Genomic DNA, 51,408 nt, shown 5'->3' with positions numbered 1-51,408 from the left:
GTTTGATTAGAGATTTTCCTGGTTTCCATCGGACATAACCTCTATAAATATCACAATAAAAAACTACGCTTGCAGAAATCCGCATAAACTGTAAAAATACTGCTTTATGGGGAAAGGGGCTTTGCGCCCATTTTTCAAAGGTCATTCTCTAAAAAAGGAAAAAGAGCATGAAAAAAAGGAAGTGGACAAAATGCTTTCGCATTTTGTCACACTCCCGTTTTTTATGTGTTGTACAGGTGCCGGCAAACGTATTATTTACCTAATACGCCTTCCAGGAATTTGGCCGTGTCAGCCAGGTAATCGGCCGGATAGCCTTCGATATCGCCTTTATCGCAGTGTGCTGCAAAGGACGGATCGATAGGCAGCTTAGCCGTATGGCTGATGCCGTATTTCTGTGCCGATTCGTCAACCCGGCTTGGACCGTAGATTTCTACGCGTTCGTGGCAGTTCGGGCATTCGAAATAGCTCATATTTTCAATCAGGCCGAGAACGGGAACGTTCATCATTTCCGACATCTTGAGGGCCTTTTCGACGATCATGGAAACCAGTTCCTGCGGCGATGTGACGACGAGAATGCCGTCGACAGGCAGGCTCTGGAAGACCGTGAGGGGTACGTCGCCGGTTCCCGGAGGCATATCGACAAACATGTAGTCTATATCGCCCCACATAACATCCGTCCAGAACTGTTTGACCGCACCGGAGATAACCGGTCCGCGCCAGACGACAGGCGAAGCGGCGTCTTCCAGGAGAACGTTCATGGACATCACTTCAATGCCGGTCTTGGTGACGACCGGGAAAATCCCTGTTTCGTCGCCTGTTGCCCGGCCGGTGATGCCGAAGGATTTCGGAATGGACGGGCCTGTAATATCGGCGTCTAAAATGGCCGTTTTAAAGCCGTGGCGCCGCATTTGGACAGCCATCAGGGAGGTGACCAGCGATTTGCCGACACCGCCCTTGCCGCTGACGACAGCAATGACGTGTTTGACGTGTGTTCCTTCATGGGGCTGAGCCAGAAGGCTCTGCGGTTGCGTCCGGCTGCTGCAGCTGCTGCCGCAGCTGGAACAGTCGTGATTGCAGCTTTCACTCATTTATATCATGCTCCTTTTGCGGGGACAAAGGATCGCTCCCTTCCCCTTCTTTCTGATCTTGCGCGCGGCAACAGGGATGGTGGCACGTGCCGGCGCGTTCGCATATCTTAATCTTACCACCTTGGATCAGCAGGCGTTTGCCGTAGACCAGCGCTTCCGCTACTTTGTGGCGGGCCGATTCATAGATGCCCGTCACGGTCGTGCGGCCGACGTTCATCTGTGCGGCTGCCTGTTCCTGGGTCAGGCCAATCAGATCCATAAGGCGGATGACCTCGTATTCATCGACCGTCATGATTACGGTGTCCGTACAAGAATCGGGACCATCCGGCACGAAGGCTTCCTGACGGGGCAGGGAACAAACAAGGCGGCAACGTTGAGGACGCGGCATAAGAACTCCTCCTTTTACCGTGGTGACAGGACAGACAGATACCTATCCTTACTCATTATACTTACCATGCTGACATATGTCAAATTAATTCCGCTCAGATGATATCGATCTGACACCGTTCCATGGCCCGCAGGGCTTCTTCATGGCCTGCCACGGTGGCACCGGCACAACAGTCCCGGACGACGGCAATTTCCTTTTCCGGGAAATAGGCCTTCAGCAGCAGGGCGTTGGCAATGACACAAATGTCCGTGCATAAGCCCATGAGGACAATGCGGTCGTACGGTGCCGTTTCTTCTACGAGGTCCGTGCTGGCAAAGGCCGGCTTTTCGAGGACCGTGGCAAAGAGGGAATACGGCAGGAGGGCCTTACAGATCTGCCAGCCCTTGGTGTCGCGGATACAGTGGGGAATAGGCAGCTTGCGCCCTTCCTGTGTATCCAAATAGTCTTCCGTATGCGTATCCTGTGTAAAGATGAAATCCGTAGTATTGCTTTCATCCTTTTTGGCAGCCTGGAGGAGCGCTTCTATTCTGGGAATAATAGCCGGCGCTTCGGCTGTACCCAAGGCGCCATCGATGAAATCATTTTGCATGTCGACGATAATGTATACCTGGTTCATGAGCGGACGGCCTCCTTTGTTTTTTCCATGGCCTGACGCAGCTGCCGCACGTAGGCGGGCACGTCTTCGCAGGTCATAATACCGGTCATGACACAGACGCCGGCAATGGGGATACCCTGCAATTGGGGCAGCGTTTCCGGCGTAATGCCACCCATGGCATAGACGGGAATGCGCACGGCGCTACAAATATCCCGCAGTGTATCCAGACCAATGGGCGGCAGGTCCGGCTTACAGGGCGTCGGCAGGACGTGACTGGCGATGATGTACGTTGCCCCCAGATCTTCTGCCTGGCGGGCTTCTTCAGCCGTGTGGACCGATACGCCCAGGCTGGTCATATAGTAGCTTAAGGACGTATGGGATTGAAAATACGAAATAGAACATTGAAAGCGGGGAATATGCAGTTTGATGCCTATGCGGCCGAAATGGCTGAGAATGCAGAATTTTTGATGACAGTTGCACAAGCGCTGCATTTTCTTGGCATAAGAGGTGTAGTCTTCTTCGCTTAATGTTTTCTCGCGTAAAATAATGCCATCCACGTTGGTGGCGGCAATTTGTTCCATGTGATCCCAATAGTTTTGGCTAGACAGTGTACGATCTGTTATAGCAATTAATTTCACGATATATCACCTTTGTCTTTCGGAACAATACAAGCTGTTACTAATACTCATATTATACCGTTATTTACCGGGAGGTTCAATGAAATATAGGGTAAACAATAAGATTTAGGCATAAAAAAACGGGGTTTATTATATAAAATAGCTATATTGCAATGATAAAAAGTCATAGGTAAGAGAACCTGCCGGCGCCTGGGAGGGGACAATGGGTGCTTTTATTCTCTATATCTCTCTATATATGAAACGAGCTGTGCTTGACAGCACAGCTCGTTTCCGTCCGGCCAGGTGGATAGGTCCGGCCGGACACTGGATATGTTTAAAAGGCAAAGCGCCGGCCGGATAAACCGGCGCCTGCTGGCAAAAGGGAAATACGGGCGGTCAAACGTAAATATACTCGCTCGTAACAGGCTGCAGACCGGCGCTCTTGATGGCGCTGTATATTTCATCAAAGGATCTGCTGTCTGTGATTTCAAACTGTTCATCGCCTTTTTCAGAGCCATCCTGATGGAGGTGGCCGCCGATACCGACGCAGACGCCGGCAGAAACCTTCGTCGCCGCAATTTTGATGATGTTGTTGCGGAAGGCCGCACTTTCACGGCTCGAAACGACGATGGTCGCAAAGGGCATGAAGAGGCGGTAGGCGCAGATAATCTGTGTCAGTTTCCGTTCATCTACATCCTTGGGGTTAATCTTATCGTTGTTGATGATCGGGCACAGGCGTGGACAGGAAAGGGAAATTTCTGCATGAGGATATTTCCGCTGCAAGAGCCAGGCGTGCATGCCTGTGGCGACGGCGTCTTTTTGATAATCGTCGAGGCCTAAGAGGGCAGCAAAGCCGACACCACGCATGCCGCCCAGGATGGCCCGTTCCTGCGCATAGAAGCGGTACGGGAAAATCCGTTTATGGCCGGCCAGATGCAGCGTTTCATATTTATCGGAGTTGTACGTTTCCTGGAAGACCGTGACGTAGTCGGCACCACATTCGTGCAGATACGTATAGTCGTCAGAATTGACGGGATAGATTTCCATGCCTACATTGCGGAAGTACTGGCAGGCGATTTTAACGGCGTTGCCAATGTACTTGATGTCGCTCATCTTGGGGCTTTCGCCGGTCAGCATGAGGACTTCTTCAATGCCCGTATTGGCAATGTTCTGGCATTCCTGATGCAGCTCTTCGTCGCTCAGGCGGGCCCGCTTGATGGCATTGTGGGAATTGAAGCCGCAGTAGATGCAGTAGTTGTCGCAATAATTGGCAAAGTAGATCGGTGTGAAGATCGAAATGTTGGTACCGAAATGCCGCCGTGTGACGGCGTGGGCTTTTTCGGCAATTTCCGGCAAAAGCGGCGCAGCTGCCGTCGAAAGGAGGGCCATGAAATCGCGCGGTTCCAAATGGGGCTTTGCCAGGGCCCGGCGTACGTCGCGGACCGTGAAATCATCATTGCGGAAGGCATCATGGTATGTGAGTACCTGGTCGAGCATGTCCGAATCAAGGACTTCCATGCCCGGGAGATATGTCATGTGGTCTATACGTTGTTCAGCCATTGTCTATTGCCCCCTTAGTCGCCTAAAAAACCGGTCAGCGGATCAGAAGCAGCGGCAGTTTCACGGACACTGCCCAGGCCGGACAGGTAAGCGGCACGGCCGGCTTCGATGGCCTTGCGGAACGCTGCGGCCATGAGCGGCAGGTCACCTGCCGTAGCAATAGCCGTATTGGCCATAATGGCAGCGGCACCCATTTCCATGGCTTCGCAGGCCTGGGACGGACGGCCGATGCCGGCGTCGACGATGATGGGCAGGTCGATTTCATCGATCAGGATTTGGATGAAATCACGGGTGCTGAGGCCCTTGTTCGTGCCAATGGGCGCAGCCAGGGGCATGATCGCTGCGGCACCGGCATTCGCCAGGTCACGGGCAGCGTAGAGATCGGGGTACATGTAAGGCAGGACGATGAAGCCTTCCTTGGCGAGGACTTCTGTGGCCTTAATGGTTTCTGCATTATCCGGCAGGAGGTATTTCGAATCGCGCATGATTTCGATCTTTACGAAATCACCGCAGCCGACTTCCCGGGACAGGCGGGCAATGCGGACGGCTTCGTCGGCATTACGGGCGCCTGACGTGTTAGGCAGGAGCGTAACGCCTTTGGGAATAAAGTCGAGGATATTATCTTTCTGGCCGGCTTCGACACGGCGCAGGGCCATGGTGACGATCTGGGCACCAGCCTGCTCAACGGCGGCGCGGATCAAATCGACAGAATACTTACCGGAACCAAGAATGAAGCGGGACGTAAATTCGTGCCCGCCCAGAATTAATTTGTCATCAGTTGCCATGGGAATCACTCCTTGTAAAAAGTCATGAATGCATGTGCATGGGAACACAGGGCTGTATCAGCCGCCACCGACGAACTGGACGATTTCAACGGTATCACCCGGCGTGAGCGTCACGGACGAATAAGTCGCACGGGGAACGATGCGGCCATTCAGCTCAACGGCAATACGGTCTGTACGGAAGCCCTGGCCGGTCAGATAGTCTTGCAGGCAGACGTTGTCGGCAGGGACGTCGAGACCATTGATTTTTACCATGAAAGCTGCCTCCTTTCTCTATACCCTTTTATCATATAAGGAAAAACAATGACAACAAAAAAGCCGCACGAAGAACTACACCCAAGGTGGTGTACCCCTTCGTGCGGCTTCATTCGGCCTCACTCTGGCTCTAATTATAGCGTATGCTGAAAAAATGTCAATGCCTTTCTTGGGCTGCCGCGGGCCCTGGCAAAAGTGCCTCTGTCCAGGCTGCATTATTGGAGGTCCCTCCGTTTTGTAGTATAATAGTCATAACTTATAGGAGAGAGGATGGACGTACATTGCAAGCTAACACGAAATATACCTGGCTGGACATAGCGAAGCATTTCTTCTGCAACGATGTAACGCTGTACCAGTTTGCCAATCAATTCCGACAGCAAGCCGAAGCTGCCCAGCGCGGTGAAACGAGTTCCCTTTCTGCATTGCGGTCGTACTTACCCTTGCCGACGGGACAGGAAAAGGGCACGTACATTGCAGTAGATTTTGGCGGTACCAATGTGCGGGCCGCCCGTATCCGCTTATTGGGAGGGCACTGTCATATTGTAGAAAAGAAGGTGTCCCGGCCCTTGCGGCTGCCCGGAAAATATGATTATACGACAGCTGCAACGACGGCGGCAGAATTATTTGACTTTATTGCTGACTGTGTGGGCGAAGCGGCCGGCGGCAACCGCCCTTTCTATTTGGGCCATACCTTTTCCTTTGGCGTACAGCAGCGGGATTTGCACGATGCGCTCTTTTCCTGCTGGGCCAAGGAAATTGCCGTCCAGGGCGCAGAAGGTCACTATGTGAACGCTATGCTGCGTGACGCCCTCGTCCGGCGCGGCTTGGACCGGATCGAACCGGTGGCCCTGGTAAACGATACGACGGCACTCCTCGCGGCGGCGGCCTATCAGTTTGGCTGTTCTGTCGTCGGCGTCATTTGTGGCACGGGCTTTAATATGTGCTATTACGAACCGGCCTGGCAGATGATCGTCAATCTGGAAGCCGGCGACTATTCCGGCGTAAAACAGACCATTTGGGACGAACGGGTAGATGCACAATCCCTCCATCCGGGCGTACACCGCCTGGAAAAAATGATCAGTGGCGCCTATATTGGTGAAATATACCGCCAGGCCCTGATGACCTATTTTCAGACCGATACGATTCCCAAGCTGACGGCTAAGGACATGGGGGACATCCTGGTCATGGATAACCTGGGCCTGACGACGGTACAGATCAGGCTGAGCCGTCTTTTGAACCGGATTATTCAATTATCGGAAATTGAACCGGTGCGCAACCTGGCTGCTGCTATTTTTGCCCGGACGGCGGAATTGTCCGGTGCCGCAGCCTACGGCATGGTGCGGCACATTTATCCGGGCAAGGAAATTCCTGCACAGACGGTGACTGTAGAAGGCAGCGTCCTGCAGCATACCCGCGGCGGCCTGCTCATGTTTGATGATGCCATGTATGCCTGTGCGGCTTTTGATGGCTGGTCGCGGCAGGAAGGGATTCCTGTGGAATCGTTGATCCTCTTTGACGGCCCTGCCGTTGGCGCTGCCGCAGCGGCTGCCCTGGCAGTCGGAAAAGACTGATGCTACAGCTCAGGCCGGGTAGCAGGACGGTTTAAATCGGCCAGCATTTGCTGATCGACGTGGACTTCATTGCCGCCGGTTGTCAAATAGCCGCCGATCATGAGGCCGTCCAAGCCGCCGCTCAGGGCCTGGGCCTGGAGGGAACGCAGGTTTACTTCCCGGCCGCCGGCCGTGCGGATCAGGGCCTGGGGCAGAATAAAGCGGAAGACCGCAAAGGTACGCAAAATTTCCCACGGTGTCAGGCTCCGGTTATGGGCAAAGGGCGTACCGGCAATGGGGTTCAGAATGTTTAAGGGAATGGAATCGACGCCCAGCTCTTTCAGGGCGAAGGCCATTTCCACGCGCTGACGCGGTGTTTCTCCCAAACCGAAAATACCGCCGGAGCAGACGCGCAGGCCCGCTTCCTGGGCTGTGCGGATGACCTTTACCTTGTCCGTGAAGGTATGGGTCGAACAGATGGAGGGGAAATACGAAGGGGCTGTTTCGATATTTGCGTGGTAACGGGAAATGCCAATTTTCTTCAAGGCTTTCGCCTGATCCAGATTGATCAGGCCCAGGGAACAGCACGTTTCGATTTGCACTTCCTTTTTGATGCGCGTTAAGGTATGGATAATTTGATCAAATTCCGGTCCGGGCAGTACGGAACGGCCGCTGGTTACGATAGAAAAGCGAGCGGCCCCGGCGGCCCGGGCTTTTTTGGCTGCCCCTATGATTTCTTCTTCTGCCAGCAAGGGGTATTCTGCTACGCCTGTCTGGTAATGGGCCGACTGGGCACAAAAGCGGCAGTTTTCCGGACATTTTCCCGAACGGCCATTGATGATAGCACAGCAATCGACAGCATGGGAACGGAACTTTTGGCGGATCCGGTCGGCTAAGGCCAGTAATAAAGGCGTGTCAGCGTCCGATACGGTAATGAGCGTTTCGGCTTCTGCGTGCGTCAGTGCACCGCCTTCTAAGACACGGGTAGTCCAAGCGGTTAACGTTTCAATATCCATAGTATAAGGCTCCTTTTCTTTTGGAATCCCCGTCAGTATACTGTACTTTTTAATAAAAGTCAACTTTTTACAATTTGCGAAAAGTTGACAATTAAAAGGCGCAGCAGGAAAAACAGCTGTCCCGTTAGCACGGCAAGAAGAGCAAAAAAATACAGGCTAACTCTTTTCACAGGCCGTCTTTTTCGCTACAATAAAGAATGTACCTATATATCCTTTTTTCTGTTTGCCGAGGTGGGACATGCTGCAACTGGATAAACGTGTAAAAACGCCGTATTATGTACAAATTTATACGTATTACCGGCAGCAAATTGAAAGCCGGAGCCTGCCCACCGGCACGCGGCTCGCATCCGTACGGGAACTGGCCCAGGAATTGGGCGTCAGCAAAATGACCGTCGAAAAGGCCTATTACCAGCTGGCCGGCGAAGGCTATATTCTGCGCCGCAGCAAGGCCCGCTATGAAGTGGCCTCCGTCCGGGTGCCCCGGAAAGCAGACCGGCCACGGTCCGCCTTAGAAGAAGCGGCGCAGTCACCGGCAGCCATTGCCTATGACTTCGGCAGTGGCGACCTGGCGGCAGAAGCCTTTCCGCTGGCCGTCTGGCGCAAGCTCATGAATCGGGTTCTCCACGAACCGGACCTGCTGCTGGCAAACCAGGATGAACAAGGAGCACCGGTCTTGCGCCACGTGCTCAGTCAATATATATATCAGACCCGCGGTGTCCAGGCCGGACCGGAGAACCTGATCATCGGCTCCGGCACAGGCGCCTTGCTGACGGTTTTGCTGAATCTGCTGCACGACCGGTACCCGCAGGTAGCCGTAGAAGAACCGGGCTTCCGCCTGGGGCGGGAACTCTTTCGTACGGGCGGTTTTGAAATCGTGCCGATCCCTGTGCGGGAGGGCTGTTTCTCCCTGCCCGATTTGGCCCAGAGCGGTGCCCGTCTGGCTTACGTCAGCCCGTCCCACCAGTTTCCTACAGGCGCCGTCATGCCGGCCGGCAGCCGCTATGACCTGCTGAATTGGGCTCATGAGTGTGACGGCCTGATCATTGAAGATGATTACGATAGCGAATTGCGCTACCAGGGACGGCCTATACCGGCACTGCAGAGCCTGGACCGGGCCGGGCGGGTCATCTATATGGGCGCCTTTTCAAAAATCCTGCCCCCCTTTGTCCGGCTCAGCTATATGGTTTTGCCGGCGCCGTTGCTGCAGGCCTATACCCGGCGCCGCGTGCTCTTCCGGCAGGGCGCGTCTGTGCCGGAACAATGCGTCTTGGCCGAATATATCCGCACCGGCGGCCTGGCCCGGCAGGTACGGCGCCTGCGCAAGGAATATCAGGAAAAAGGGGCGCTGCTGGCGCACTGTTTACAGGCGGCCTTCGGCGCCGCTATGCGCGTGAGCCCCGTCGTTTCCGGTGTCTACTGCCACGTCGTGCTGCAGAGCGACGTACCGGAGGAGGTCCTCTTGGCACGGGCTGCCAGCGAGGGCTGCCGCGTCTTATCTGTCCGCTCTTTTTATGAAAAGAGCGTCGCAGGAACGGATAAAGAATTTCTATTGAGTTTTTCCAAAATTCCTGCACAGGAACTTACACAGGCTGTTGCCGCATTGCGGCGGGCCTGGTTGGAGAAGGAAGGAAACTAATGGCAAAAGGATTACGTTTTATACATTGTGGTGACTTGCATTTGGGCAGTCCCTTTCACGATATCGCTATGGTAGATGAACGCTGGCAGCGCATTGTCGGCAAGGCCCCGGTCCGGGCCTTCCAGAAGATCGTCCAGATCGCCATTGAACGGAAAGTGGATGCCGTGCTGATTACCGGTGACGTATATACCAGTGCCAGTCATAATCTGACAGCGCAGCTGGATTATGTGCGTCTCCTTCATAAACTGGCACAACATAATATTCAGGTCTTTGCCGTCCTGGGCAATCATGACCCCTTAGACGCGTGGCAGGCCAAAATACCCTTTCCGCCGAATGTCCACGTCTTTGGCACGGAAAAGGTGGAACGCATACCGCTCGTCGTCGAAGGGGAGGAACTAGCCGCCGTATACGGGCAGAGCTATGCCAAAAGCGAGCAACGGGATAATCTGGCCTGGAATTTCCGGCGCACTGCAGGTGACCGCTATGCTATCGGCCTCTTGCACACCCAGGTAGGGACGAACCAATCGCCCTATGCGCCGTGCTCCCTGACGGATCTGAAAGAAAGCGGCATGGATTATTGGGCCCTCGGGCACGTACATAACCATCAGATCGTCTGCGAAAAGCCCTACGTTGTCTACGCCGGCAATCCGCAAGGACTGGACTGCACCGAAACGGGACCGCGCGGCTGCTATTACGTAGAAGTCGGCCCCTACGGTACGGCCAATCTGGAATTTATCGATACGAGTATCGTCCGCTGGGAAACGACGGACGTAGACATTGCTCCCTTTGAATCCGTGTCGGAGCTTCGCGATGCTGTCCGCTTTACGAAGGAAAAGATCCGCAAGGACATAGGCAAGCCTACGTTTTTGACGATTCAGTTCACCGGTGCCGGCAGCATGTACCAGGTACTGAATAATCCGGAGGCTACGCAGTACTGGATCGATGCGTGGCGCGAAGAAGAGGCCGGCAAGTATGCCTTCGTCATGGTACAGCGCCTGCGCAACCTGGCGCGGCCTAAGATCAACGCCGGCGAACGGAGCAAGCTGCCCGATACGGTAGGCGATTATCTGAACGTATTCGATAAACTGGAAAGCCTGCCGCGCGACGAAAAGGTAAAGGCCTTGCGCGAGGTCTTGGCACAGCGTCCGGAATTCGAACGCCTGGGAGCCTATGGACGCAGTATTTCTGACGACCGGCTCTTGGAAGCCTTTGAAAAGGCGAAGTGGCTGGGCATGCAGAAACTGCTGGAGGATAAAAGAGGATAGAGTATGAATATTATACGCATGAATTTGGATGATTTTGGCATTTATCATAACGTATCCTGGACGCCGCCGGAACGGGGCCTGATCGTCATGCACGGTCAGAATGAAAGTGGCAAGACGACACTCATGAAGTATGTGCGCTCCATGTTTTTCGGCTATCCCCGCGGCGAGTGGAAGGGCTATTTCGGGCACATGGATATTCGCCGGGAAAACGGAAAGGAATATACCATTTACCGCAATGAAAAGGAATCGTACATTACCGACGGCGACCAAACACTCCACGAGGAACCGGCCGATCTCTGGTGGCACAGCCTCGATCACAATACGTACGACAAGATTTTTGCCATGGGACTGGAAGACCTGCAGGGCTTTAAGATCCTTTCGAATGAAGACGTGCGCAGTCACTTCTTCAGTATCGAAGGCGGCGTGCGCATGGGCCTTACGCGGCGTGATTTTACCCAGAAAATGGGCGAGCTCCTGGTGGCCTCGCCGCAGGGCAAAAAGCCCATTAATATGCTCCTTCAGGAACAGCGGGAATTTGAGCGCAAGATCAGCCACCTGTCCTATGATGAAGACGAGTTTGCCGATTTGCAGGAAAAGGAAAAGCAGACCCACGACGTAGAAAAACGGCTGCGCCTAAGCATTGAAGAAACGAAGCAGCAAATCGAAAAGGTTGCCATGCCCCTGGCGGCGTGGGATGTCTACAAACGGGGCCAGGAAGCGATGAAGCACATGCAGGACCTGGCAGAGGTCTCCCAATTTCCCGCCGACGCAGCTCAGCGCTGGAGCGACCTGGAAAATAAGCTGCGCGATGTAGATGAAAAAATTAAGGAAATAGAAGCGTCCATCCGCAAGGAACCGGCCTTTAAGCCGGAATGGAACCGCTGGGTGATTTGCGGCCCCCAGATCGACGCCCTCTATCATAAAGTACCACAGTGGCAGCAGGCGCTGAGCGAACTGGAGACGCACGAAGCCAAGGAAATGGACTGGCAGTATGACGAAAATAAATACGCCCAGGAGCTCAAGCAGTGGACGGAAACGACCGTGCCGGAGCACGTCGAATGGACACGGCCCTTGAGCATGGCCCAGCATTTGGCGACATGCATCAGGGAAGAAGAGAAGTGGCAGGCAGCGAAACCGAAAAATGTCAGCGCGCCCCTGACGGAGGCCGATCCCAGCGTACCGGAACGGACGCGGGAAGAGTGGCAGGAATTGGGCAAAGCCGTAGTTTCCATTCAGGAATCCCTGTCGGAACGGGAAAAGGTGCAAGACATGCTGGCCCTGCTGCGCCAGGAACCGGCAGAAACGAGCCATGCCTTTTTTGCCTTGGGGCTGCTCTTTGTCGTCGCGGCCATCGGCCTGGTTACGGGTATTTTCCAGTATGATCTCGATCAGACCATAGGCGGCGCCGCAGCGGCAGTGTGCCTAGTTCTGGCTGGCGCTGCGTTTCTCAAGCAACGGGCTAACGCCCACCGCCGGCCACGGCGTATGGAAGAATTAGAAGGACAGCTGGCCCGGATTCAGACACACTTGGCAGCCATGGCAGAAGACCAGCACATGGAAATTTCCATCGCTGACGACAACGAACGCTGGACCCAATGCCTGGACCACGTGCGCAAGCAGTACATGGACTGGAAAACGCGGGAAACAAAAGACGCGTGGAGCAAGGAACAGCAGGTCATGTATGATGCCATTTACCAGAAATGGGAAGCTGACGGCCAGGGCTGGGAGGAAAAGCTGGAAAACTGCCGTAAGGCCTGGGCTGCCTGGCAGGCAGAAACGGGCTTTACCAAGCTGGACTATGGGCAGGTACAGGAGGCTAAGGAAGTCTGGGATGCCTATCAGACGGCACACCGGTCGTTACAGGAATGGCATAGCCGCAAGGATGCCCTGCTTCAGCAAATTGCCCACGTTCAGGATGAAACAGAACAGATCTTCCGCGAAGTAGGCCTGCGCCAGGACGTCTCGCCGGACGGTATTGAAGCCATGTACCAGCAGTGGCAAACGATTCGCGTCCAGGCAGAAGTAGCGCGGGAACAGGACCGGCAGCAGGAAGAACAGAAGCAGGAGCTGGAAAAGTGGCGGAAGGATAAAGAAATCCGCCTCCATCAGCAAACGGAGATCCTCCAGGAAACGGGGTCCCAAACGGCAGGGGAATTCCGCAGCAAAGTGCTTAAATTCCGTCAGTTCCATCAATACAAGGAAGTATATGAACAATCGGAAGCGCACTTGAAGCTCATTGCCAAACAGCCGAAAAATCTGGCCCAGCTGCGGCACGAGCTGAAGATTCACGACGTTCACACGTGGCAGGAAGAAAAGACGTATTACGAACGAAAAATTGCCGATACGGAAAAGAAACTGGCCGACGTAGCAGAAAAACGCGGCAGCATTGTCGAACGGCTCAGCCAAATGGCAAAGAGTGAAGAATCGAGCCGGCTCCTGCAGGAAAAGGAAAACCGCAAGGCCGTACTCGATACGGCGACTGATGAATGGCTGACCTGCCTCTTTGCCCAGTACATGCTGGGAGAAGCCCAGGCCTATTATGAACGGGTGCGGCAGCCCCAGGTCATTCGTCAGGCCGGTGATTACCTCCATTTGATGACCCAGGGACGCTATACCTTGCAGGCCAGCTTTGACGGCCGCCAGCTCTTTGCCGTCGATGGCACGGGCCGGCGCATTCCGGAAAAACAATGGAGCAGTGGTACGGCCGACCAGGTATATTTGGCTATCCGCCTCAGCCTGGCCATGGCCTTTTCACGGCAGATAGAACCGATGCCGATCATTCTCGATGATATTCTCGTGCGTTTTGATGAACAGCGGCAGCAGGAGGCCTTGCGTTTTCTCGCCGATTTAGGGAAGACAGAACAGATTTTTCTCTTTACATGCTCGAAAGAAACGCGTGACCTGGCTGCATCTGTGCAGCAGCTTCTGGCCGGTGAAACGGACACGATTCACATGGTTGAAATTGAACAGGGCAAGATTTTGGCCGGTTAAGACAGGCCTGCAGGCCCGGGGAGGTTAGGCTGATGAAAATTATTGATGGTACGGAGCGGTTAGCTGAGATAAAGGAACTGATCATCGAGTATACAGATTCTCTGCACATGGATTTGGGCTTTCAGCACCTGTCCGAGGAGCTGGACCATTTAGACACGCATTATGTCTATCCCTACGGCCGCCTGCTGGCTGCCGTCTGTGAGGACGGTACGCTGGCCGGCTGTGTGGCCTATCACCGGCTGGACGGGCGGTCCTGTGAAATGAAGCGCCTCTACGTGCGGCCTGCGTGGCGCCATAGGGGAGCCGGCCAAAAACTGGTAGCGGCTATCATGGAGCAGGCCCGGGCCGACGGCTATCGTGAAATGGTGCTCGATTCGTTTACGGACACCATGCAAAGTGCTATTCGCATGTATGAGGCAGCCGGCTTTCACGAAACGGATGCCTACTATGACAACCCTATGCCCAACGTCATCTATATGAAATGTGAGCTCTGACATAGAAAGAAGGCCCGTGCTGCTGCACAGGCCTTTTTTGCTGCGGAACATGTCAGGCTTTGACTTTATTTTTGTTCAGCATAATATGTAAGATTTCTTCATCCGTTTGCTGCATGCCGTCACGGGCGAGGGCACCGATATTGCGGATCGATTCATCGGCGCTGTTGCTGACCAGGCCTTCACTGCCGGTGACCCGGATATTGTGCAGGGCGAGCATGACGGCCCGGCAGGCGGCATCGCAGGCCGTAGCTACCTTCAAGGTACAGCTGTTGCCGGCACCATCGCAAACCATGCCGATATGGTCGCCGGTCATGTTGGAAATCGTATCTTCTACGTCCTTCAGCTTGCCACCTAAGAGCCAGACCATACCGGTAGCGGCGCCCATGGCGGCTGTACCGGTCGCACAGAGCGCGGAGAGGCGGGGCAGGAAGCTATGGATGTAGATGGAGGTCATGTGCGCTAAGGTCAGGGCACGGATGAGCCGTTCCTTGCTGGCCTGTATCCTCCTGGCGGTTACGACGACCGGTATGGTCGCAGCGATACCCTGGTTACCGGAGCCGGAATTGGTCATGGCCGGCAAGGGTGCACCGCCCATACGGGCGTCTGAGGCAGCTGCGGCTTCCATGATGACCTGATCCTGCAGGGCGTTGCTCAAAAAGCCCGTTTGCATTTCTGCCTTCATGGTATAGCCTACACAGTGGCCGTATTTTTCCGATAAGCCGACGCGGGTTAATTCTTCGTTGAGGACGGCGGCTTCTTCCATAAAGGAGATTTTGTCTAAGGGACAGTCTGTAGCAAACTGATAAATGTCCTTTAAGGTCAGATTATTGAGGAAAAGCTGTTCCGGCGCTATTTCGTCCTGGGCCACCGGCGGTGCTTCAAAGATGACGTGGCCGTCCTTTTCGATACGTACGATGTTGGTATGGTCGTCGGCAATGGAGACGCAGACGCTGTGACTGCTGCCAAAGACCTTGGCTTCTGAGTAGAGCACATTCGGTACGTCGGCAATATCGACGCTGACCAGGTTGTCGGCTACCATCTTTTTGCCTTGGCGTACGGCGTTAGGCGGCAGTTTTTTCAGTACCTGCAGGCCGCCTTCCGGGTCGCCGCCTAAGGCGCCCACGGCGGCGGCAATGTAGAGACCTGGTGTTTCCGTGCCGGGGACGATGACGGCCATGCCGTTTTTCATCATGTTCGCCGATACTCTTGCTTCAATCCGTTCTACCGGGCAGCCCAGCTTACTGGCTGCTACGGCTGCTGCATAGGCAAGGGATATCGGCTCCGTACAGCCTGTCGCCGGTTTTACCTCTTTCTTTAAACAGTCAATCATCTTTTCCCACATAACTTCTAATTCCATAATGATCCGCTCCTTTACAGAAAAAAATCGATCCTTGCTGTTATATTCATTATAATTCATATAGAAATGCGTGTAAATCATAACCGCAACGGTAGGAATAGGAGACGGATCGGGTCTTGACAAAGGCAGAACGAGACTGTATTATATACACAAGTTTTATAGATCGCACGGCAAAGGCGCTGTTGGATGGGGGTATCCAATAGCGCCTTTTGCGTGTGCTATAAAACGAGGGGTGCTGGCCTGCCTGAGCGGAGGGGCTTCGTCAGACAGCAGATATATGATAAATAACTGTACAATAGGGGGAATTGATGATGAGAAAGGAACATGATTTTTTAGGGGAAGTACCTGTGCCGGATGATGTATATTATGGCGTACAGACTGTACGGGCTATAGAAAACTTCCATATTACCGGCAGTCGTCTCGATGGTGATTTCATTCGTTCGATGGCACTGGTAAAACAGGCGGCGGCCATGGCCAATATGAAAAGCGGCAGAATGCCGAAAAAGATTGGCCAGGCCCTGCTGCAGGCAGCCGATGAAATCGTTTCCGGCGAGTGGCTCGATCAGTTTCCTGTCGATCCCATTCAGGGCGGTGCAGGGACGTCGGTCAACATGAATATGAACGAAGTCCTGTGCAACCGGGCTTTGGAAATTTTGGGCCAGCCCAAGGGGCGGTACGACCTTATTTCGCCTAACAACCATGCCAATATGGCACAATCTACGAATGACGTATTCCCAACGAGCATGAAGGTCTGCCTGCTCATGAAGGGCCGCAAGCTCAGCCGTGTCCTGCAAGAGCTGGAATTGGAGCTTTTGGCTAAGGAAGATGCCTTTAAAGACGTCCTCAAAATGGGACGGACTCATCTGCAGGACGCCGTACCGGTCACGCTGGGGCAGGAAATGGGGGCCTATGCATCGGCTGTACACCGGGGCCGCGAACGGATAGAACGGTCTCTCTCAGGCCTGCACCTGATCAACCTGGGCGGGACGGCCGTAGGGACGGGGCTCAATGCGGAACCGGATTATATCCGCAGCGTAGCCGAAGAGCTGGCTGCCCGGACAGGTGAACCCTTTAGAACGGCGAGCAACCTCATGGACATGACGAGCAATACAGACAGCTTTGCCGACGTTTCCTGTGCTATGAAATGTATCGCTCTGGTCCTAATCAAAATGGCTAACGATATACGCCTCATGGCGTCGGGGCCGCGCTGCGGTCTGAATGAACTGAAGCTGCCGGCCCGGCAGCCCGGCTCGTCGATTATGCCCGGGAAAATCAACCCGGTTATGGCAGAAGTCCTCGATCAGGCCTGTTATCAGGTCATTGGGAACGACCTGGCGATTACGCTGGCCGTGGAAAACGGGCAGTTTGAACTGAATGTCATGGAACCGGTCATGGCATATAATCTGTTTCGCTCCCTCGAATGTCTGACCAATGCCAGCCGGGCCTTCGTGACGCATTTGCTCAAAGGACTGGAAGCCAATGACAGTCAGTGCCAGTACTGGGTAGATCACAGTGTCGGCGTCATTACGGCCCTGTTGCCCCATATTGGCTATGAAAAGGCGGCCTTTCTGGCCCGGGAAGCCTATGACAGCCACCGGCCTGTGCGGGATATCGTGCGGGAACATCATATTCTTACAGACGCACAGATCGAGCACTTCCTGTCGCCCTGGTCTATGACCCATCCGGGCATTACGGGGGAAGGCGAGGACACGCTGCCCATTAGTGGCTGACAACAAAAAAAGCGGCCCTTACGGCGCCGCTTCTTTTGTTGCTTCGACAGGAATGCGTTTGTACGGTAGTTTTTCCATAATCTGATCCATGGCTACGCTTAATACGTCGTTCGGATCATTGAGAATGGACGCTTGTTCTTTTTCGGAACCCTTGGAGCTGTAGCTTTTCAGTGTACCATCCTGCGCGTTGTAGGCATATACGGTCAGGTCGTACCAGCATAAGGTGTAAATTTCGTAGTCATCGTGCCAGCCAAAGCGGTTGACCGACTGCTGCCAGACCCAGGTGTGTACGACCGGGACGACGACGAGATCGGCCTTGTAGTCGTGGGCCAGCTGGCTCAGGGCTGCAGCGGTAATCTCTTCCGGTGCCAGTCGTTCTGCCGCGTCTATGCGGTTCCAGTAGGGAATGCGGAAGGGCTGGCCCAGCCGGTATTGCATGTAATGGACAGGATAGCCTTCCTGCGTGGTCTGGACGACGACGACGGTCCGTTCCTTGTCGAACAGGACAGGCGTGCTGTCCGCCGCAAGGGCCGTACCGGCCAGGATGACCAGGGAAACGAACAAGAGCAGTATTTTTTTCACAGAGAACCATCTCCCTTTCGGACAGGGCGGGACGTACTGCCTGCTCTGCGTTAAAAGTTGTGTATATTACCCAGCAAGGGCGTCGTATCGTCCATGTGGGGCAGCATGAGGTCCAAGGCTTGTATCATCTTTTCCTTGTCCTGTGGCAGATTGCCGCCGACGGGAGCGAGGTTGGACACATGGTTGCTGCGGAAGATACAAGGGCGGGTCATTTCCGTGTGTGCCAGGAGTTCCCGCAGTTCACGAATAAAGCCCTTGGCTGTGAGCGGTGTAAAGGTGCCCCTTTGCACATCCTCGTACAGGGGCACTGTAGGCGGAATAATAAGGGACAGGGCACTGAGCATGGTCGGGTTGATGGCCGATACGACGTCTGCTGTATGCAGGGCGTGTTCGTGGGTCCGTTCCTGGCCGCCCAGGCCGAGGAGAATCATGGCGGATAATTTAAAGCCTGCCGCCAAGGCCTTCTGGCCGGCTGTAATCGTTGCGGCAGCCGTTGTGCCTTTGTTTACGTGGGTCAGGACGGCATCATCGCCGCTTTCGATCCCCATGTAAAGAATGGCCAGTCCGGCGTCGTGGAGGGCTTTTAGTTCCTCCGGCGTCTTGCGGTTCAAATCGGCCGGCGTCGCATAGGCGCCAATCCGCGTCAGGGCCGGGAAGGACGCGTAGCATTTTTCGATGATATGCAGCAATTGGTCCGTCCGTAAGACCAGGGCGTCGCCGTCGGCAATAAAGAGACGGCGGATATGCGGATAGGCCGCAGCACCCCGTTCGATAATCCCGTCGATTTCGTCCAGCGGCCGGACGCGGAAGCGCGATTCTTTATACATGGGACAGAAGGTGCATGTATTGTGAGAGCAGCCAATGGTGGCGCGCAGAATGAAACTGTACGCTTCACTAGGTGGCCGGAAAACTAATCCTTCAGCATCGTCAATGAACATAGAAAGTCTCCTTTCGGTCTGTACAGGTTAGGTCGTTCTAGCTCTATTATACTATATTTTTGGCAGGCATCATACGGACGGCATAAATAATCCCCGCCTGCAGCACAGACGGGGATAGAAAAAAGGCTTATTTTTTGCCGTGTTTGATGCGGAACGCCATGGCATGGGCTTCGGCGTCGCTATGACCTTCGGCCTTGGCCTGTTCGATCAGGTGCAGCATTTCTTCGTAGGCTTCGGGAATGATGCGGGTAATACGGCTTTGCGTATCTTCCCAGTTTTCCAGGAGACGGCGGCCCAGCTCGCTGCCCGTATACTGGACATGGCGGCTGAGAAGCTCCTGAATGGCAGCGGCTTCTGCGTCGTTGCTCAAGGGTTCCAGCCGGACCAGTTCCTGGTTGCAGTTGGTCGGTTCCAGATCGTATACATAGGCGACACCGCCGGACATGCCGGCAGCAAAGTTGCGGCCTGTACTGCCCAGGACGAGCACCTTGCCGCCTGTCATGTATTCACAGCCATGGTTGCCTACGCCTTCGACGACGGCTTCCATGCCGCTGTTACGGATACAGAAGCGTTCGCCGGCCATGCCGTTGATGTAGGCTTCCCCGCTCGTAGCACCATAGAAGGCCACGTTGCCGATAATGATGTTGTCTTCTGCCGGGAAGGCTGATTCCAGAGGCGGATGGACGATCATCTTGCCGCCGGAAAGACCCTTGCCGAGATAATCGTTAGCGTCGCCTTCGAGTTCAAGCGTCAGGCCTTGGGGAATGAAGGCGCCAAAGCTCTGGCCGGCCGAACCGACGAAGCAGAGCTTGATCGTATCTTCTGCCAGGCCCTTTTCTCCGTAGCGGTGGGTGATTTCACTACCTAAGAGGGTGCCTGTGACGCGGTCTGTGTTCCGGATGCGCAAGCGGGCGCGGACATGCTTTTGGGCTGCCAGGGCCGGCCGGCACATGCGGACGAGCTTTGACATATCCAGGGTCTTTGAGAGCTCGTGATCCTGGCCGGTCGTAAAATGGTGGCCAATGTGTACGTCTGTATAGGGCCGGTAGAGCAGGTGGTCCAGGCTGACTGTAGCGGCCTTCGCGTTGGGAGCTGTATCCTTTTGCCGCAGGAGATCATAGCGGCCTACCATTTCGTCAATCGTATGGAAGCCCAGGCGGGCCATGATTTCCCGCAGATCCCGGGCGATGAAGTGCATGAAATTGATGATGTACTCCGGCTTGCCTTTGAAGTTTTTCCGCAGCTTTTCATCCTGTGTGCAGACGCCGTAGGGGCACGTGTTGAGATGGCACACGCGCAGCATATGGCAGCCGATGGTCAGGAGCGGTGCCGTGCCAAAGCCGAAGAGCTCAGCGCCGAAGAGGGCGGCAATGGCCACATCCCGGCCGGTCAGCAGCTTGCCGTCGGCTTCGATGCGTACGCGGTCGCGGAGCTGGTTGAGGAGCAATGTCTGCTGGACTTCGGCCAGGCCGATTTCCCAGGGCAGGCCTGTATGGCGCAGACTCGTACGCGGCGAAGCACCGGTACCGCCGTCGTAGCCGCTGATCGTCAGCGTATCGGCCTTGGCCTTTACGACGCCGGCAGCAATCGTACCAATACCGGCACCGCTGGCCAGTTTTACGCCAATGCGGGCGTTGCGGTTGGCATTTTTCAAATCAAAAATCAGTTCTGCCAGATCTTCGATGGAATAGACGTCGTGATGGGGCGGCGGGGAAATGAGGGCAATACCCGTCGTAGCATGACGCGTCTTGGCAATATCCGGATAGACCTTGCTGCCTGGCAGGTGGCCGCCTTCGCCCGGCTTGGCCCCTTGGGCGCACTTGATTTGCAGCTCATCGGCGTGGATGAGGTAATTGCTCGTAACGCCGAAACGGGCAGAGGCAACCTGCTTGATTTTGTCGTTTGTATCTGTTGCAAAGCGGTCTGCATCTTCGCCGCCTTCGCCAGTATTGCTCAGGCCGCCCAAACGGTTCATGGCTTGGGCTACGCATTCGTGGGCTTCCTTGCTGAGGGCACCGTAGCTCATGGCACCTGTACGGAAGCGCTTGACAATGCGGTCTTCTGCTTCGACCTCTTCAATAGGGATACTGCAGCCGGCAGGGTAGACGAATTCCAGGAGGTCCCGCAAGCGGTACACGGAGGACGTATTGACGAGCTCGGCATACTGACGGTACAGCTCGTAGTCATTGGTGCGGCAGGCCTTTTGCAAGAGTTCGACGGCTTCCGGAGAAATGATGTGCTGCTGGCCGTTTTTCCGGTATTGATAGACGTCGCCCCGGGGCAGGCCGTCTTTGCCGTTAAAGGCTGCTGCGTGACGGCGGGCATTTTCTTCGGCTACTTCCTTCAGGCCAATGCCGCCAATCGGGCTGGGCGTATTGACGAAATACTTTTGAATCAGCTCGCGGCCAATGCCGACGGCTTCAAAAATCTGGGCGCCGTGGTAGCTGTGTACAGTTGAAATGCCCATTTTAGACATGACGGCCAGAATCCCGTTGACCGAAGCCTGGAGGTAATTTTCCCGGGCTGTTTCGTAATCGATAGAACCCAGTTTCCGCTTGGCAATCAGTTCTTTAATCGATTCTAAGGCGACGTACGGATTGATGGCTGTAATGCCGTAGCCCAGGAGGGTACAGAAATGATGGATTTCCCGCGGTTCGCCCGATTCCAGAATGAGGCCTACGTCAGAACGGACGGTTTGACGGATGAGGAAATGGTGCAGGGCTGCCGTCGCCAGCAGTGCCGGAATGGCGGCCATGCGGGAGTTCGTGCCCCTGTCGGAAAGGACGAGGATATTAGCCCCGCTGCGTATGGCTTTAAGGGCATCGATACAAAGCGATTCAATGGCTGTTTCCATGGCTTCTGTACCGCCGCTGACGGGGTAGAGCATGGAAATGACGGAAGAACGCAGCTTTTCATTCATGAGTGATTTGATGACAGCTGTTTCTTCATTGGTCAAAATAGGCCGTTTCAGGTAGAGCGCTGCTGTATCTTTATCATCCGGATCCATAATGTTGGCTACGTTGCCGGCCATGACGATGGAACTCATGACGATGTTTTCGCGCACGCCGTCAATGGGCGGATTCGTTACTTGGGCGAAGTTTTCCTGGAAATAGTCGTATAAGAGCTGTGGCCGGTCGGAAAGGATGGGCAGGGCAATATCCATACCCATGGAATCGATGGGCTGCTTGCCGTCGCGGGCCATGGGCAGGATGATCTTGTCCATGTCTTCCTGCGTATAGCCAAAGACGCGTTCCTGTTCCTGCTGGTCATAGGGAATGAGGTCTGTACTGCCAAAGACGTGTTGTGGCGGCATGAGGGAATCGAGGTCCACGACGTGACGGGCATACCATTCGCCATAGGGCCGTTCCGTAGCGACGAGGTGTTTAATTTCTTCGTCATCGATGAGGCGCTGCTGTTCTGTGTCGACGAGCAGCATTTTTCCCGGCTGCAAGCGGCCTTTATACAGGACCTTTTCCGGATCGATGGTCAGGGCGCCGACTTCGGAGCTGGTAATGACCCGGTCGTCGCTGGTGACATAATAGCGGCCAGGCCGCAGGCCGTTGCGGTCGAGCATGCCGCCGATAAGCGTGCCATCGCAGAAGCCGATAGCAGCCGGGCCGTCCCAGGGTTCGATCATAAAGTTGTGGTAGCGGTAGAAATCACGCTTTTCTTCGCTCATGAGCGGGTCTTTTTCCCAGGGCTCCGGAATCATCATCATCATGGCATGGGGCAGGGAATGGCCGGTCATGCACAGGTATTCCAGGCAATTATCGAACATGGCCGAGTCACTGCCGCTGTCGTCGATGACGGGAAATACCTTGGCCAGGTCGGGATACAGTGCCGACTGGGACTTGCTTTCCCTGGCGTTGAGCCAATTGATATTGCCTTGAATCGTATTGATTTCCCCGTTGTGGACGATGTAGCGGTTCGGATGGGCCCGGGCCCAGCTGGGGAAGGTGTTCGTACTGAAACGGGAATGGACGAGAGCCATGGCCGTTGTAAAATCGAGGTCAGAGAGATCGAGATAAAAGTGCCGCAGCTGGACGGAGGTCAGCATGCCCTTATAGACGATGGTCCGGGAAGAGAGGCTGGCAATATAGAAATCAGAGCCCTTTTCCTGGCTGGCCGGAACGATTTTCTTTTCTGCCAGCTTGCGGATGATGTAGAGCTTGCGTTCAAAGTCCATTTGCGTTTTCAGGGCATCGGAGCGGCGGATAAAGACCTGCAGAAAGTGAGGCCGCGTCGTCTTGGCAATACTGCCGATCAGGCTTTCGTCGACAGGTACGTCGCGCCAGCCCAGGACGGACAGGCCTTCACTGCGGACGATGGCTTCGAACTCGGCCATTTGCTGTTTGCGAAATGTTTCATACCGGTGGGCGAAAATCATGCCTACGCCGTAGTCGCCTGCTGCGGGCAAAGAAAAACCTAATACTTCGCATTCGCGGCAAAAAAACTGGTGCGGGATTTGGACTAAAATACCGGCACCGTCACCGCTTTTTGCGTCGGCCCCCTCGGCCCCGCGGTGTTTCAGGTTTTCCAGAATGGTCAGTGCCTGGTCGAGGATATCATACGATTTTTTCCCCTTGATATTTACGACAAAGCCTATGCCGCAGGCATCATGTTCGTACGCCGGATCATACAAGCCTTGTGGTGCCGGCAGGTCACGAAGTTTTTTATACATACCGATTCCCCCTCGTATAAAATATGTCTCTGCAGGTATATCGTAAAAAAAGATACCTAGTATAGAGATTGAATACTATTATAAAGGTAGTATGACATAAAATCAATAAAAATATAAAAATAATCGTGTATACAATTATAAAAATAAAGAATTAGCTAAAATATTCTAATATTTTACAATGGAAGGATAAAATAAAGTAAAGCATGGTATGAATTATATGCAAAAGACGGCAGCGCACGTGTAGTGCGCTGCCGTCTTTTAATCTGATAAACGCTAGCGGATGGTTTCTATCCAGGCTGTAAATTGCTGGCGGAAGAGGCCGGCGCCGCCGTTGGCAGGATGCCGCATAGCTGCAGCGTCCAGGCCGGCAGCCTGCAGGGTTTCCGCCGCTTTGCGGCCAATGGCGCCGATCGTCATTGGCTTCTGGCACAGGGCGAGAAGCTGCTGCGTATACGCCAGGCCGGCAGCTAATTCTGCGTCTGTCGGCGTCCGGTTCGACAAGGGTGTGTCTTTGTGGGGATGGAAGGGAAAGATGTTCCAGAGAATGACGTCAAACGGGTTCAGGCCATTATCTGCGATGGAGCCCCAGACATACGTATCCGTCGGCTCATTCAGGCCCTGTTCCCGCTGCGTACGGCCCGTCAGGAAGGGCGAGTCCGGCCGGCTCGTCCGCGTGCCGCTGTGGCCGAGAATGGCCGTACTCGGAATCTGCTTATGATGGTCCAGGAGCATGCGCTCGCACGTAATGGCAATGCCTGTAAAGCGGCAGCCCTGATACCCGGCCGCTTCGGCAACAAAGAGGTAGCGGGCCCGGCCCAGGCGCAGCTGCAGGTATTCGGCCAGCTGCCGGCGCCGCAGGGCCGGCGCGTCCGGTCCGATATCACAGCGTTCGTCGTAATCCTGCCAGGGGTTGAAGGCCGTAGTACTTTCATACTGGGATAGATGTTCGATAAATGCAGACAGCGTCATGACAGACCTCCTCAGAGATTATAAAAGACATAGCACGCGCCGATTTTGCCGGCCGGCCGTGTAAGGGGATAAAACTCAGAACGGGTGTAGTCTTCATACTTTCCTGACGGTACCAGGATCGTAACCGCTTCGCCCTGGCGCAGCCGCTGCTGCAAGGCGGCGCTGCTTTCTTCCGGGAAGGGATGCTTGCCGGCCCAGACGGACGAACGGTGGAGCAATTTATTTTCATCGTAGCCGGCCGGTGCCGTATAGGTAGCCGTCAGGCCTGTGTAGTACGTAAAGGAAACGCGGTAGTCTTCAAAGAAGTAGATGCGCCCGGGAAGCTGGGCTTCCTGGCCGATAAAGGGCGCAGCCGAGCGATAGGCATAGAACGGAGCCAGGCCCTGGTAGAGGACGATGAGGTAGACGACGGCTGTAGCGATACCGGTCAGCAAGGGGATGGCAGGAAAGGCCTTGAGCCGTTGCGCTGCCACGACCAGGAGAATCGCAAGGGGGACAAACAGGTAGAGCAAAAGCCAGCTGCTGCCGGCAATGGGTGTCTTACGGAGAAAGAATGTAGCGGCGAAAAAGAGGAGCCACCAACAGATGGCCGGTGCCGTAACCCATGTCCAAAGGCGCCGGTTTCCCTCTTCGTACAGGTCGGCCAGGCCAAAGCTGGCAAAGAGAAGCAAGGGAATGTTGGCAATATACGTATAGGTCGGGTATTTGGTTGCGACGAGCGTATAAAAGAGAAACGTCCCTGCCGCCCAGACCAGGAGATATACAGATTCTTCGGTCTGGCAGCGCCGTTTCCAAATGGCGTAGATGGCGGCGCCGGTCCAGGGCAGGAGACTGACGGGAATGAGTGCGACGTAATAATACCAGACGTTGGCTTCGGGATGTTCAGACGCCGTAGCCCGGGCAATATTGTGGAGCCCTAAAAACCCGTTGATAAAGTCCATGCCGTGCAGATTGTACATCGTGACGTACCAGGGCAGGCAGAGGACACAGAAGAGCAGAATACCGGCAGGCTGAAAAATGCGTTTGATATATGTCAGATTACGGCGGAGGCCGGCAAAGACGAGGAGAAAGGTGCCGGGCAGGACGATTCCCACAGGCCCTTTGGTCAGTACGGCCAAGGCCGCCATGGCATAGGCTGCCGTCATAAACCGCCCTTTTCCTTCGGTCAGGCCAAACCAGGCAAAAAATAAGGTGCCTGCCGTAAAGAAAAAGAGCATCTGATCCGTAATGATCGAATGGCTGACAATCCAGACTTCAAAACTCGTAGCCGTTACGATGGCCGCCAGAACGGCGTATTCCCAGCGGCTGCCACGACGCAGCATATACCAGGCCATAAAGACGACGGAACCCATGCCAAAGACGGCGCCGGGCAGGCGGGACGCGAAATCCGTAAAGCCGAAGAGGGAATAAGACAGGCTGAGCAGCCAATAGATAAAAATAGGCTTATCGTACCAGTACGTAGAAAAGATTTGCGGGGAAATCCAGTTACCGGACTGCACCATTTCTTTGGCCGTCAGGACGTAGTTCGACTCAACGGGATCCGTAATGGCAAGGGCTGCATTGCCCAACAGAAAAAATAAGAGACTGCCGAGGGCGATGAGGCTGAGCAGACTGCTTCTTCTCATGAATGTGTCCTTCCTTTCCAAAAAAAAAAGACAGCAAATACATTGCTGCCTTTTGACTCGTTGTGAAACTTATTCGGCCTGCTGTTTACGACGGCGGCAATATTTCCAAAGCACAACCGCTGCAATGCAGGCACAGCCGATGACCATGGCGATGAGCAGCTGGTGATTATACTGGATCAAGTCACGCCAATGACTGCCTAAGACGGAACCGGCCCAGACCAGGAGCAACGTCCAGGGAATGGTGCCGATAATGGTAAAGAGGACGAAGCGGCCAAAGGGATAACGGGCTACGCCGGCAGGGAAGGAAATAAACGTACGGACACCAGGCAGGCAACGGCAGATGACGACGGCAATGCCACCGTATTTATTAAACATTTTTTCTGCCATGTTAAACTTCTTTTCGTTGAAAAAGATGTATTTGCCATACTTTAAAAGCAAGGGTCTGCCGCCATAGGAACCCAGCCAGTAGCTGAGGATGGAACCGACGACGCCGGCAACGCAGGCGACGATAAAGGTAGTCCAAAAGTCAAAAATATTCTGGGAAATGAGGAACCCGGCAAAACCAAGTACAACTTCGCTGGGCACAGGTATATTGGCATTTTCAGCTACCATAGCCACAAACATGGCCGCATAACCATACGCTTCCATTAGCTGCAGCAATGTATCCATACGATAGATCCAACTCCTTTTCTAAAACTACTACTAAAGTAACACTTTCAAACTTAATATAGCATAGCATAGAAAAGGGTGCCTGTGCCAGTTTTTCGAAAAAAATTTAAGCAATATTTAAAAACGATTGCTTATGCCAGACCTTTTTAGCGGACCTTGAAGCAGGACAGATAGGATAAGGCATATTTGCAGACTAAATAGCCGTAGACCAGGGTGAGCAGGAGGGATAAGAGAATCTTCAGGGGAATGGCCAGGTTGAGGGGCAGTAAGAAATACGTTGCTGCCTGCAGGGACGGAATACTCAAATACCAGAGAGGATAGGCCATGTGAGCAAAGGAGACAGCCGTCTTGCCGCTTTGGTTACCCTTGGCAGCAAAGGCTGCGATGAGGCCCAAGGTGCCTGTAAAGGAGAGCAGCACACCGGCGTAATCGGCGTAGACGGCCGGCGTCAGGATGTAGAGCATCAGGCAGACCAGGGCAGCAGCAAGCCAAAAGCGGCCTGGTACATACCCGCCCGGTGTAAACCAGCGATGGCGGCAGGCATAGCAGCCCAGGACAAAATACAAGGCTGCCGTAATGACCCAGCTGAAGCGGAAGCCGCTGACGGTCATAAAGAGCTGGGCTGCCGCCACGGCGTGCAGCTGAAAGGCAGCCAGCCAAAGGCGGGAGAAAGCGAATATAAGCAGACCGTGCAGGACGATGAAGGCCAGCAGGAAAAGGGACGCCGGCGCACTGGCAGCTTTGCGCTGCAGGGCCTGGTGATTCACCTTTTTGACGGCCATGAGCAGGAACGTAAAGAGTAAGAGAAAGGCCAGCATGCCGTAGGCGCCGAGAGTAATATACGAGCCGTGAACCAGACGGGAAAGATAGTCCATAAAGGAAATATGAAAGCCCCGGCTGAGGATACCGAGCCAGGCCAGCTCAGGTACGATGAGGAATGCTGCAAAGAGCCACGGCCAGCCTAAGCGCTGCCAGCGGTCGTGAAAATAGGAGGACAGCGTGCGGATTCGCAGGTTAGAGGCACTGAAATAGCCGCTCAGGAAAAAGAGTACGGGAATGACGAGGGCTGCCAAGCATTCATAGAAGAGATAATAATACATGCCCGTTCCGAGAGCCTGCTTGTCGTACACGGCAAATAAGGGAACTGCCGGCAAAGGCAAAAAGGAAACCAGGGAGAGACAGAGAATCGAGAGAAAAATCATACACGTGCGCAAGTTATCTAAATAAAATATATGCTTGCCCATACGGATCGCTCCTTTCCTATGCGGCCGTTTTATCGTTGGTGAACCTGCGGTCGTAGTGACAGTACTATATGTTGATCAGGCATGACCTTGCCGCCACGGATAGCGGCAGAAGAATACCAACCTGATTATAGCGCGTCATTGTCCAAAAATATACCCATTTCATGCAAAATGTGATATAATTACCATACAGAACATACGTGCCAAAAGGGAAGGGGAGAAAAGACATGATCAGTACAGAAGAAAGCATTATACGGCTGCTCATAGCTATCGTATTAGGGGGCCTCATCGGCTATGAACGGGAGGCACAAAGCAAATCAGCCGGCTTGCGGACGCACATTCTCGTCTGCCTGGGCTCGTGCCTGTGCATGATTATTTCTGTCAATATTGCCATGGAATATTTCTTCCGGTATGGCTACACGAATTCCGATCCCGGACGGATTGCTGCCCAGGTCGTTTCCGGCGTCGGCTTTTTAGGGGCCGGCACGATCCTGGCCAACCAGAAGGGCCGCAGTATCCACGGCCTGACGACAGCTGCCAGCATCTGGGTCGTTGCGGCTGTGGGCCTCGTCGTCGGCGCAGGCTATCTCCTTACGGCTGCAGCGGCGACGCTCTTTGTATTCATCGTTCTCACCTTGTTTGTGCGGCTCGACAAATATATGCGGCGTCATAGTGAGCATACGTGTCATATCCACCTGGTCATGCGTAATTCTACGGGCCAGTTCCGCCGCATGACCGACTATTTCCAGGGCCACCATTTGGCGCTTCAGTCCTTTCGCGTTCTTTCGGAAGAAGAGGCGGCGGACATCGAAGTGGAAGCGACGCTTCTGGTCAGCGAGGACCTGGATGGCGGCTCGCTCATGAGCCAGCTGCTGGGGCTGAAGGGCGTCCTCCAGGCAGAGCTGCTGGACCTGGACGAGAAGATAAAGGTGAAAGAAAAATAATAAGCCCTTATGGGAAACGGGTGTATAGTATTTTGCATTTTCTGCTTTTTTCGTGACAAATCCTGCTAAAAAGAGATTTTTCTTGTAATTATATAGGTAAAGCTTTCCTTGTCGTGCTATAATAGATACGAAATTTATGATGTCCTATAGGGAAGGGGTTATGCTATGTCTACATTTATGACAGCTGCGAGTCGGGAAGGAAAAAAGATTAATGATGTCGTATTTTCTGCCGGAGCAGCGGCACGGGCTGCAATTGAACAATACGGGAAAGAAAAGGTCGTAAACGCCACCGTAGGCTGCTATGGCGACGATGATGAAAACGTGGCCTGTCTGCCTGTCGTAGAAAAGGTATATCGTTCATTGCCCATGAGCGACTTTATTACGTATGCGCCGCCTGTAGGTCTGGAAACGTACCGGCACGATGTCATTGATGCGACATTTGAAGATCAGCGTCCGGAAGGCTATACGGCAGCTGTGGCTACGGCCGGCGGTACCGGTGCGGTACACATTGCCATTACCAACTATTCGGAAGTAGGCGACAAGGTTCTGACGACGGACTGGCGCTGGGCCGTATACGATAACCTCTGTGCCGAAGTAGGCCGCCAGCTGGCAACCTTTGCCATGTTAGACGATACGCGGTCTTTCAATATTGAATCCTTTTCTTCGTCTGTAGCCGCTATTTTACAGGAACAGGATTCGATCCTGATCATGCTCAATACGCCGGCCAACAATCCGACGGGCTTTGCCCTTTCGGATCGCGATTGGGACGAAGTACTCGATGTATGCCGTTTTCATGAAAAGAAGGGCAAACGCATTACGATTTTGGTGGATATTGCCTATATTGCCTATGCCGGTGAAAAGAACGAAGTCCGTTCGTTCATGAAAAAATTCAGTAATCTGCCGGAACACATCTTTGTCCTCTTTGCCTATAGCATGTCTAAGGCCTTTACCCTCTATGGCCAGCGTGCAGGCGCCCTCGTAGGCCTTTCGTCCAGCCAGGATGTCATTCGTGAATTTGAAGAAGCAGGCAAGTATTCTGCCCGTACTTCGTGGTCGAACGTCAATCGTGCGGCCATGACGCTCCTTTCGGTTATCCGCCGTGACCCGGTGCTCCTAAAAGAACTGGAAGCAGAAGAAACGGGATTCTTCCGCACCATTTGTGACCGGGCAGCTATTTTTATGGAAGAAGCTAAGGCCTGTGAGCTCAATGTTATTCCCTATAAAGCAGGCTTCTTTATTTCCGTGCCGACTACCGTTTCGGCAGCAGCCTGTGAAAAGCTGCACGACGATCTGATTTTTGCAGCCCCCTTGGCCCGCGGTATCCGCCTCGGTGTCTGCTCAATCCCGGCGTATAAAATGAGCGGCGTAGCAGGAAAAATTAAAAAAGCCCTGGAAGCAGTCAACGGCTAAGCCGGCTGCCTGCAGGAAACCTATAGAAAGCCCTTTTATCCGGCTGTGTTAGCGGATAGAAGGGCTTTTTTAGAAAGGCTGAAAGAAAAAAAGGCCGTTTCTCCTCTTTTCGATAAAGAAGAGAAGCGGCCTTTTAGCAAATTGTAGGGCAGCCTTATATTATAGTATATAAGAAAAGGCCTGCGTACTATTCGTGTTCGTCCATGATGGCAGCGGGACCCCGGTCACCGGTACGGATCCGGACGGCATCTTCGACGTTAAAAACGAAAATTTTTCCGTCCCCCGGTTCGCCTGTCTGGCATACTCGCATGGCGACGTCGATGACGTCATCGACAGGGATTTCACAAATAACCGTTTCTACCTTGATGTGCGGCAGGAGGTTAACATTATACTCTTTGCCGCGATATACTTCGACGTGCCCCTTCTGGGTACCGCAGCCAAAGACCTGGCTGACTGTAATACCCATGACGCCAATGGCGTTGAGGGCTGCCTTCAGCTCATCGAGCTTGCTGGGCCGCGTGACAATGACCACTTTTTTGATTGCTACCATAGAAAATACCTCCTGCCTGTACTATAAGGTCTGCTGTAAATAGCCGCGTTCGCCGTGTTCATTGATATCGAGGCCGACGATTTCTTCGTCAGCATCAACGCGGAAGGTTGTAAAGAGGCTGATCACCTTGTAAAGAATGAAGGTACCGGCAATGGCCAGCACATAGGCAACGCCTGTCGAAATGAGCTGGGCCGTGAGTAAATGGGTTCCCCCGTAAAAGAGGCCGTTAGCTCCTGCCGGATTGACTTCTATACTGGCCCAGAGGCCGGTGGCAATAGAACCCCACGTACCACCGATACCGTGGATCCCGAAGGCGTCCAAGGCGTCGTCGTAACCGAAATAGTTCTTGCAGACGGCGACGGCTGCATAGCAGATGACGCCGCCAATGGCGCCGATATAAATGGCCGGCAGGGGAGCGACGAAGCCGGCGGCCGGCGTAATGGCAACGAGGCCGGCAACGCAGCCGGAGGCGGCACCGAGAACCGTCGGTTTGCCATTGATGATCCATTCGACGAGAATCCACGAAACCGTAGCTGCTGCTGCGGCACCCTGGGTGGCAATGAACGCACTGGCTGCCAGGGCATTGGCACCTAAGGCACTGCCGGCATTAAAGCCAAACCAGCCGAACCAGAGGAGGGATGCACCGAGGACGACCATGGGCATGTTATGCGGAATGATAGGATATTTCCCCAGGCCCCGGCGCTTGCCAATGAGCAGGCAGAGCGTCAGTCCTGATACACCGGACAGGATGTGGATGACCAGGCCGCCGGCAAAGTCGAGAGCCCCCAGCTGGGCCAGAAAACCGCCGCCCCAGACCCAGTGTGCCATGGGATTATAAATGAGGACAGCCCAGAAGAATATAAAAATACAGAACGTACGGAAGCGGACCCGTTCGGCAAAGGCCCCTGTAATGAGGGCCGGCGTAATGACGGCAAACATGCACTGGAAGGCAACGAAGGCCAGCTCCGGAATGGTGCCGCCTGTTAAGATATTCATGCCGACACCGGCGAGACCGACCTTGGCGAGACTGCCGATAAAGCCGTTAATATCTGTACCAAAGGTCATGGCATAGCCGAAAATGATCCATTCTACAGAAATCATGGCGATGATGAAGAAGCTCTGCATGATCGTCGTCAGGACGTTCTTGCTGCGGACCATACCGCCATAAAAGAAGCCCAGGCCCGGCGTCATGATGAAGACCAGTGCGGCCGAGATCAGAACCCACGCCGTATCGCCGGCACTGATCTGGTCTGTGCCGTCCGCCCCTAAGGCAACGGATGCAGTGAATAAAAAACAGAAAAATAAAGGCAAAAATTTTCTCATGCCAACTACCCCCTCGTAAAAAAATACGACAAAAGAAAAATCCTGCCTGCATATACCCGTGCAGGCAGGACCCCCTCGTCCCCCGGACAGCGCATCAGCAGGCTGCCCCGATTTTCTTTTGTCTGTGATCAAAAGCGTACCCGGGTATGCAGAAAAGCCCGGATGAACAGGTGAAGTAGTGTTCATCCGGGCTTCGATGCCCTGTATGCTTTTGGTGTGTTTCATTATAGCCGTACATGCCGAAATTGTCAACTGTCAGATTGTCAATAAAACGTAAAATAAGCATGTGCAATACATACATACAAAAGATTTTCAAGCTATTGGCTCTTATTCCTTTGCGCGTAACATGCGGTATAGAATGCCGATGAGGAGCAGATCGCCACCGATGCCGACGAGAGGGTAAATCGTATTGACGAGCTGGCTCAGAGGAACAAAGGAGGCAACGGTCATACCCAGTACGGCTACGACGATGACGATGATGCGCTGCTTCTTTGTCTTATCCTCAGCAAAACGGCGGCCGAAGGCCCAGAGATAGCCTGTAATGGTCGTAAAGATGCCTATGAGGATGATAATAGTAAAGGGCATGGCCATAATAGGCAGTACATTTTCAATGGCTGCCAGCATCGGCACCTGGGCTTTGATGGCAGCAATGTAGTCCAGGTTTTTGATCAGCGTCAAGAGAACCATGGAGAGGCCAATGCAGAAAAAGAGAGCCGATAAAAAAGCACTGCCCCAAATGTCCTGTTTTGTTTTGCAGCTGGCGCCGAGGGAAACGTTGAAGAGCAGGCCTAAGGTTATATAGGCTCCGACAAGGGAGAAAACAGCGACGACGCAATTGTCGATTCCCATAAACGTGCCCTGCAGGATCCGTCCTTCCTGGACATATTCGAGGACGTGCTGCTGTCCTTCCATAATACCTACCGGACTGGTCACCAGACAGTAAACGCCGACGACGGCCATGATGGCAATGATAATGATGCCGGCACAGCCGAGGATGTCTACGACCTTCTGGAGGCCCAGGCAGACGACGAAGACAGCGACGATGCCCATGAGAGTCGTGCCAATCCAGACGGGAACGCCTAAATATTGATTGATCGTAGCGCCGCTTCCGGCAAACATGATGAGCGTACAAAGGGCGATGGAGAGGGTGCAGAGAATATCGATAAGGAAACCCAGATGACGGCCACAATAGTACGTGTAGGCTTCGCTCGGATTTTCAAAGTGCTTTAAGGCTCCTGTCCGATACGTGCCCAAACAGAATATAAACATGAGGACAAACGTAAAAATAACGAGCAAAAAAGGCGTCACACCGCCCCAGGAACCGTAAAATTGGAGCGTTTCCTGGCCTGACGCGAAGCCTGCGCCAATACAATAGGCTGTAAAGGCGCCACCAACGGTGAGTGCTGTTTTCATGTGCATACAAAAAACCTCCTTCTCCCATTGCTATACAATAATAGATTGATATATATACGCGTGCACTACGTAAGCGGGATATAAAACACTATTGAGAAATAACGTAAACGAATAAATAACCGTACAGGGGGGATAATGTATTTCCTCTTCACGTAATCCTTAATGAGATATAATTAAAGTATTATAATTTATTATATTTATGAAAAAGAAAATAGTATAAATAATAGATATATGCTTTAAAAAATAAGAAAATAAAGTAACGATCTGGTAATATACAAATATAGTAACATGAAATTATTTATAATATGTAGCGTGAAAATATAATATCAATAAGGGAAAATCTATTACCCTGTATGCTTTTTCTTCAAAATGTATTGAAAAAACAAAAAGTAAATGTTACTATGTTCACTAATATAGGGATAAAGTATGGATACAAACTATAAGAGAGAGGTAAAAGGAGGCGGAACAGATGGATATAAAAAAATATGAAGTATTGCTGGCCGTCGTAGATAAGGGGAGCTTTATTAAGGCGGCGTCTGATTTAGGCTATACCCAGTCGGGGATTACGTATATGATGAACAGCCTGGAAAAAGAATGCGGCTTTCCTCTATTGAGCCGGAGCAATAAGGGCGTAGCACTGACGCTCGAAGGGGAACGGCTGCTGCCGGAAATCCGCCAGCTCGTGCAGCTGAATAAGCGATTGGAACAGGATTTTACCGAAGTCAAGGGCACTGTAGAAGGGAAAGTGCGCATTGGCTGTTTTCCGACCATTGTCTGTGCGATTATGCCGAAGATCATGCGTCTCTTCCGTGAGCTGTATCCCAAAATCCAGCTGGATCTGGTAGAAGAAAACAGCTCGGGCATCCTGACGGAATGGCTGGATTCCGGCTTTATCGATATTGCCTTCCTGAGTAAGCAGCCTCAATACGAATACGACTGGATTCCCTTGCGGGAAGACCGCTACGTCATTGTCATGCCGAAGGATTCGCCGTTAGCGGCTTATGACATTATTCCGGCGAAGGAACTGGAAGGCCATCCCTTCTTTATGTACCGTGGTGTAGATGGGATGGATGCTGAAGTAGCGAGCTACTTCAGGAAACATGACGTTCATTTAATGCCTACCTTTACGTCCAGTTCAGACTACGCCGTCTTGTATATGATTGAGGAAAATCTCGGCGTCGGCATGATTCCAGAACTGCTGATCCACGTTTCGAAGGATAAATTTCCTACCCTTACGACACGGGAACTGGATCCGCCGGCTAAGCGCAGCTTGGGCTTAGCCGTACGGGGCTATAGTACGGCCATACCGGCTGTACAGTGCTTTATCAAAACCATACAGCGTGCTGTAGACGATGGCAGTCTGTCTATCTGATGAATAAAAGGCCTCCTTTGACAGGAGGCCTTTTGCGTATGAGAGTTTCCAATAGTCACCATTTTAATCGCTCGTTTTACGATTTGTCATTTGTCTTGTACAATTAAATTAAATTAGAAAGAGAATTACTTACAGTTCCTTAAAGTTTATTTGATTTAGGAGGTAGCAGTATGAGCGAAACATTTTATCAAATGACAGACCGTGTAAAACAATTGAAGAAGATGCTCACCGATGAAACGCCGACTATGAGCGCCGAACGGGCTAAACTGGCGACAGAGGCCATCCAAAAATATGCCTTTGAACCGCCGGTCCTGCAAAAGGCATATATGCTGGACTATATTTTACGTAATAAGAAGATCTTTATCCTCGATGGCGAATTGATCGTCGGTAACCAGGCAGATAAACCCCGTAGTGCCCCTGTTTTCCCGGAATATACGTCAGAATGGGTACTGGAACAGATTGATGATTTTGGCAAACGGAAAAGTGACCCCATGATCGTAACCGATGAAGACCGGGCTATACTGGAAGAATATCTGCCATACTGGAAAGATATCAGCTTTGATAAGGTAGTAGAACGGGCCCTGCCGGAAGACGTAAAGCATGCCGAAGAAAGTGGCGTCGTTACGGTTGGTAACCGCGATTGCGGTACTGGGCATGTCCTGCCTGATTATTTTAACCTCTTAAAACGAGGCCTCAATTATTATAAGGAACAATGTCAGAAAAAAATTGCAGAAACGGTGGTCGACAGCAAGGAAAAACAGGAACAGGTAGACTTCTGGCATGCTGTAATGATCGACATTGATGCGGCCGGTGCCTATGCACAGCGCTTTAGCCAATTGGCAGCGGAAAAAGCGGCAGCTGAAACGGATGACGTACGGAAACAGGAACTGCTTGACATTGCTGCTGCTTGTGCACAGGTTCCTCTGAAGCCTGCGAGGACCTTCCAGGAAGCAGTCCAGTTCGTATGGTTTATGCATGTCATCATGAACATCGAAAATAACGGACACGGTGAATCGTTCCATCGCTTCGACCAGTATACGAATGACTTTTATGAAGCTGATCTCGCGGCTGGCCGCATTACGGAAGACAAGGCGATTGAAATTATCGAATGCTTCTTCATTAAAGTAACGAGTATTATGAAACTGCGCGATAAATTCTATAGCCAGTCTTTTGCAGGCTATCCGCTTTGGCAAAATATCATAATTGGCGGCCAAAAGCTGGAAGACGGCAGCGATGCGACGAATCCTGTATCCATGCTTTGCCTCAAGGCCAATCAGGCTGTACAAACGTCTATGCCGACGATGTCCATCCAATACCATGATCATTTGAACCAGGATTTGATGAATGAAGGCTTACGCATGATCCAGGCCGGCATGGCAACGCCTGCCTTTTTCAATAATAACCTGGTTATCCCTATGCTCATGGAAAAGTCAGGCTGTACCATCGAAGAAGCCCGCAACTGGGGCATCCACGGCTGCGTTCAGCCGGGTGTCGCCGGTAAGTCCGATGGCCGTCCGACCGTTGGCTACGTAAACCAGCTGAAATGTGTAGAACTCGTTTTGAACAATGGGGTTAATCCTGTAAACGGGGAACAGTTGGGGCCCCGGACAGGTAAAATAGAAACGCTTGATACGCTGGAAAAACTGGAAGACGCCTTGTATAAACAGAATGATTATTTCGTCGACATGATGCTCCGAGGCTTCAACGTCGTCGGTTCGCTCCACGCGTCGCGCATGCCTGTAGCCTTTACGTCCATGCTCGTAGATGGCTGTATTGATAAAGGTAAATCGCTGCAGGAAGGCGGTTCCAAGTATTATGAATCCGGCGCGTTCTGCGTCAGCGTAGCCAATGCGGCCGATGCGATTGCAGCTGTCGATACACTGGTCAATCAGAAACATGTACTGGATATTCAGACGGTCATGGATGCCTTGCAGCATAATTTTGACGGTGCTGAACCGATCCGCCAGGCCCTGCTCAAGAAGGCGCCTAAGTATGGCAACGATAATGCCTACGTCGATGGCATTGCTGCAGGCATTGTCCGTCATTATGCCAAGAACCTGGAAAAATACAGAGATTCCCGCGGCGGCCACTACGTAGAAGTCGTAGAATCCCAGTCTATGAATGTGTCCCAGGGTAAATGCATCATGGCTACGCCAGACGGCCGTTTTGCCTATGATGCAGTAGCAGATAACTGCTCGCCGGCAATGGGCCGTGATACGTCCGGACCGACGGCATGCATCAACTCTGTAGCCCATTTGGACCAAAAGAACGCCAAAGATGGCTGCCTCTTTAACCTGCGCTTTGACCCCCGCAGTATACAGGGCAAAAAGGGACGCATGGTTTTGGATGCTGTCGTAAGGACCTTCTTTAAGAATATGGGCGAGCATATTCAGATCAATGTTATCGATAATAAGACCCTGAGGGAAGCACAAAAGCATCCGGAAAACTATCGGAATCTCTTGGTCCGCGTGGCCGGATACTTAGCATATTTCGTTGAATTAGACAGCGAAGTCCAGGAAGCACTCATTGCCAGAACGGCTCATCCCCCGGATTTCTAAGTGCCTGCGATAGGAGAGGATCCTCATGAAGCAAACCTATATTGGCGGCATCCAGCGCTTTTCTACAGAAGACGGACCGGGCATTCGTACGACCGTGTTTTTTAAAGGCTGTCCGCTGCACTGCCGCTGGTGTCATAATCCGGAATTGCTCGATCCTTCATATACCCTCATGTACCGGGAAAAAGACTGTATCCGCTGCGGCAGCTGTATCCGTTCCTGCCCGGAAAAAGCTCTTTCCTTTCAGGCAGAGCGCGTAGTGATAGACCACAGGAAGTGCAAACAATGCGGCCGTTGCGTAGAGGCTTGCTGTACCGGAGCCTTGTATACAAAATCAAAGACCTATTCGCTGGATGAACTATTGGCGACGCTGCAAAAGGACGCCGACTATTATGCCATATCCGGTGGCGGTGTGACCTTCAGCGGTGGTGAGGTCCTGGCCCATGCAGACTATGTCTGTACCGTAGCTGAAGCGGTGCGAAAAGCCGGCTATACGCTTGCCATCGAGACCAGCGGCTACGGGAAACGAGAGGATCTTTCTGCCTTGGCTTCCCTGTGCGATTATATCCTTTTCGATTTAAAGCATATGGACCGCCAGGCTCATAAAACCTATGTAGGCGTAGATCCGGAACGGATCTGGTCTAATTTGGAAGCGCTGGCACGGGATGAACGGATGCGGGAAAAAATTGTCATCCGTGTACCCCAGATTCATAAAATCAATGATGATGAAGCCAATATGTATGCTTTACGGGACTATATGCAGCAATTGCAGCTGCACGAGGTGCATTTGCTCCCCTACCACAATATGGGTGTAAGCAAAGCGCGGGAAGCCGGTATAGAGCAGGAGCAATTTGTCACGCCGCCTGATGAAATCCTGGAGCGCAACCGATCTATTTTGGCGGCTACAGGCTTAACAGTGCTGGTTATGGGACATGAAGAATAACATAAAAGACAGAAAAAGGGAAGGCATGCTTGACGCATGCCTTCCCTTTTTCTGTACTGACGTATGTATTTTTTGAATGGAAATAGGCGATATAAGATACTTTCATAGAGTTATCAAAATATAGCGTTTTACTAGTTGCTGTACAGCCCCTATCATAGAAAGTAAGAGCACGATCGGAACACTGACATTTTAAAATAGAATAGGATGGAGAGGAGGCAGTTCGTTGGATATAAAAAAATATGAAGTCCTCTTGGCTGTCGTGGATAAGGGAAGTTTTATTAAGGCAGCAACAGAGCTGGGGTATACGCAATCGGGTATTACGTATATGATGAACAGTCTGGAAAAGGAATGTGGGTTTCCGCTACTGCAACGGAGCAATAAGGGAATTACGCTGACTCTGGAAGGAGAACAGATTATTCCTGCTATCCGTAAACTCGTAGCCATGAACCAGGAATTAGAAGAAACCTTCGATGCCGTGAAGGGCCTGGCTACAGGACAAGTACGGATTGGCTGCTATCCCACCCTGGCCTGCGCGGTCATGCCGCAAATCATGCAGATCTTTCGCCGTATGTATCCACAGATTCATTTGGATCTGGTCGAAGAAAACAGTGTCCGTATTTTGGAAGACTGGATGGCTTCAGGGATGATTGATGTAGCCTTTATCAGTAAGCAGCCGGAACAGACCTATGACTGGTTTCCCTTAAAAAAAGATCCCTATCTGGCGGTATTTCCCAAGGATCATCCGTTGGCAGCGTATGAGCGTGTACCGGCCGAGGCCATGATGGGCGGGTCCTTTTTCATGTACCGCTCCATGGACGGACTCGATCCGGATGTAGCCCAGTATTTTAAGCAATGCCACGTTCCCGTTTCTTCGACGTGTACGTCTAATTCTGATTTTGCCGTCCTTTTTATGGTCGAGCAAGGCTTAGGCATCAGCATTGTGCCAGAATTGTTTTGGAACCTATGTAGTGCTAAATTTACGACATTGGCAACGCGGCATTTAGAGCCGGAAGCCTGCAGGGAAATCGGCCTGGCTGTAAAAAACAAAGATAACAGTACACTGGCGACGATGCGCTTTATCAGAGAACTGCAAAAAAATATAGAAAACAATGTGATTGCACTTTAAGAGGGTTCTGCCTTTGGCAGAACCCTCTTATTTTTTTATTATTAGGAAATTTTTGCAAAGATATAAGAAAGTAGATGAACACAGAAATCCTTATTCTCACTATGAATATTAAACTGTGTACTTGTTTATTGCAAGATACTAAAATTTTATTAACAAATAAAATGTTTTCGGAATAAAGTAAAGCAAAAACATAAAAAACATATGCATAACAGAGCGTATGTGAAAAATAGAATGAGGAGGTATGTTGAATAAAAATAATATTGTATAGGAACTTGGTTTTTTGAAGGGAGAATGGTTGTAATGGAAACTGGAACGATTATCATGCTGGTCTTTTATTTGGTCGTTGTCGGTGGCGGCTCCTTTTGGACGATGCGGAACAGCCTGAAGAGCGGTGGTTCCTATCAGGAAGAGGAGGATGAGGCAGCTACAGAACCCGGCGGTGAAGCCTATGCGGAAAATCATGGTGCAGCCTGATGGATAGAGGCTGCAGGTTTCATAAGAAAGGAGTTATATCATGGCAGAGAAGAAAAAAGAGCACTTTGGCTCATCCCTGGGTTTCGTCTTTACGATGATTGGCATGGCCTTTGGCTTAGGTGCCATTTGGCGCTTTCCGTACGTAACCGCCCAAAGCGGTGGCGGGGCCTTCGTCTTGATGTTTTTGATTATTACCCTCGTACTGGCTGTACCGGCAGGTATGGCAGAAATTGCCTTGGCCAGAAAAATGCAAAGCGGGCCTGTCGTGGCCTTTAAGAATATTTTGGGCAATAAAAAAGGCCGTATTGCCTGGCTGTACCCGATTATTCCTACGGGACTGAACATGTTTTATATGGTCGTCGTCGCCTGGACCTTGGCCTATATCTGTTTCAGTATCGTCTACGGAAATGAAATTATGAATGATCCCGTCGGCTTTTTTGATACCTTTAGCAATGACCGCTTAGCTGTCTTTGGCTGGACCGTCGTGACGGTCTTGCTGAACGCGTTGATCCTCTGGAAGGGCATTCAGGGCGGTGTAGAAAAATTCTGTAAATATGGCATTCCCTTGTTGTTCGTCATTTTGGCATTATTGATGGTTCGTGTACTGACGCTGCCGAATATTTCGGCCGGGTTAAACCTCTTTGTCAATCCTGATTGGTCGCAGATGCTGAACTTCTCCATGTGGGCCCGGGCTACGGGCATGGCCTTATTCGCCATCGGCCTGGGGCCGGCAGCCTTAATGGCGTACGGTGCCTATTTACCGAAGGATTCGGATATTCCGGCAGATTTTCTGACCGTTGCCTTTTGGAACCTCTTGGGTTGCATCCTCGCCGGTTTGATCATTGTTCCGGCTGTTGTAGCCTTTGGCTTAGACCTGAACTCCGGTCCTAATCTGACGTTTATTACCCTGCCCTTTGTCTTTGCACAGCTGCCGTTTTCTATAGTCATCGCCTTAGGTTTCTTTATTGCCATGGCCCTGGGGGCTGTCTCTTCTTCCATTGGCATTATGGAAAATTCCGTGACGACCGTCAGCGGCGGTCTTGGCTGGAGCCGGAAAAAGACGATCGTCTTTATTACGGTTATCACCATTATCGGGGCTATTCCCTGTATTTGGAGTGAAAAATTCCTGGCAGCAATGGATTTCTTTGTCGGTGACGTAGGCTATACGCTGACAGCTACGATTATGGCTGTACTGCTGGCTTGGTATGTAGGGGCAAAAAAGGTACGCGAAGAATGGATCCAAAAAGGATGCCATTTCAAGATCCCTACCTTCTATGATCCGCTTTACAAATACGTCATTTGCCCGATTTTGTTCTTGTTGTTAGCCCAATCATGCTTTAATATTCCGAAAATCCTCACGACGATTTTTACGTGATGTCTGTTGCGGTGGTACCAATTCAGGCTGGGAAAGGCGGCAGTTACACGGCCTCTCCCCGTGCCGGCTTTCCCGCCTTGTATTAAATAGGACACATTCTTAGAACTACATAAAAGATGCCTGTAGCAGCCAGTATAAAAGGACTGCTGCAGGCATCTTTTATGTTTATGGGCAGCCAAACGGTAAAAGAGAAAATGGGAACGTAAAGGAATACACCATTTCATTTAGGCGGTTGGTTTGTTGCAGGAGTATATGACAGGCATGATGCGGCCATTAGGGCCGGAACCGGTATTCTTGTGAAATTTTTCCGTTTTAGCCGCGGCGTCTGCAAGGGACGAGTCGATGCTTCTCATAGACCCGGTATTTGTACTTTAATGTACAAGGTATGAAGAAAATTGATATAGCTATGAGATTTTAGATTTTTACTTTTTGAAGCGGAGGATGTAACATAATACTTGTAGAAAACGGAATAACTTGCAAGAATTAATTTTAAAAACGGAATTTTAAAATATTTTTGTATTTCATAAATAACATACGAAAATCGCATGAGTTATATGTGAAATGCCTTAAAAACGATAGTATAACAAAAAAATACTTGGTTGAAGCAGTCTCTTTTCGGAAGAGCCTGAGTAAACATAGCAGTACACGTCGTCTGGTTTGTGAAAAATGGAATTTTCGCTGCGCAGCGCATTTTATATTTAGTGAAACCAGAGGATCGTAAAAAGTCTGATTTTGAAGGAGAGGTCAAAATGGATGGAGCAACTTGGTTTATGTTAGGGTTTTATATTATCGGGATTGGCGGCGTTGCTATTTGGACGCTAGTGCACAGTCTGAACGATAAGAGCAATTGGAATAAGTAGATCGGGAGGGTGTGCAACTATGAGTGAACAAACGCAAGCGAACGGACAGGAACGTGAAGTTTGGGGTTCCAGATTAGGATTTATTTTATCGACGATCGGGATGGCCTTTGGCCTCGGCGCTATTTGGCGGTTCCCGTATGTAGCAGCAGAAAGTGGTGGCGGTGCCTTCGTCCTGGCTTTTACTATCGTGACGATTGTCATTGCCCTGCCGGCCGGCTGGGCTGAAATTGCCTTTGCCCGCAAGATGCGCAGTGGTCCTATTACAGCATTCCAAAAGGTATTAGGCAAGAAAGGCAAAATCGCCTGGATTTTCCCCTTTATTCCTTTGGGGTTGAACATGTACTACTTGGTTGTCGTATCGTGGACACTGGCGTATACAATCTTTAGCTTATACTGCGGCCAGGAATTTATGGCCGACTCTGTTGGTTTCTTCCAAGATTTTACGGGTAACAGAACGGCAATCTTTGCCTGGACTGTCGTAACCTTGCTGATTATTTCCTTCGTCTGTATGAAGGGGATTCAAAAAGGCGTTGAAAAGTTCTGTAAGTTCTGTATTCCACTGCATTACATTATCCTCTTTGCCCTGGTAATCCGTGTTCTTACCCTGCCGGGCATTGAAGATGGCCTGACCATGTTTGCTAAACCGGATATGTCCATGCTTTTGGATCCGTCCCTTTGGGCCCGTGCGACAGGGATGGCACTCTTCGCCGTAGGCTTAGGGCCTGCCTACCTCATGGCGTATGGCAGCTATTTGCCGGAAAAATCCGATATTCCTATGGACTTCCTCACCGTTGCCTGGTGGAACCTCTTTGGCTGTATCGCTTCCGGGCTCGTCGTTATTCCGGCTGTCGTAGCCTTCGGCCTGAACCTGCAGTCCGGTCCGAGCCTGACCTACGTCACCTTGCCGTATGTCTTTGCACAAATGCCGTTCTCCGGCGTAATTGCCTTTTTCTTCTTCTTTGCCATGCTGCTAGGCGGTCTTTCCGCAGCCATCGGCATTATGGAAAACTCTGTTACTACTTTTAGTGATGGCTTAGGCTGGAGCCGGAAAAAGACGCTGGCCGTCATCATCGTCGTTACGATTATCGGCAGTATCCCCTGCATTTGGAGCGATACGTTCCTGGCTAAATTCGACTACATTATTGGTGATTTAGGTTATACGCTGACGGCAGCGATTATGGCGATCGTCCTGGCTTGGTGTGTAGGTGCCAAGAAGATTCGTACGGAATGGATGGAAGGCAGCAGTATTCACCTGGGACGCTGGTTTGATATTATTTACAAATATGCCGTTGTGCCTATCTTATTGTTCTTGTTATTGCAGTCCTTGTTAAACATTCCGAAAATCTTCTTCTAAGCAATACCCGTGACAGGAAGGTGTGAATAGTTCATGAAGTATACGATACTAATCGACTTTGGCAGTACCTTTACAAAATCGACAGTCGTGGATATGGAAGAACAACGTGTCTGTTACACGTTCCGCACACCTTCTACTGTAGGCACTGATGCCTCCCTGGGCTTAGTGACGTGTTTAGATCAGATCCGGCAGGTGATCGGCGAAAAAGCACTGCTGGAAGCCCGTAAGCTTGCTTCCAGCAGTGCCGCCGGTGGCTTGCGGATGGTTGTCGTCGGCCTGACAGAATCGTTAAGCCTCATGGCCGGAAAAAACGCTGCCTATGGGGCCGGTGCGAAAATCATCGCTTCTTTTTCCGGTATTGTAACGGACGCAGCGCTGGAGCAGATACGAAGCCTCGACCCGGAAATTATCCTCCTTTGTGGCGGTTATGAAAAGGGGAACAGCAAATGGATTTTAGAAAATGCCAAACGGCTGGCCCATGCCGGAGGAATCAAGGCACCAATCGTGTATGCAGGAAACAGTCAGGCAGCAGAAGCTGTACATTTCCTCTTGTATCAGAATGGCAAAACCTGTATCCTTGCCGATAACATTATACCGGCCGTCAATACACTGAATATTGCCTCTACAGTAGAAGCCGTACGGGATATTTTTATGAAACGCATTACGCATATGAAAGGGTTTGATACGGTCAAGCAGTACATCGGACCCATCGTCATGCCAACACCGGCAGCGGTCTTAAAGGGGGTCCGCCTGCTGGCCGAAGGAACACCCACGCAGCCGGGCTGGGAGCAGATTATGCTGGTCGATATGGGTGGTGCTACGACAGATGTCCACTCGTATGCAGCTACGGAAACGTTGGATGGTGTCCGTCTCGTCGGCGCACCGGAACCGCGGGCTAAGCGGACCGTAGAAGGCGATATTGGTGCCAGGGAATCGGTCAATTCCCTCCTTGAAGCAGCGGATATGAGGCGGATCCGGAAATACTCCGGCCTGGCTGATGAGGAAATACGCTTGTGCCAGGACAAACGCCTGGAAGACCATGCCTTTGTACCGGATACGGAAAAGGAAAAGCTCTTTGAACAGGCCATTGCCATGGAAGCCGTACGGGTATCTGTGCGGCGTCATGCAGGACAACTCTACGATGGCTATACGGAAGGGGTCCAACGCATACAAAAGGGGAAGGATTTAATGAATATCAAGGCCATTATTGGGACGGGCGGGCCGATCATCAATAGTATCGATCCACGCAGTATCTTAGCCCAGGCCTTGCGGACGAAAGCAGAAAAGGATGTGCTGTTGCCTGAAAAGGCGGCCTTTTACTTGGATACATCGTATATTTTCTACGCTGCCGGCCTCTTATCCGGCATCGATCGGGAAACAGCCATGCGTATATTGTTAGATAAACTGATTCCATTAACGTGAGATAGGGTGGTAAACAATGAGTGATCAGATTTTATTGAAAAAGGATTTAGTACCTAATGATGTGCCTTCGCTGGAAGAAATTCTGGCAGCGTCACGTAAAGAAGCACAGGATGTCACGATCGGTACGACCTTATTTATGAAAAAGTACGGCGTGACCTCTGAAGCTGAATACAAGAAAAAGATGATGAAGCAAGGAAAGATCATGCATCATGCCCATATTGGCTGGAATTCATGGGAAGAAACAGCCAAGGGATTTGAATATATTTACGATGAACTGACGAACAAGCGCGGTATCATTCTCGACCGCTTTGGCGTGGCCCTCGATTGGGTCATGGGCGTACCGCAGGAAATGCGGGATAAAGTAATGAAAGGCGGCAGCCTGATTTTTGAAACACCGGAAGAATGGGCAGCCGTCGGCCAGGTAGTACCGATCCAGCCTCACTTTGGCGATCATATGATAGGCTCCCTGAACTCCACGGAAAACGTAAAATTGGCCTTAAAGGCTGGCGTAACAACCATGGGGAACATTGCCCAGTATTATACGTATGAATATCCCGGCGGTCTCATGAGTAAAGAAGACCGGGTTATCAACATGGCCACGGCTATTGGCCTCATGGGCCTCTTTAGGGATCAAGGCGCAGTTATCCATTCGAATCTGGACGATGGTTTCGGTGCTATGTTCCACGATTTGGCTAACCTGACAGGCTGGGCAATTATGGAACGCTATATCGTAGAAGAACTCTTGGGCGGCCGTCTGTCGCTCATGTACGGGAATCTGTTTAGTGATCCGATTTTACGTATTATTTTCCTCATGGCCAATGATGAAATCAATACGTATCATACGCCAGGGTCCATGATTTATGGTAACACCATTGATTATTCCAACGATTATGACCGCAACTATGCAGCCCTCTGTTCCTTCGTCCTGGCTGATACGTGTGGCCAGATGCTCTTCCCTACAGGCCACGCCGTAACACCTATACCGATTACGGAAGCCATCCGCATTCCTTCAGCTGATGAAATTATTCAGGTTCATGTAACCGCCAATATGCTGGAAGAAAAAGCAAAACATTATCAGGCCTTCCTGGACATTGAAAAGATGACCGTAGAAAAAGAAAAACTCGTTATTGGCGGCCGTATTTTCTTTGAACGCGTTATGAATGGATTAGATGATATTGGTATTGATACAAAGAATCCTTGCGAACTGCTGCTGGCGCTGAAAGCCTTAGGCCCGGCGAAATTGGAAGAATTGTACGGCGCCGGCAAGAAGGATGAAAAGGCTATGCGTGGCCGCGTTCCCATTAAACCGACGGATATCGTCTGGACCATTGAAAACAGACGGACTCAGATCTGTAAGACCATCGATAACCTGGAACATTCCCTGGATGGGGTCAATGGTATTGTCGCGGCAACGGATGTGCATGAGTTTGGCAAGGAAATCGTAAAATCTGTCCTGACAGAAGCGGGCATGAATATCTTTGATCTGGGCGCCAATGTAGGCCCTCAGGAAATCATCGATACGATTATCGAAACGGACAGCAAATTTGTCCTCGTTTCTACCTTTAACGGAATTGCCCTGACCTATGCCAGCGAATTACTTAACGGGATTGCGCAGCAACACCTCGATGGCGTCACTGTCATCATGGGTGGGCTCCTCAATGAAAACGTAGCCGGTCAAACGTTGCCTGTCAACGTAGACGACAAGCTTACGGAAATGGGAGTTGTCTGCTCATCAAATGCTGATCAATTGGTAGATCTTATCAAACAGCGTTTATAAATGTCTCATGTTTCTATGTATTATAAAAAGGAGAATTCAACTATGAGTACTGTATCGATTATCAAAACAAAAAATCACAGTGAAGAAGCTATTGCCGAAGCTGTCCGCAAAGCACTTGATGCAATCGGCGGTATTTCCGATATTATTAAACCGGGCTTTAAAGTATTGATTAACCCGAACCTCGTAGCTCCCGGCTCCGACCGTCTCTCCGGTGCGGTCACGCGCTATGAAGTGTGCAAGGCTATTTATGATATCTGTAAAGAAGCAGGCGCAGAACCGTATATTGCCGAATCCTCTGCAGCCGGCGTCGATACGGAAAAGGTCATTGAATTTGCTGAATACACGAAATTGAGAGACCAGGGCTACACCGTACTGGATTTGAAAAAACAGCCCCGTGCCGTCATCGAATGTGCACAAGGTGAAGTAGTACAGCGCCTGGATACGTGGCAGCCCGTCGTCGATGCCGATGCCATTATTAGCGTACCGGTCATGAAAACCCATGACCAGACAGAAGTAACGCTGGGGATCAAAAACCTCAAAGGCCTGATCCAGGATACGGAAAAGAAGGAATTCCATAAAAAAGGCGTATTTGGCGGCGTCGTCGATCTCAATCAGGGCATCAAACGGGTTCTTACGGTAGTCGATGGGATCGTCGGCCAGCAAGGGTTAGGGCCTATCTTTGGCGAACCGGTGCCGATGGATCTGATCATTGCCTCGAAGGACTGCGTTGCCTGTGATGCCGTTACCGGTGCTGTCATGGGCTACGAACCGGAAGAAGTAAAGATCACGAAATTGGCCTATGAACGGGGCCTGGGCGAAATGAACCTGGATAAGATCGAAGTCAAGGGGGAACCGATCGCGGCCGTCCGCAAACGCTTTAAACGGGCCAGTGAAGTAGAAATTGAAGGTGTGCCTCCCTTTACCAAGATTGAAGATGCCCGGGCTTGCACAGGCTGCAAGACGACGATGATCAGTGCCATTATGGATATGAAGAACCAGCACATCGAACATCTCCTGGAAGGAAAGACCATCGTTTTAGGACCGGTTACGAAGGATCAGATTCCGGAAGGGATCAAGAAGGAAGACCTCATTCTCATGGGTGTCTGCACGAAGCCGCTCTGGGATATGGGGACACCGTGCAAAGGCTGCCCGCCCAATAACGTTTGGTTTGTCCAGGCCGTAGCCGGTGATCGCATGGAAGTAGGCCGTCGTTATGCAACGGAAAAGAACGAAAAAGAATAAGTAAAGAAAAGTAAATAGGTGTGGCTCTATACAGGTTACTCGGGGTACAAGCGGCCTGTATAGAGTGCCTAACACCCTGCTTATAACGATTAGATATAAATTATTGCTATGGAGTGTGATTACAGATGATCGAAGTACGTTGGCATGGACGTGGCGGGCAAGGCGCTTTTACAGCAGCCCGTTTATTAGGACAGGCTGTAGCAATTCATGAACATAAATATGTGCAGGCCTTTCCCTCTTTTGGACCGGAACGACGGGGGGCTCCCGTACTGGCCTTTACCCGTATTGACGACAAGAAAATTACGGACCGCAGTGAAGTGGAAACGTGTGATTACGTCGTCGTCCTCGATGATACCCTGTATGGCGACAATGTAACCAAGGGGCTGAAGGATGGAGGAATCCTGGTAATCAATACGACGCAGGATGCTGCCGCTTTCCCAAAAAAGGGTGACTATACGGTAATCACGATCGATGCAACGGCCCTGGCCCTGGATATCCTGGGACGGCCTATTACGAATGTACCGATGCTGGCTGCCTTAGTCGCTGCTGCCGGGACGGTCAATAGCGATTCTGTTCTCAAGGCGATTGACGATCAATTGGCACCGCGCATCCGGGAAAAGAACAAGGCCTTGTTTACCGCAGCGTACGATAAAGTGAAGGGGGAATTATAAATGAACAGACCACAACCTGTAAATTTTGTGCCGCCGAAGACATTGGCAGAGTATCCTGTAGGACCGTGTTGTCCGTCTGCCCATATCGTAGGTATTAATGCGGGCATGCGTACCTTTCGGCCCATTATCGACCACGCAACATGTGTCCATTGCCTGCGTTGTTTCCTCGTATGTCCTGAAGGGGCCATTGATAAATCGGAAGCGGATTTGGAAATCGACCTGAACTATTGTAAAGGGTGTGGCGTATGCGCACATGAATGTAAGGTTGGTGCTATTACTTTAGTAAAGGAGACAGAAGCATGAGTGAAAAAATGTTTATCTGCAGCGACGAAGCCGTGGCCCTGGGTGCTAAATTAGCACGGCCTCAAGTTATAGCAGCTTATCCTATTACGCCGCAAACGATTGTTGTAGAACGCTTATCTGATTATGTTGAAGATGGCAGCCTCAAGGCCACTTACCTCCATGTAGAATCGGAACACAGTGCGATTACGGCTTCTTTGGGCGCCGCCTCCGTAGGTGCCCGGACCTTTACGGCTACGTCCTCCCAAGGTCTTCTCTATATGACGGAAGGTCTCTATTATGCCAGCGGTGCCCGTTTCCCCATCGTCATGATGGATGCCAACCGTTCGCTGGCCCTGCCTTGGAATATTTACGGCGATCAGCGCGATTCCCTTTCCCAGCTCGCTTCCGGCTGGATCCAGCTCTATGCAGAAGATGCACAGGAAGCCCTGGATTTGACGATTCAGGCCTATAAAGTAGCAGAAGATCCGGAAGTTATGTTGCCGGTCATGGTCTGCCTCGACGGTTTTGTCCTTACCCACACGTATGAAGTTGTAGAAATTCCGGAACAGGATAAAGTAGATGCATTTATTCCGTATCAGAATTATGCCAACAAGATGGATTTGGACAATCCTACGAGCAATTGTATTACTGCCGGCCCGGATTATAATTTGGAATTTCACTATCAGCAGCATATAGCGACCTTAAAGGCCGGTGAAAAATTGATTGCTGCCGATAAGGAATATGGAGAATTATTTGGCCGGACCTATGGCGGCCTGGTGGAAACGTATCGCACGGACGATGCAGATGCCGTCATCGTTACCCTGGGCAGTGTAGCCGGCACGACACGCTGTGTTGTCGATGCCCTGCGGGCTGAAGGTAAAAAAGTAGGCCTCCTCAGAATTCGCTGTATGCGCCCGTTCCCGGAAAAAGAAATCATTGCTGCCTTACAACACGTAAAGGCCGTAGGTGTCTTGGAAAAAGATATCGATCACGGCTGTGAAGGCGTCGTCTTTACCAATGTCAATTCGGCCCTTATGCGGGGAACAACGAAACCGGCTACGTTCAACTTCATCGCCGGCTTAGGCGGCCGTTCCATTCTTAAAGGGGACATTGCACAGTGCTTTGATAAGTTGTTGCGTCAGGCTGCCGGAGAACCGCAGTCACCGACCGTTGAATTTGTGAAACTGGGGTGTTGATACAATGGGCTTAAATGCACAAAATATTACGAATGAAGAGCTTTTTTACGGGCATAAAGCCTGTGGCGGTTGTGGTGCTGCCTTATCTATCCGGCTGGTGATGAAGGTATTGGGTAAGAGAACCTTCGCAATTGTACCGCCTAACTGTATGTCGACGGTCGCTTTCATTTATCCCAGCATGACCTTTGGCTGCAGCGGCGCCATTACACCCTTTGCCGGTACGGCAGCTTTTGAAGCAGGCGTAGAAGCAGGTGCCAAAGAATTGGGCCTTACGGATTACACGGTTGTCGGCTTTGCCGGTGATGGCGGTACTGCCGATATTGGCCTGCAGTCCCTTTCCGGGGCTATTGACCGGGGTGACCGTATCATGTATATCTGTTACGATAACGAAGCGTATATGAATACAGGGGTCCAGACGTCGGGCCTTACGCCGTATGGAGCTAAGACGACGACATCTCCTGCCGGCGACCGCCTGCCGGGCAACACGAAAGCAAAGAAAAATGTCTTTGAAATCGTCGCTGCCCATGATATTCCCTATGCGGCTACAGCCAGCCTGGGCTATCCGGAAGATCTCTTGAACAAAGTGGCTAAGGCAAAAGCTGTAAACGGCCCGTCGTATATCCATATTTTCGCTCCTTGTCCGACCGGCTGGGGCTGTGCGTCCGAACTGACCGTCGACCTGGCGAAAAAGGCCGTCGATACGGGTCTTTGGTACTTAGCAGAGTATGAAAATCATGAATACACACTGAACCGGAATCCGAAGGAATTTGGCGATGTGAAAGAGTATTTAAAGAAACAAAACCGGTTTGCTCATTTGAAGGATGAAGATATTGCAGAAATTTGCCGTATCCGTGACGCCAAATGGGCACAAATGAGAACGCATTGGAACGCGTAAGCGTGTAGTGAGGGAAGGCCTTAGCGAGAAGGATGGCCAGGGTCTTCCTATTCTAAGAAAATGAGGGTTACTGCATATGATGACAGGGAAAGAATACAAGGAAAGCCTGAAGAAACGCAATATCGTCGTATATCTGCAGGGTAAGCGGATTCCGGCAGCAGAAGTACCGGACCATCCGTTCATCCGCGGCCACGT

General features: G+C 51.7%; 42 protein-coding genes. 23 read left to right on the top strand and 19 right to left on the bottom strand.

Annotation, left to right across the window (positions count from 1 at the left end; all coding sequences use genetic code 11):
* Positions 1-251: 251 nt before the first annotated feature.
* From H8J70_RS08360 to thiS, 7 genes are all read right to left on the bottom strand, one after another.
* Positions 252-1,088, bottom strand: coding sequence for an Mrp/NBP35 family ATP-binding protein (locus H8J70_RS08360; protein ID WP_186503526.1), 837 nt, complete (start codon positions 1,086-1,088; stop codon positions 252-254).
* A complete protein-coding gene (locus H8J70_RS08355; protein ID WP_186503525.1) occupies positions 1,081-1,476 on the bottom strand; it encodes a DUF134 domain-containing protein in 396 nt (131 codons plus the stop codon). The genes H8J70_RS08360 and H8J70_RS08355 overlap by 8 nt, the downstream gene beginning before the upstream one ends.
* Positions 1,477-1,570: 94 nt before the next feature.
* Positions 1,571-2,092, bottom strand: coding sequence for a cysteine hydrolase family protein (locus H8J70_RS08350; RefSeq protein ID WP_186503523.1), 522 nt, complete (start codon positions 2,090-2,092; stop codon positions 1,571-1,573).
* On the bottom strand, positions 2,089-2,709 hold the full coding sequence (locus H8J70_RS08345) for a thiamine phosphate synthase (RefSeq protein ID WP_288201759.1): 621 nt from the start codon (positions 2,707-2,709) through the stop codon (positions 2,089-2,091). The genes H8J70_RS08350 and H8J70_RS08345 overlap by 4 nt, the downstream gene beginning before the upstream one ends.
* Positions 2,710-3,084: 375 nt before the next feature.
* Complete coding sequence (gene thiH, locus H8J70_RS08340) at positions 3,085-4,248, bottom strand: 2-iminoacetate synthase ThiH (protein WP_186503521.1); 1,164 nt, start codon at positions 4,246-4,248, stop codon at positions 3,085-3,087.
* A gap of 14 nt (positions 4,249-4,262) precedes the next feature.
* A complete protein-coding gene (locus tag H8J70_RS08335; protein ID WP_186503520.1) occupies positions 4,263-5,033 on the bottom strand; it encodes a thiazole synthase in 771 nt (256 codons plus the stop codon).
* A gap of 57 nt (positions 5,034-5,090) precedes the next feature.
* Positions 5,091-5,285, bottom strand: a complete 195-nt coding sequence (gene thiS, locus H8J70_RS08330) for a sulfur carrier protein ThiS (protein ID WP_186503519.1) — start codon at positions 5,283-5,285, stop codon at positions 5,091-5,093.
* Positions 5,286-5,566: 281 nt separating this feature from the next.
* On the opposite strand from thiS, the gene H8J70_RS08325 reads away from it, so the two are divergent.
* The gene (locus H8J70_RS08325; protein ID WP_246415318.1) at positions 5,567-6,856 is read left to right on the top strand and encodes a hexokinase family protein; all 1,290 of its coding nucleotides are present in this window, start codon (positions 5,567-5,569) and stop codon (positions 6,854-6,856) included.
* 2 nt (positions 6,857-6,858) lie between these two features.
* Here H8J70_RS08325 and bioB read toward each other — a convergent pair whose 3' ends face one another.
* Positions 6,859-7,851 (bottom strand): biotin synthase BioB, encoded by a 993-nt coding sequence (bioB, locus tag H8J70_RS08320; protein WP_186503514.1) that lies wholly within the window; start codon positions 7,849-7,851, stop codon positions 6,859-6,861.
* 238 nt (positions 7,852-8,089) lie between these two features.
* On the opposite strand from bioB, the gene pdxR reads away from it, so the two are divergent.
* Genes pdxR through H8J70_RS08300 form a run of 4 tightly spaced genes read left to right on the top strand, consistent with a single transcriptional unit; the run spans position 8,090 to position 14,237 of the window.
* Positions 8,090-9,487: a MocR-like pyridoxine biosynthesis transcription factor PdxR gene (gene pdxR, locus H8J70_RS08315; RefSeq protein WP_186503512.1), complete on the top strand. Its 1,398-nt coding sequence runs from the start codon at positions 8,090-8,092 to the stop codon at positions 9,485-9,487.
* Positions 9,487-10,752 carry a metallophosphoesterase family protein gene (locus H8J70_RS08310; RefSeq protein ID WP_186503510.1) on the top strand — a complete coding sequence of 422 codons (1,266 nt, stop codon included), beginning with the start codon at positions 9,487-9,489 and terminating at the stop codon, positions 10,750-10,752. Before pdxR ends, H8J70_RS08310 begins: the two co-directional genes overlap by 1 nt.
* Positions 10,753-10,755: 3 nt before the next feature.
* A complete protein-coding gene (locus tag H8J70_RS08305) occupies positions 10,756-13,743 on the top strand; it encodes an AAA family ATPase (protein WP_186503508.1) in 2,988 nt (995 codons plus the stop codon).
* A gap of 32 nt (positions 13,744-13,775) precedes the next feature.
* Complete coding sequence (locus tag H8J70_RS08300; RefSeq protein WP_186503506.1) at positions 13,776-14,237, top strand: GNAT family N-acetyltransferase; 462 nt, start codon at positions 13,776-13,778, stop codon at positions 14,235-14,237.
* 52 nt (positions 14,238-14,289) lie between these two features.
* Here the strand turns inward: H8J70_RS08300 and H8J70_RS08295 are convergent, their stop codons facing one another.
* Positions 14,290-15,594, bottom strand: coding sequence for an L-cysteine desulfidase family protein (locus H8J70_RS08295; RefSeq protein ID WP_186503503.1), 1,305 nt, complete (start codon positions 15,592-15,594; stop codon positions 14,290-14,292).
* Positions 15,595-15,905: 311 nt separating this feature from the next.
* On the opposite strand from H8J70_RS08295, the gene H8J70_RS08290 reads away from it, so the two are divergent.
* A complete protein-coding gene (locus H8J70_RS08290) occupies positions 15,906-17,324 on the top strand; it encodes an aspartate ammonia-lyase (RefSeq protein WP_186503527.1) in 1,419 nt (472 codons plus the stop codon).
* 18 nt (positions 17,325-17,342) lie between these two features.
* On the opposite strand, the gene H8J70_RS08285 is transcribed toward H8J70_RS08290, so the two are convergent.
* From H8J70_RS08285 to H8J70_RS08255, 7 genes are all read right to left on the bottom strand, one after another.
* On the bottom strand, positions 17,343-17,906 hold the full coding sequence (locus H8J70_RS08285) for a hypothetical protein (RefSeq protein WP_186503501.1): 564 nt from the start codon (positions 17,904-17,906) through the stop codon (positions 17,343-17,345).
* A 50-nt stretch (positions 17,907-17,956) separates the two neighbouring features.
* Positions 17,957-18,844 (bottom strand): radical SAM protein, encoded by an 888-nt coding sequence (locus tag H8J70_RS08280; RefSeq protein WP_186503499.1) that lies wholly within the window; start codon positions 18,842-18,844, stop codon positions 17,957-17,959.
* Between the two features lie 127 nt (positions 18,845-18,971).
* Positions 18,972-23,525 carry a glutamate synthase large subunit gene (gene gltB / locus H8J70_RS08275; protein ID WP_186503497.1) on the bottom strand — a complete coding sequence of 1,518 codons (4,554 nt, stop codon included), beginning with the start codon at positions 23,523-23,525 and terminating at the stop codon, positions 18,972-18,974.
* A 273-nt stretch (positions 23,526-23,798) separates the two neighbouring features.
* Positions 23,799-24,494, bottom strand: coding sequence for a uracil-DNA glycosylase (locus H8J70_RS08270; protein WP_186503495.1), 696 nt, complete (start codon positions 24,492-24,494; stop codon positions 23,799-23,801).
* An 11-nt stretch (positions 24,495-24,505) separates the two neighbouring features.
* Positions 24,506-26,119, bottom strand: coding sequence for an ArnT family glycosyltransferase (locus H8J70_RS08265; protein WP_186503493.1), 1,614 nt, complete (start codon positions 26,117-26,119; stop codon positions 24,506-24,508).
* Between the two features lie 69 nt (positions 26,120-26,188).
* On the bottom strand, positions 26,189-26,788 hold the full coding sequence (locus tag H8J70_RS08260) for a DedA family protein (protein WP_186503491.1): 600 nt from the start codon (positions 26,786-26,788) through the stop codon (positions 26,189-26,191).
* Positions 26,789-26,934: 146 nt separating this feature from the next.
* Positions 26,935-28,032 carry a hypothetical protein gene (locus tag H8J70_RS08255; protein WP_222433644.1) on the bottom strand — a complete coding sequence of 366 codons (1,098 nt, stop codon included), beginning with the start codon at positions 28,030-28,032 and terminating at the stop codon, positions 26,935-26,937.
* A 224-nt stretch (positions 28,033-28,256) separates the two neighbouring features.
* On the opposite strand from H8J70_RS08255, the gene H8J70_RS08250 reads away from it, so the two are divergent.
* Positions 28,257-28,973, top strand: coding sequence for an MgtC/SapB family protein (locus H8J70_RS08250; RefSeq protein WP_186503487.1), 717 nt, complete (start codon positions 28,257-28,259; stop codon positions 28,971-28,973).
* Between the two features lie 165 nt (positions 28,974-29,138).
* On the top strand, positions 29,139-30,383 hold the full coding sequence (locus H8J70_RS08245) for an aminotransferase class I/II-fold pyridoxal phosphate-dependent enzyme (protein ID WP_186503484.1): 1,245 nt from the start codon (positions 29,139-29,141) through the stop codon (positions 30,381-30,383).
* A gap of 187 nt (positions 30,384-30,570) precedes the next feature.
* On the opposite strand, the gene H8J70_RS08240 is transcribed toward H8J70_RS08245, so the two are convergent.
* The 3 genes from H8J70_RS08240 to H8J70_RS08230 all read right to left on the bottom strand — a co-directional run bounded on the left by H8J70_RS08240 (position 30,571) and on the right by H8J70_RS08230 (position 33,675).
* Complete coding sequence (locus H8J70_RS08240; RefSeq protein ID WP_186503482.1) at positions 30,571-30,933, bottom strand: P-II family nitrogen regulator; 363 nt, start codon at positions 30,931-30,933, stop codon at positions 30,571-30,573.
* 21 nt (positions 30,934-30,954) lie between these two features.
* A complete protein-coding gene (locus H8J70_RS08235; RefSeq protein ID WP_186503480.1) occupies positions 30,955-32,256 on the bottom strand; it encodes an ammonium transporter in 1,302 nt (433 codons plus the stop codon).
* 327 nt (positions 32,257-32,583) lie between these two features.
* Positions 32,584-33,675: a YkvI family membrane protein gene (locus H8J70_RS08230; protein ID WP_186503478.1), complete on the bottom strand. Its 1,092-nt coding sequence runs from the start codon at positions 33,673-33,675 to the stop codon at positions 32,584-32,586.
* A 463-nt stretch (positions 33,676-34,138) separates the two neighbouring features.
* On the opposite strand from H8J70_RS08230, the gene H8J70_RS08225 reads away from it, so the two are divergent.
* The 15 genes from H8J70_RS08225 to H8J70_RS08155 all read left to right on the top strand — a co-directional run bounded on the left by H8J70_RS08225 (position 34,139) and on the right by H8J70_RS08155 (position 51,213).
* Positions 34,139-35,041, top strand: coding sequence for a LysR family transcriptional regulator (locus H8J70_RS08225; protein ID WP_186503476.1), 903 nt, complete (start codon positions 34,139-34,141; stop codon positions 35,039-35,041).
* A gap of 170 nt (positions 35,042-35,211) precedes the next feature.
* Positions 35,212-37,599: a glycyl radical protein gene (locus H8J70_RS08220; RefSeq protein WP_186503475.1), complete on the top strand. Its 2,388-nt coding sequence runs from the start codon at positions 35,212-35,214 to the stop codon at positions 37,597-37,599.
* A gap of 25 nt (positions 37,600-37,624) precedes the next feature.
* Positions 37,625-38,539 carry a glycyl-radical enzyme activating protein gene (locus tag H8J70_RS08215; protein WP_186503474.1) on the top strand — a complete coding sequence of 305 codons (915 nt, stop codon included), beginning with the start codon at positions 37,625-37,627 and terminating at the stop codon, positions 38,537-38,539.
* Between the two features lie 223 nt (positions 38,540-38,762).
* The gene (locus tag H8J70_RS08210; RefSeq protein WP_186503473.1) at positions 38,763-39,665 is read left to right on the top strand and encodes a LysR family transcriptional regulator; all 903 of its coding nucleotides are present in this window, start codon (positions 38,763-38,765) and stop codon (positions 39,663-39,665) included.
* A gap of 300 nt (positions 39,666-39,965) precedes the next feature.
* Complete coding sequence (locus H8J70_RS08205; RefSeq protein ID WP_186503472.1) at positions 39,966-40,139, top strand: hypothetical protein; 174 nt, start codon at positions 39,966-39,968, stop codon at positions 40,137-40,139.
* A 40-nt stretch (positions 40,140-40,179) separates the two neighbouring features.
* A complete protein-coding gene (locus tag H8J70_RS08200) occupies positions 40,180-41,514 on the top strand; it encodes a sodium-dependent transporter (protein WP_186503471.1) in 1,335 nt (444 codons plus the stop codon).
* Between the two features lie 659 nt (positions 41,515-42,173).
* Complete coding sequence (locus H8J70_RS08195; RefSeq protein ID WP_186503470.1) at positions 42,174-42,374, top strand: hypothetical protein; 201 nt, start codon at positions 42,174-42,176, stop codon at positions 42,372-42,374.
* A 19-nt stretch (positions 42,375-42,393) separates the two neighbouring features.
* Positions 42,394-43,728, top strand: a complete 1,335-nt coding sequence (locus H8J70_RS08190; RefSeq protein WP_186503469.1) for a sodium-dependent transporter — start codon at positions 42,394-42,396, stop codon at positions 43,726-43,728.
* 33 nt (positions 43,729-43,761) lie between these two features.
* Positions 43,762-45,150 carry a glutamate mutase L gene (locus tag H8J70_RS08185; RefSeq protein WP_186503468.1) on the top strand — a complete coding sequence of 463 codons (1,389 nt, stop codon included), beginning with the start codon at positions 43,762-43,764 and terminating at the stop codon, positions 45,148-45,150.
* Between the two features lie 16 nt (positions 45,151-45,166).
* Entirely contained in the window at positions 45,167-46,927 is a 1,761-nt protein-coding gene (locus tag H8J70_RS08180) for a cobalamin-dependent protein (protein WP_186503466.1), read from the top strand.
* A 42-nt stretch (positions 46,928-46,969) separates the two neighbouring features.
* Positions 46,970-48,169 carry a DUF362 domain-containing protein gene (locus tag H8J70_RS08175; protein WP_186503465.1) on the top strand — a complete coding sequence of 400 codons (1,200 nt, stop codon included), beginning with the start codon at positions 46,970-46,972 and terminating at the stop codon, positions 48,167-48,169.
* A 125-nt stretch (positions 48,170-48,294) separates the two neighbouring features.
* Entirely contained in the window at positions 48,295-48,840 is a 546-nt protein-coding gene (locus H8J70_RS08170; protein ID WP_186503464.1) for a 2-oxoacid:acceptor oxidoreductase family protein, read from the top strand.
* Positions 48,841-49,143, top strand: coding sequence for a 4Fe-4S binding protein (locus H8J70_RS08165; RefSeq protein WP_186503463.1), 303 nt, complete (start codon positions 48,841-48,843; stop codon positions 49,141-49,143).
* On the top strand, positions 49,140-50,318 hold the full coding sequence (locus tag H8J70_RS08160; RefSeq protein WP_186503462.1) for a pyruvate ferredoxin oxidoreductase: 1,179 nt from the start codon (positions 49,140-49,142) through the stop codon (positions 50,316-50,318). The genes H8J70_RS08165 and H8J70_RS08160 overlap by 4 nt, the downstream gene beginning before the upstream one ends.
* A 4-nt stretch (positions 50,319-50,322) precedes the next feature.
* Positions 50,323-51,213, top strand: coding sequence for a thiamine pyrophosphate-dependent enzyme (locus H8J70_RS08155; protein WP_186503461.1), 891 nt, complete (start codon positions 50,323-50,325; stop codon positions 51,211-51,213).
* Positions 51,214-51,408 lie beyond the last annotated feature (195 nt).

It is taken from the genome of Megasphaera hominis, assembly GCF_014269395.1.
Lineage (GTDB): Bacteria > Bacillota > Negativicutes > Veillonellales > Megasphaeraceae > Megasphaera > Megasphaera hominis.
Note: the sequence above shows the minus strand (reverse complement) of the source record. Positions and strands in the feature narration are given on the sequence as shown.

What these genes read in the sequence shown, in the direction of transcription:
- thiS (WP_186503519.1), bottom strand. Translation starts at nt 5,285, where the DNA reads ATGGTAAAAATCAATGGTCTCGACGTCCCTGCCGACAACGTCTGCCTG.
- H8J70_RS08160 (WP_186503462.1), top strand. Translation starts at nt 49,140, where the DNA reads ATGAGTGAAAAAATGTTTATCTGCAGCGACGAAGCCGTGGCCCTGGGT.
- thiH (WP_186503521.1), bottom strand. Translation starts at nt 4,248, where the DNA reads ATGGCTGAACAACGTATAGACCACATGACATATCTCCCGGGCATGGAA.
- H8J70_RS08235 (WP_186503480.1), bottom strand. Translation starts at nt 32,256, where the DNA reads ATGAGAAAATTTTTGCCTTTATTTTTCTGTTTTTTATTCACTGCATCC.
- gltB (WP_186503497.1), bottom strand. Translation starts at nt 23,525, where the DNA reads ATGTATAAAAAACTTCGTGACCTGCCGGCACCACAAGGCTTGTATGAT.
- H8J70_RS08290 (WP_186503527.1), top strand. Translation starts at nt 15,906, where the DNA reads ATGAGAAAGGAACATGATTTTTTAGGGGAAGTACCTGTGCCGGATGAT.
- H8J70_RS08220 (WP_186503475.1), top strand. Translation starts at nt 35,212, where the DNA reads ATGAGCGAAACATTTTATCAAATGACAGACCGTGTAAAACAATTGAAG.
- H8J70_RS08250 (WP_186503487.1), top strand. Translation starts at nt 28,257, where the DNA reads ATGATCAGTACAGAAGAAAGCATTATACGGCTGCTCATAGCTATCGTA.
- H8J70_RS08265 (WP_186503493.1), bottom strand. Translation starts at nt 26,119, where the DNA reads ATGAGAAGAAGCAGTCTGCTCAGCCTCATCGCCCTCGGCAGTCTCTTA.
- H8J70_RS08350 (WP_186503523.1), bottom strand. Translation starts at nt 2,092, where the DNA reads ATGAACCAGGTATACATTATCGTCGACATGCAAAATGATTTCATCGAT.
- H8J70_RS08175 (WP_186503465.1), top strand. Translation starts at nt 46,970, where the DNA reads ATGAGTACTGTATCGATTATCAAAACAAAAAATCACAGTGAAGAAGCT.
- H8J70_RS08260 (WP_186503491.1), bottom strand. Translation starts at nt 26,788, where the DNA reads ATGGATACATTGCTGCAGCTAATGGAAGCGTATGGTTATGCGGCCATG.
- H8J70_RS08190 (WP_186503469.1), top strand. Translation starts at nt 42,394, where the DNA reads ATGAGTGAACAAACGCAAGCGAACGGACAGGAACGTGAAGTTTGGGGT.
- H8J70_RS08300 (WP_186503506.1), top strand. Translation starts at nt 13,776, where the DNA reads ATGAAAATTATTGATGGTACGGAGCGGTTAGCTGAGATAAAGGAACTG.
- H8J70_RS08230 (WP_186503478.1), bottom strand. Translation starts at nt 33,675, where the DNA reads ATGCACATGAAAACAGCACTCACCGTTGGTGGCGCCTTTACAGCCTAT.
- H8J70_RS08360 (WP_186503526.1), bottom strand. Translation starts at nt 1,088, where the DNA reads ATGAGTGAAAGCTGCAATCACGACTGTTCCAGCTGCGGCAGCAGCTGC.
- H8J70_RS08165 (WP_186503463.1), top strand. Translation starts at nt 48,841, where the DNA reads ATGAACAGACCACAACCTGTAAATTTTGTGCCGCCGAAGACATTGGCA.
- bioB (WP_186503514.1), bottom strand. Translation starts at nt 7,851, where the DNA reads ATGGATATTGAAACGTTAACCGCTTGGACTACCCGTGTCTTAGAAGGC.
- H8J70_RS08335 (WP_186503520.1), bottom strand. Translation starts at nt 5,033, where the DNA reads ATGGCAACTGATGACAAATTAATTCTGGGCGGGCACGAATTTACGTCC.
- H8J70_RS08295 (WP_186503503.1), bottom strand. Translation starts at nt 15,594, where the DNA reads ATGGAATTAGAAGTTATGTGGGAAAAGATGATTGACTGTTTAAAGAAA.
- H8J70_RS08310 (WP_186503510.1), top strand. Translation starts at nt 9,487, where the DNA reads ATGGCAAAAGGATTACGTTTTATACATTGTGGTGACTTGCATTTGGGC.
- H8J70_RS08305 (WP_186503508.1), top strand. Translation starts at nt 10,756, where the DNA reads ATGAATATTATACGCATGAATTTGGATGATTTTGGCATTTATCATAAC.
- H8J70_RS08355 (WP_186503525.1), bottom strand. Translation starts at nt 1,476, where the DNA reads ATGCCGCGTCCTCAACGTTGCCGCCTTGTTTGTTCCCTGCCCCGTCAG.
- H8J70_RS08215 (WP_186503474.1), top strand. Translation starts at nt 37,625, where the DNA reads ATGAAGCAAACCTATATTGGCGGCATCCAGCGCTTTTCTACAGAAGAC.
- H8J70_RS08240 (WP_186503482.1), bottom strand. Translation starts at nt 30,933, where the DNA reads ATGGTAGCAATCAAAAAAGTGGTCATTGTCACGCGGCCCAGCAAGCTC.
- H8J70_RS08180 (WP_186503466.1), top strand. Translation starts at nt 45,167, where the DNA reads ATGAGTGATCAGATTTTATTGAAAAAGGATTTAGTACCTAATGATGTG.
- H8J70_RS08155 (WP_186503461.1), top strand. Translation starts at nt 50,323, where the DNA reads ATGGGCTTAAATGCACAAAATATTACGAATGAAGAGCTTTTTTACGGG.
- H8J70_RS08185 (WP_186503468.1), top strand. Translation starts at nt 43,762, where the DNA reads ATGAAGTATACGATACTAATCGACTTTGGCAGTACCTTTACAAAATCG.
- H8J70_RS08170 (WP_186503464.1), top strand. Translation starts at nt 48,295, where the DNA reads ATGATCGAAGTACGTTGGCATGGACGTGGCGGGCAAGGCGCTTTTACA.
- H8J70_RS08270 (WP_186503495.1), bottom strand. Translation starts at nt 24,494, where the DNA reads ATGACGCTGTCTGCATTTATCGAACATCTATCCCAGTATGAAAGTACT.
- H8J70_RS08225 (WP_186503476.1), top strand. Translation starts at nt 34,139, where the DNA reads ATGGATATAAAAAAATATGAAGTATTGCTGGCCGTCGTAGATAAGGGG.
- H8J70_RS08200 (WP_186503471.1), top strand. Translation starts at nt 40,180, where the DNA reads ATGGCAGAGAAGAAAAAAGAGCACTTTGGCTCATCCCTGGGTTTCGTC.
- H8J70_RS08255 (WP_222433644.1), bottom strand. Translation starts at nt 28,032, where the DNA reads ATGGGCAAGCATATATTTTATTTAGATAACTTGCGCACGTGTATGATT.
- pdxR (WP_186503512.1), top strand. Translation starts at nt 8,090, where the DNA reads ATGCTGCAACTGGATAAACGTGTAAAAACGCCGTATTATGTACAAATT.
- H8J70_RS08245 (WP_186503484.1), top strand. Translation starts at nt 29,139, where the DNA reads ATGTCTACATTTATGACAGCTGCGAGTCGGGAAGGAAAAAAGATTAAT.
- H8J70_RS08280 (WP_186503499.1), bottom strand. Translation starts at nt 18,844, where the DNA reads ATGTTCATTGACGATGCTGAAGGATTAGTTTTCCGGCCACCTAGTGAA.
- H8J70_RS08205 (WP_186503472.1), top strand. Translation starts at nt 39,966, where the DNA reads ATGGAAACTGGAACGATTATCATGCTGGTCTTTTATTTGGTCGTTGTC.